Raw genomic sequence first — 46002 nt, forward strand, 5'->3', positions numbered from 1 at the left:
TTGCGGAACTGGGCGTGCAGGTCGACCACGTCGTCGCTCTGCTGCTTGAGGACCTCGGCCTCGACGCCGGGGTTCTCCCTGAGCAGGTCCTCGATGAAGACCACCTTGGGCTGTCCGTCCGCCGCCTCGGCCGCCTCGCGCCGGCCCTGCTCCTCCTCGAGCGCCTTGCGCTCCAGGGTGACCTTCTCGATCTTCATGCGCATGGACATGCGCATCTTGTAGATCTGCAGGGCGTCGACGTACCGGAGCATGTCGAGGAAGACGACGGCCAGGGCGGCGAGGAGGTAGTACTCGTTGTGGGTACGCAGGTACTGGCCGCCCATCAGGGCGAGTGCGCAGAAGAGGACCCTGATCCGGTCGAAGACGTAGTCGAGCCAGCCGCCGAAGACGGTGCCGTTGCCCTTGAGGCGGGCGAGCTTGCCGTCGATGCAGTCGAGGATGAAGCTCAGATGGTAGAGCGCGGCCCCGATGACGAGGGAGGCGGTGTCGCCCTTGAGGAAGAAGTACGCGGAGCCGAGGCCGACGAACAGCGCGGACCAGGTGACCCGGTTCGGCGTGATGAACTTGAACTTGGCCATCACGATCAGCATGCGCGTCGCGACCGGATCGACCAGCAGGACGGTCCACCAGGCATCACGCTTCTTGCACGTCAGCTTCTGAACGGCACGCAGCGACAGTTTCCCCATAACCCCTCAGACACACACGACTCACGCGGTCAACGCGGCCCCATCGGCCTGCAAAAAGTCGCATTCAAGGGGCGTTCACATCATGGACACAGGATCTTCACTTGTGATCCACATAAAGACAGGATGAGACCCTACCAAGGACATGGTCAAACTTGAAACCACTAAAGGCGGTCACACATGATCACATGACCGCCTCAGGACCGCAGCTCAGGTCCCGGCGACCACGGTCCACGGGGCGAAGACGAGGCCGGCATCGCCCGGCTCCTGGCGCGTGATCCGCAGCCGCCCGTCCTCCCCCAGCACCGCGACGACCGCACGGCCGAGGCCGTCCACCGCCACGGCGGGCGGCACCACCGAGGTCTCCCCCACATCGAACCACCACACTCCGCTCTCCGGCCGCCCGTCCGCATGCGCTCCCACCAGGCAGGCACCGGACTCCCCCGACCGCACCAGCACCGTGCACCCCCAGCCCTGGATGTCCACGCCCGCGACCCCGGCCACCGGCCCCGTGCCGTCCGGCCCGCCCAGGCTCACCGCACCGGTCCCCGGCACCTGCACACAGACCTCGTTGCTCCCCGCGTACCGGTAGCGCACCGACCCCGCCTCGGGGGCCGCCGACAGGGTACCGGGGGCCGGGCTGACCGTTCCCGCGGCGTCCAGCGTCCACTCGCCCGACGGCGTCTCGCGGTGCCAGCGGATGGCGGCCGCCGCGTCCCTCGCCCTGGCCCAGACCTCGGGTACGCCCGAACCACCGGGCTGCGCGACGAGTTCGTCGGCGACGCGGACCCCGCGCAGGTGCTGCCAGCCGCTCCACCGCCCGTTCGGCCCCTGCCGGCGGACACTGATGCTGTGGCCGAAGTTGCGCACGAAGACGGCGAGGTCGCCACTGGCGTCGAAGGCCGCGGCGGGGAAGCCGACCTCGCGGCTCTTGCCCGGGTCCTTGCCGTTCGGGTTGCCCACGGAGTGCCAGGCCCCCAGAGCACGCCCGCTCTGGTACTGGGTGGCGTGGACCACATCGACCCAGTCCGTTCCGTCCGGCCCCTTCCGGCGGCGCAGGCCGAAGAGGTGTACGTACCCCTGGGCGTCCTGGACGACTTCGAGTCCGGGGAGAAGATCGGGTCCTTCGAGGAGTTCCGGACCGCTCCACTCGTTCCCGCCCACGCGCCTCTCGGTCCAGCGCAGCACCCCCGCGGCCGACGGCAGATAGGCGGAGAGCCTGCCGTCCACGCCCCTGACGAGCCAGCGGAGCGGGAGCGGGTGGCGATCACACGCCCGGGGCCCCAGCGTGGCCGGCACGCCCGCCCGGTGGCACCGTATGAGCACCGGCGAACCGCACTCCCGCTGGTACTGGCGAGCGGCGGCGATCGTGGCGCGCGCCACGCTGCCGCGCAGGGGCGGCTCCGTGACGACCGGGCGCTTGGCCTCCAGGTCGAGGGAGGAGTGCTCGGGGTCGGGGTCCAGGGTGGTCACCAGCAGCGGCCGCAGGTGACGCAGTGCCTCGAGCACCCGGGCGGTGATCTTTCCCGGCTCGGCGTCGATGACCCAGGGCTCGTCCGAGACCCGGACACCGCGGTCCGCGGCGGCGGCCATGGCGCGGTCGAGCGCCGCCCGCTCCTCCGGCGTGCCGGGCTGGGCGCAGACGACGTCGACCAACGGGCCGCTGCGCTGCAACGCCAGAGGATCCACGGCATCGCCGGGGCTCGCGACCACGATGGCCACGCCGCCGGCGTCACCCGTCCGAGCGGCGCCCACGCGATCCTGTGTCCGTCTGCCCCGCTCCGGCCGACGCCCCCCTCTGCGTGCCATGCGCCCGCCCTCCTCACTTAGGGAACCGGGCGTGCGGTTGCCCCGGCTCCCAAGAAGATAAGCACTCCCGCTTCGGTCAGGAAATCCACTCATAGCATTCCCATGCCTCATGGTTTCCGACAAACATGATCGATGCCGCCCCGAACCGGTCACCCACCGGCCCGACCGCCCGGTCTGTCACAGTTACGCCACAGCCTCCGTACGTACACCTGATCGACTGTTTATAGTTCTCATCCCGGGATAACGAGGACCGGCTCCACCCCCCACCCGAGTCCCACCCCATTACCTGCGCCCTGACCAGGCCACAAGCTGTGAGGACTCACTCAGGATGAGCCAAGACGACACCGCCCCCGGCCGGGGGAGCTCCCCGGAGACCCCCCGCCGTCGCGGGCGCAAGCGTGTCCGGACGCGAGGCCAGCGAATACGGCGGGCGATCCTGGTGTCGGCCCTGGTGCTCGTCGTCGCCGCGGGCGGCACCGCATGGTGGTTCTGGAGCCACCTCAACGGCAACATCAAGGGCGTCGACATCAACAAGGCGCTCGGTGAGGACCGTCCCGAGAAGCTGCCCACCAGCGGGCAGAACCTGCTGGTCCTGGGGTCCGACTCGCGGGCCGGCGCGGAGAACAAGAAGCTGGGCGGCGCGGTCGGGGTCAGCGGGGCCCGGTCCGACACGGCGCTCGTCGTGCACATCCCGGAGGGCCGTCAGAAGGCCGTCGCCGTGTCCATCCCGCGCGACACCCTGGTGACCCGCCCCGAGTGCACCAAGTCCGACGGCTCCACGATGCCGTCCAAGGACCGTGTGATGTTCAACTCCGTGTACTCGCTGGTCGGTCCGGCCTGTGTGGTCAAGACCGTCGAGAAGATGTCCGGCGTGCGCATCGACCACTACCTGGAGATCAACTTCGCCGGGTTCAAGGGGCTCGTCGACGCCATCGGCGGCGTGAACATCGACGTCAAGGAACCGATCCACGACAAGAAGACCGGGCTGAACGTCGACGCCGGGCCGCACAAGTTCGACGGCACCGAGTCCCTGAAGTTCGTCCGCACCCGCTACAGCCTCAGCGACGGCACCGACCTGAGCCGCATCGGCCTCCAGCAGCAGTTCCTCATGGGACTGCTCAAGGAGGTCAAGAGCCAGGACCTGCTCGGCAGCCCGACGAGCGCCTACAAGATCGCCAACTCGGCCACCGCGGCCCTGACCACCGACGACGAGCTGGCCTCGCTCACCTCGCTCGCGAAGTTCGCCCGGTCCATGAACGGGGTCGACCCGGACACGATGGAGACGATCATGCTCCCCGTCGAGTACGACAAGATCGACCACAACCGCGTCGTGGCCGTGAAGTCCCGGGCGGACGCGCTGTGGAAGGCGATCCGCGAGGACGCCCCCATCCCGGAGTCCGCCAAGAAGTCCCCGGCGCTCGGTCAGGGCTGACCGGGACAGCACGTCCGCGGCCCCGGGAACGTGCTCCCGGGGCCGTGTCGGTTCACACCCGCTGCGCCGGCCCCAGCGCGAGCCCCGGTTCGTCGTTCTGCCGGGCCACGTACAGCCCGCCGCGCTCGCCGATCATCGCGAGCACCACGCGCCCCACCCCGTCGAGCGCCAGCGCCGGGGGCGCCGAGGCGCGTTCGCCCGTGGCCGCCCACCACAGGCCGCCCGCCTCGTTCTCCGTGCCGCAGGCCGCGAGCAGCACGCGGCCGTCACGGGTGCGGTGGGCGAGCACCGTGCAGTCGTAGTCGTCCAGCTCGGCGCGGAGCACGGCGACCCGGCCCTCGGCCGCGGTGTCCCCGATCGTGATGGGCGGGGCGTCGAGCCGGTGGGCGACCAGGGTGCCGGTGGTGGCGTCGGTCCAGTAGAAGGTGTTGCGGTCGGGCGCGGTCTCCAGCACGCTCACCGCGCCGCCGGCGATCTTGACGTTGAGGTTGTCGCCCTTCTGGAAGGCGCCGCCGGGCTCGGCCTGGGCCCACCGCATGGCCTTGTTGGTGCCGGGGACCAGGAGTTCGATGCGGCCCGACTCGGCGACCGCGACGGCCATGGTCTCCTTGCCCAGGGTGCCCCTGAGGTCCTTCCACCCCTCCCACTTGCCGTTCTTCGCCTCGCGGCGCAGCATCATGCCGCCGTTGGCGTTGCGGACGAAGACGTGGACCATGCCGGTCGGGGCGACGGCGACGGCCGGCGGGCCGATGCGGGCGGCGCGCTCGTCGCCGTCCTTGTACGGATTGCCCACGGTCCGCCACGCGGTGACCGGGCGCCCCGTCTGGTACTGGATGGCGTGCACGAGGTCGACCTGCGGCTGCTCCTCGTCGCCGTGCACCGTACGGCGGCCGATGAAGTGGACGTAGCCGTCCGGGCCCTGCGCGACGCCGAGGTGGGTCAGGTCCGGGGCCGGGAAGAACTCGGGGCCCTGCCAGCCGGGGCCGCCGGGGCGCTCCTCGGTCCAGCGCAGGAGGCCGTCCTCGTTGCGGGCGTAGGCGGTGAGCCTGCCGTCCTTGCCACGCACGAGCCAGCGTCCGTCGACCGGGGTCTCGCCGGTCCCACGGGCGCTTCCGACGTCTCGCAGGGCGTCGCCGCCCTTGCCCGAGGCGCTCCCCTGGGCACGTCTCGACCTGACTCGCATGTCGTGGCGTCTTCCTTCCGTGATGGTCCGCCCCCGATCTGCGGCTTTGTGTCTCGACCGGCATCCGGAAGGCGGGGAGCACCCATCATAGAATCACCGTTCGAACCCTTGGAATCACCGCGTCCGGACCGCTTGCGCGAGGCTCCGGGACCCCCTGACGTGACAGGCTGGGTCCCATGCCGAATCCGCTGCCCCTGGTGATCGTCGACGCCGCCAATGTCGTCGGGTCCGTTCCGGACGGCTGGTGGCGCGACCGGCGGGGCGCTGCCGAACGGCTGCGCGACGCGCTGGTGCCCTACGCCTCCGACGGCCTGCCCGGTACGCCCGGCCCCGTCGAGCTGGTGCTGGTGGTCGAGGGGCGGGCCCGGGACGTCGCACCCGTTCCCGGGGTGCGGGTGGAGGCGGCGCAGGGCAGCGGCGACGACCTGATCGCCGCGCTGGCCGCGGAGGCCGCGTCCCGCCCCTGTGTGGTGGTCACCGCCGACCGGGAGCTGCGCCGGCGGGTGGAGGCGCACGGGGCGCGGTGCGCGGGGCCGCGTGCGGTGCGGCCGGCGGCCTGAGGGTCAGACCCGTTCGCGGTTGACCCGGCTGTGCGAGCGGCCGTACGCGAAGTAGATGACCACACCGATCACCATCCAGACCGCGAACCGCAGCCAGGTCTCGGCCGGCAGGTTGAGCATCAGCCAGACCGAGGCGGCCACGGACACGATCGGGACCAGCGGTACCCACGGGGTGCGGAACGCGCGGTGCAGGTCCGGGCGGGTGCGGCGCAGCACGATGACGCCGAGGGCGACGACCACGAAGGCGAAGAGGGTCCCGATGTTCACCAGCGTGGCGAGCTCGTTGATGCTGGTCACCCCCGCGACGACGGCGATGATCACGCCGAGCAGGATGGTCGGGCGGTACGGGGTGTGGAAGCGCGGGTGCGTCTTGGAGAAGAACCTGGGGAGCAGGCCGTCGCGGCTCATCGCGAAGAACACCCGGGTCTGGCCGAGCAGCAGGATCATGCAGACCGTGGTGAGGCCGACGGCGGCGCCGAAGCTGATGACGCCCGCGTAGAAGGGGTGGCCGACGGCCTTGAAGGCGTCGGCGAGCGGGGCACTGACGGACAGTTCGGTGTAGTGCTGCATGCCGGTGACGACGATCGACACGGCGACGTAGAGCACGGTGCAGATGAGCAGGGAGGCGAGGATGCCGCGCGGCATGTCGCGCTGCGGCAGCTTCGTCTCCTCCGCGGCCGTGGCGACGACGTCGAAGCCGATGAAGGCGAAGAAGACGATGGAGGCGGCGGTGAAGATGCCCATGACGCCGAAGTTCGTCGGGGCGTAGCCGAAGATCAGCTGGACCAGCGGGGCGTCGAACCCGGACCCGGATGGCTGGGCTTCGGCAGGCGGGATGAACGGCGAGTAGTTCGCGGTGTCGATGAAGAACAGGCCCGCGATGATGACGATCAGGACGACGGCGATCTTGATGGCGACCACCACCGTGGTGACCCGGGCGGAGAGCTTCATGCCCAGCACCAGGATCACGGTCAGGACCAGGACCAGGGCGAAGGCGAGGATGTCGAAGCCGAAGCCGTCCGCCACGTCCGGCCCGGCCAGCACGTCGGGCAGGTGCCAGCCCGCGTTGTCCAGCAGCGAGCGGACGTAGCCGGACCAGCCGACCGCGACCACCGCCGTGCCCAGCGCGAACTCCAGCACCAGGTCCCAGCCGATGATCCAGGCGACCAGTTCGCCGAGCGAGGCGTACGAGAAGGTGTACGCGGACCCCGCGACCGGCACGGTGGACGCGAACTCCGCGTAGCACAGGGCGGCCAGCGCGCAGACGACGCCCGCGACGACGAAGGCGAGGGCGGTGGCCGGTCCGGCCGTCTCCTTGGCGACCTTGCCGGTGAGGACGAAGATGCCGGTGCCGATGACGACGCCGACCCCGAAGACCGTCAGGTCCAGGGCCGACAGCGACTTCTTGAGGGCGTGCTCCGGCTCCTCGGTGTCGCGGATGGACTGCTCGACCGTCTTGGTCCTGAACAGCCCGTTCCCGCTCGGGGGCAGGTCCTGCTGCGTGCTCACCGGCGTACCTCCACGCGCTCGTCGTGCACGCCATGTTCCGGACCCGGCGCCGTCACCCGTTCGCGGCACGCCTGCCACGGCCGGATTTCACGCGAACGGGCCGGTCCGGCCACTCGTTGCGGGTGGTCGGACCGGCCCGTTCGGCCGAGGCGGTGTACGGGTCAGTCCCGGACGCGCTCCGCGACGGTGCGGTCCTCCGCCGTCTCGTAGCGCCCGTCCAGCTTGGCGACCAGGCCGGTGACCTGGCGGGCGATGTCCGGGGCGGTCAGCCCGATCTCGGCCATGACCTCCTTGCGGGAGGCGTGGTCGAGGAAGACCGGCGGGATGCCGAAGTCGCGCAGCGGCACGTCGACGTCCGCGTCGCGCAGCGCCTGGGAGACCGCGGAGCCGACGCCGCCGGCCCTGCTGTTGTCCTCGACGGTGACGACGACGCGGTGCTGGGCGGCGAGCGGGGCCAGGGCCTCGTCCACGGGCTTCACCCAGCGGGGGTCCACCACGGTCGTGGAGATGCCCTGGGCGTCGAGCAGGTCGGCGATCTCCAGGCACATCGGGGCGAGCGCGCCGATGGACACCAGCAGCACGTCGGGCCGGGCGGCGCCGGGCTCGCGGAGCACGTCCATGCCGCCCACCGTGCCGACTGCCTTGACCGACGGGCCGACCGCGCCCTTGGAGAAGCGGACGACCGTGGGCGCGTCGTCCACCTCGACGGCCTCGCGGAGCTGGGCGCGGACCTGGTCGGCGTCGCGCGGGGCGGCGATCCGCAGGCCGGGCACGACCTGGAGGATGGACATGTCCCACATGCCGTTGTGCGAGGCGCCGTCCGTACCGGTGATGCCGGCCCGGTCCAGGACGAAGGTGACCCCGCACTTGTGCAGGGCGACGTCCATCAGGACCTGGTCGAAGGCGCGGTTGAGGAAGGTGGCGTACACCGCGAAGACCGGGTGGAGGCCGCCGGTGGCGAGGCCGGCCGCGGAGACCGCACCGTGCTGCTCGGCGATGCCGACGTCGTAGATCCGGTCCGGGAACTCCTTCTCGAACCCGGTCAGGCCGACCGGCTGGAGCATGGCCGCGGTGATCGCGACGATGTCCTCGCGCTCGTGGCCGAGCTTGACCATCTCCTCGCCGAACACCGACGTCCAGTCGAGGCCGGAGGTGGCGACGGGCAGGCCCGTGTCGGGGTGGATCCTGCCGACGGCGTGGAAGCGGTCGGCCTCGTCCTGGAGGGCGGGGGTGTAGCCGCGGCCCTTCTCGGTGAGGCAGTGCACGATGACCGGGCCGCCGAAGCGCTTGGCGCGCTGGAGCGCGGACTCCAGGGCCTCGATGTCGTGGCCGTCGATGGGGCCGACGTACTTGAGGCCGAGGTCCTCGAACATGCCCTGCGGGGCGATGAAGTCCTTCAGGCCCTTCTTCGCGCCGTGCAGCGTCTCGTAGAGCGGCTTGCCGACGACGGGGGTGCGCTCCAGGAGGTCCTTGCCGCGGGCCAGGAAGCGCTCGTAGCCGTCGGTGGTGCGCAGGGTGGCCAGGTGGTTGGCGAGGCCGCCGATGGTGGGCGCGTAGGAGCGCTCGTTGTCGTTGACGACGATGACGAGGGGGCGGTCCTTGGCGGCGGCGATGTTGTTCAGCGCCTCCCAGGCCATGCCGCCGGTGAGCGCGCCGTCGCCGATGACCGCGACGACGTGGTCGTCCTTGCCGCGGACCTCGTTGGCCTTGGCGAGGCCGTCGGCCCAGCCGAGGACGGTGGAGGCGTGCGAGTTCTCGATCACGTCGTGCTCGGACTCGGCCCGCGAGGGGTAGCCGGAGAGGCCGCCCTTGCTCTTGAGCCTGCTGAAGTCCTGGCGGCCGGTGAGGAGCTTGTGCACGTAGCTCTGGTGGCCGGTGTCGAAGAGGACCTTGTCCTTCGGCGAGTCGAAGACCCGGTGCAGGGCGATGGTGAGCTCGACCACGCCGAGGTTGGGTCCGAGGTGGCCGCCGGTCTTGGAGACCGCGTCGACCAGGAAGGTCCGGATCTCTTCGGCGAGCTGCTCCAGCTGCTCGGAAGTGAGCCGGTCGAGGTCACGCGGTCCGCCGATGCGGGTCAGCAGATCCCATCCGTCGCCCACCACCGCCCGTGCATGACGCGCTTCGCGCGGCTGTGTCACCGTGCCTCCTTGCGATTGTGCTGGTCGAGCATGCCGATCCGATGAGTCTAACGGCCTCCCCCCGAAGCGGGAGTCGGGGCGTGCTGCCCCTTCCGCGCCGGTACGTGCCGGAGCCCGGCGCCCTCCGTGGGGGCGCCGGGCTCCGGCGGGTGGTGCGTGCGGCGCGCGGGCCTGCGGTGTCGCGTGTCGCGGCTAGCCGCGGCCCGCGGTCTTCTGGGTCTTGCGGGAGACCGAGTCGATGATCACGGCGATGAGGAGCACCGCACCGGTGATCATGTACTGGATCGCGTTGGACGACAGGTTCATCTGGTTGAGGCCCTGGACGATCGACTGGATGACCAGGATGCCCAGAAGCGCGGACCAGACCTTGCCGCGTCCGCCGAACAGGGACGTACCGCCGATGACGGCGGCGGCGATGCACATCATGAGCTGGTTGCCGCCACCGAGCGAGCGGTCGGCGCCGCCGGTCGCGGAGGCCAGGAAGAGACCGCCGACCGCACCGAGCGTGCCGGAGATCATGAACACCGAGATGCGGATCCAGGAGACGTTGATACCGGCGCGGCGCGCGGCCTCGACGCCACCGCCGACCGCGAAGACCTGACGGCCGTACGTGGTGCGGCGCAGCACGAAGTCGGTGATGACCAGGATCGCGAGGAAGATCACCAGGGAGAGCGGGAGGCCCTGCTCCTGGTTGAACGCGTACGCGGCGAGGAGGGCCAGGACGGCGAGCAGCACGGTGCGCAGGATGATCTCGCTCTGCGGGCGGTGCGGCAGCTCCGCGGCCTTGCGGCGCCTGGCGTCACGCAGCTGCGTGAGGTAGAAGGCGGCGATCACGACCACGGCGAGGCCGTAGGCGGCGGCGATGTCCTCGAAGTAGTAGCTGGTCAGGTCGCGGACGAAGCTGCCGAGCGGGGTGGTGATGGTGGACTTCTCGCCCATCACCCAGGTCTGCATGCCGGCCCAGCCCAGGAAGCCCGCCAGGGTCACGACGAACGCGGGCACGCCGATCTTGGCGAAGACGATGCCGTGGAAGGCGCCGATGACCGTGCCGGAGAGGATGCCGAGCAGGATGGCGAGGCCGTCGGGCATGTCCGTGCCGAGGACGGCCCACACCGCGCCCGCGAGACCGGCGACGGAGCCGACCGCGAGGTCGATCTCGCCGAGCAGCAGGACGAAGACGATGCCCACGGCCATGATGCCGGGGCCCGCCGCGTACAGCGTGATCTGGTCGAGGTTGTACGAGGTGAGGAAGTTGCCGGTCTCGGCCTGGAAGACGATGCCGATGATGATCAGGCCCACCACGACGGGCAGCGAGCCGATCTCGCCCGAGCGCACCTTGCGCTTGAACTCGGTCCAGTAGCCCTTGAAGCCCTGCTCGCGGACGAGCAGTCGGGGGTCGACGACACGGACCGCGTCGGCCGCCGGCGCGGGAGCTTCGGTGGCCTCCGCCTGGGCCGGGACCTTGGCGACCTTGGCCGAAGTCTCGTTGGTGTTGCTCACTTGGATGCCTCCGCGCTGCGCGACTTGCGGCGGGTCACGGCGTTGTCCGTGGCGCCCGTGATCGCGGCGATGATTTCTTCGTGGCTGGTCGTCGCCACGGGGAAGACGCCGTTGTTGTGGCCGAGTCGCAGCACGGCGACCTTGTCGGCCACGGCCTTCACATCGGCCATGTTGTGGCTGATGAGGATGACGCCGAGGTTCTGCTCGCGCAGCCGCTCCACCAGGTCGAGGACCTGTGCGGTCTGCTCGACGCCGAGGGCCGCGGTGGGCTCGTCCAGGATCACGATCTTGGGGTTGCCGACCAGGGCGCGGGCGATGGCCACGACCTGGCGCTGGCCACCGGAGAGCGCGGCGACCGGGATGCGGACGCTGGGGATGCGGATGGAGAGGGTGGACAGCAGGTCCTGGGCCCGCTTCTCCATGGCGACCTCGTCGAGGACGCCGCCCTTCTTGATCTCGCGTCCGAGGAACAGGTTGGCGACGACGTCCAGGTTGTCGCAGAGCGCGAGGTCCTGGTAGACGGTGGCGACGCCGAGGTTCTGGGCGTCGTGCGGACGGCTGATGTCCACCTTCGCGCCCTCCCACTCGATGACGCCCTCATCGATGGGGTGCACGCCGGCGATCGTCTTGACCAGCGTGGACTTTCCGGCACCGTTGTCGCCGACGAGGGCGACCACTTCTCCGGCGTGGACTTCGAGATCGACACCGGAGAGGACCTGGACCGCTCCGAATCGCTTGAAGACTCCACGCAACGCCAGCACGGGCGTCTTTGACACGTGAACCATCTCCTTCGCCGCCTGACCGGCGGGGATGTGCCGCCTGACCGGCGGAGACGCCGCGCCGCGAGGGCAGCGTCGGCATACGGGAAGCACTGGGGGGTGAGTGTCCGGCACCCGGCCGGAAGCGGGGTGTGAGCCGGCCGGGGCCGGACAGTCAGGGGGGCGGGCGGAATCCGCCGTGCGGGGCGGACCGGACCCGCGCGCGCCAGGGCCGGGCGGCCCTGGCGCGAGGAGGGACTACTTGATGCCCAGCGCGGTGCACTTGGCGGCGATGTCCTTGACGCAGACGTCGGCGACCTTGTAGATGCCGTCCTTGATCACGGTGGACTGGATGTTGTCTTTGTTCACCACGGTCGGCTCGAGCAGCGTGGACGGAACGCCGTCGGTCTCGCCCTTGGCGCCGATGTCCTTGCCCTGGAGCAGGTTGACGGCGAACTGGGCGGCCTCGGGGGCCAGCTGCTTCGGCGACTTGTAGATCGTGAAGGTCTGCGTACCGGCGATGATGCGCTGGATGCCGGGGAGCTCGGCGTCCTGGCCGCCCACCGGGATGTCCTTGATGCCGGCGTTGGTCAGGGAGGTGATGATGCCGCCCGCCATGCCGTCGTTGGCCGAGTAGACGGCGTCGATCTTGCCCTTGCCGACCGAGGAGATGGCGGCGGTCATCTTCTCGCCGGCGATCTTCGGGTCCCACTCGCCGGACGCCTCGTAGGCGATCTTGATCTTGCCGTCGAGGGACGCGTGGGCGCCCTTCTTGAACAGACCGGCGTTCGGGTCCTTCTCGTCGCCGTTGATCATGACGAGGTTGGCCTTGGCGGCCTTGGAGCCGAGGGCGTCGAGGACGGCCTGGCCCTGGAGCCGGCCGATCTTCTCGTTGTCGTGGCTGACGTAGGCGTCGGCACCGGCGATGGCGCGGTCGTACGCGACGACCTTGACGCCCTTCTTGTGGGCGCCGGCGACCCACGCGGCGGACTTCTCGGCGTCGACCGAGGAGATCGCGATGACCTTGATGCCGTCGGCGATCTGCTGCTCGAACTGCTGCTTCTGCTGGCCGACGTCACCGCCCGCGTTGTTGTAGACGACCTCGCAGTCGGCGCAGTCCTTCTTGACCGCGTCGATGAACAGCGGCTTGTCCAGCGTCTCGTAGCGGGCGGTCTTGTTCTCCGGGAGCAGCAGACCGATCTTGGTCTTGCTGCCCGAGTCCGCCGAGTCCTTCTTGTCGTCGCCGGCCTTGCCGCAAGCGGCGAGGGAGACGGCCATCGAAACGGCGGCCGTGCCTATGACGATGCGTCGCGTCATTGCGTTCATTGGGGGTTTGCCTCCCTGACGAGGCCGCAACGTCGCGGCCGAGGTGGCTGGAAGTCAACTCGGCCGCGCGGGCGGCGTCAAGGAGTAAATCCTTAACGAGATGACAACGGTGCCATTCGTTATCTAAGTGAAGGCAGGAGTGGCCGCAGGGAGGGTGCTCTCCAAAAGGGTTGAATCCCCCATCTCGCTCAGAACGAGCGCCAGCGCGCCCAGCACCTCCGCACGGCCTCCCAGGGCCCCCGGAAGCACGGACAGCTGCCGGGCCGCGCTGGGGATGGCGTACCGCGACACGGAGTCCCTGATGGGCCCCAGGACCAGCTCCCCGGCCTCCGCCAGCGAGCCGCCCAGCACCACGCGGCTCGGGTTCAGCAGATTGCAGAGGTTGGCGACGCCGCTGCCGATGTGGCGCCCGACGTCACCGATCACCCGCCGGCACCCGGGATCGCCCTCGCGGGCCAGCTGGACCACCCGCTCCATGGTGAGATCGGGGCCGTGGCTGGGCTGGAGCAGGGGCAGGACGTAGCGCGCGGCCGTGAAGGTCTCCAGGCAGCCGCGGTTGCCGCAGCGGCAGACCGGGCCCGACTCGTCGAGGGTGATGTGGCCGATCTCGCCGGCCGTGCCGCCGGGGCCCCGGTAGATGTGGCCGTCGATGACCAGACCGGCGCCGACACCGCTGGCGACCTTGATGTACGCGAGGTCCCTGACCCCCCGGCCGCTCCCCCACACCAGCTCGCCGAGCGCGCCGAGGTTGGCGTCGTTGTCCACGTACACCGGCACACCGAGGCGCGAGGACAGCTCATCGCTGGGGTTGATGCCCGTCCAGCCCGGCAGGATCGACGTGGAGCCCAGGGTGCCGGACTCCACGTCGATCGGGCCGGGAACACCGAGCCCCACCCCGATGACCTTGCCGGGGCTGATCCCGGTGGTCTGGATCAGCCGGTTGACCAGCTGTTCCGCCCGCCCGAAGCCCTCGGCGGACGAGGCGTCGACGTCCAGCGGCTCGGACTCCTCGGCGAGCACCTGGTGGGCCAGGTTGCCGACGGCCACGCGCAGGTGGGTGTGGCCGAAGTCGACGCCGATCACGATGCCCGCGTCCCCGCTGAGCGAGACGCTGCGGGCCCGGCGGCCGCCCGCCGAGGTGGGGGTCACCTCGACCGTGCCGCTGTCCTTCAGTTCACGAACGATATTGGAGACGGTGGCCGCGGAGAGGCCCGTGCTCCTGGCGATCTCCGCCTGGGTGAGCGAACCAGCCATGCGTACGGCGCGCACGACCCGCTCAAGGTTGGCGCGATGCAGAGACGTCTGCGACCCCGGAGTCTCCATCGACTGACTCACTCCTGCCTATTCTCCAACATGTGAACTCTAAGCTGACCGTTTTGGGGTCCTCCCCGTCAAGACCTTGAGCAGTCGGAGCCACCGATGAGCACCGGTCCCGCACCCGGCGGCCACGGCGAACTCGTCCGTACACAGACGAAACGCCCGCCGGCTGGGGAGCCGGCGGGCGGTTCGCTTCGTTCGTAAGGTGAGTTCAGGAGGTACAAGCGGGCCGCACGGGGGCGTTACTTCACCGCGCCCGCGGTGAGCCCCGCCACGACCTGGCGCTGGAAGATGATGTAGGCCGCGAGGACCGGCAGCATCGCCATCACCAGACCGGCGAAGAGCCCGGACCAGTCGCCCTTGTACCCCTGGCTGGTGGCCAGTTCGACCAGGCCCTGCGAGAGCACCCGGTAGTTCGGGTCCGTGTTCAGCACCGTGGGCAGCATGTACTGGTTCCACTGGCCCAGGAAGTTGAAGATGCCGACGCTGATCAGGCCGGGCTTGGCCATCGGCAGCATGACCTGGAAGAACGTCCGGGTGTGCGAGGCCCCGTCGATCATCGCCGCTTCCGCCACCGACCCCGGGAGCGTCCGGAAGAAGGAGGTGAGGAAGAAGACGGTGAAGGGCAGCGAGTACGCGATGTAGACGAGGATCAGTCCGTGCCGCGTGTTCAGCATCCCCATGTTGTTCATCACGAAGAACAGCGGGACCAGCGCCAGGATGATCGGGAAGCTCATCCCGCCGATGAACAGGTAGTAGATGAAGCGGTTGCCCGGGAAGTCGAAGCGGGCCAGCACATAGGCCGCCATCGAGCCGAGCAGCAGCGTGCCGATCAGCGAACAGCCCACCACGACGATCGTGTTGAAGAAGTAATCGCTCATGTGCGCCTGGCTCCAGGCGCGCGACCAGTTCTCGAAGTGGAGCTTGTCCGGCAGCTTCCATGGCGTCGACAGGATCGAATCGTCGGTCTTGAACGACGACATGACCGCCCAGAGCAGCGGCAGCACCACCAGGATCGCCCAGATGATCAGCACGCCGTGCGAGAAGACGTTGAGGGTCTTGCCCTCGCTGCCCTTCTCGGCCTTCTTGCCGCCCGGGGCGGGCGACTTGGACACGGGGGCCGGATCCGTCGCCGCGACCGCGGGAGGGGTTTCAGTGGCCTTCACGCGTGCTCACCTCGTACTACTGTCGAGCCGGCCGCCGCGGCCGGGCTGTCTTGCCTGCTGGGAGTCCGGGGAACGCGTCCCGGGAAGCGCGGCATCAGAACTCCAGCCGCTCGCGCCGGCCCAGCCGCATCACGACGGCGGCGAACGCCATGGTGACGATGAGGAGTCCGACACCGATCGTCGTCGCGTAGCCGGCCTGACCGTCGCGGAAGGCGGTCTGGTAGACGTACAGCGGCAGGATCGTGGTCGAGTAGTCGGGACCACCGGGGCCGACCGTCATGACCTGCACGGCCGTGAACGCCTCGACGCCGAGGGCCAGGATGCCCATGTACACCCAGCCCGACTGGATGGTGTCCCAGAGCAGCGGCACCGTGATCTTGAAGAACGTCGTGATGCGGCTCGCCCCGTCCAGGAGCGCCGCCTCGTAGAAGTCCTTGGGGATGGACGCCATTCCGGCCGAGAAGAGGACGACGAAGAAGCCGACCGTCGACCAGACCAGCACCACCATGACGCAGATCAGCGCCAGGTTCGGATCGCCCAGCCACTCCGGCTGGAGGGAGTCCAGGCCGATCCCCTTCAGCGTCGAATTCACCATGCCGGACGTCGGGTTGTACGCGAACTGGAACAGCAGGGCGACGATGACGATGGAGAGGACCTGGGGGAAGAAGTAGGCGATCTTGTAGAAGGCCGAGCCCCGCACGCCGGAGACCGCGGCGTTCTTCCGCCGGCGGCCTCCGACGTTGAGCATGAAGGCGAAGAAGAGCGCGAGGCCCAGCGTCACCAGCGGCAGCACCAGCACGAGAATCACGCTGTGCTGGAGGGACTTCCAGAAGATGTCGTCCTTCAGCATCCGCGAATAGTTGCCGAAGCCGACCATCTTGAAGTCCGGGCTCAGTCCGGTCCAGTCGGTGAAGGAATAGTAGATGGCCTGGATGAACGGCCAGATGACGAAGACCGCGTACAAGGCCAAGGGGACTACCAGGAACCCCACAATGAACCGGTACTTGCCGTGCTGCATCGTTTACCGACCCCGATCTTTCCGCGGGTGCCGCCGCTGGTGACGGTTGCTCACTGGTGCTTGTAGTGCTTGATGGACTGGTCCTTGGCCGCGGCGTCCGCGTAGGCCTGGATCTTCTTGATGGCCTCGGCGGGCGTCAGACGCCCGGCCATCATCTCGCCGAGACCGGCGCCGATCTGCTCCTTCTGGAGCTTCACGTACCAGTCCTGCATGCGCGGGTTCACCACGTTGTCGCCGGCCTTCTTCAGCGCGTCGACGCCGGCCTGCATGGCGGTGGAGAGGGTAAGACCGTCGGTGCCGCCGTTGTAGGCGCTCAGCGACTTGACCTGCTTGGTGAAATTCTTCGAGGACTCCTCGGAGAGCATGATGCGGAGCTGCTCCATGCCGCCCTGCGGGTTGGCCGCCTTGGCCGGGACGACGAAGGGCTCGCCGCCGGACGCCCAGATGGTGCCGAAGGGCAGCTTGTCGGACGAGTCCAGGCCGGACGGGGCCGAGACCATCATCTTGAAGTCCTTGGGCGTGGTCGGCGCCGCCTCGTTCTCCACCCACGAGCCGTTCGGGAGGAAGAGCGCCTTGCCCTTGGTCCACTCGGTCTGCGACTGGATGTGGGTCAGGCCCGTGGTGCCGCTGAGGATGTAGCCCTTCTGCTTCAGCTCGTAGTACGCCTCGAACGCGGCCTTGACGGCCGGGTCCTTCCAGGCGTTCGGCTCCAGGTTGTCGATCTTGTCGAGGACTTCCCGGCCGCCGATCTTGGCGATGAACGGGTAGAGGGAGAACGGCAGGTAGTACGGGTACTTACCGGCGTACGTCCAGCCCGCGATGCCCTTCTTCTTCGCCTTGGCGCAGAGGGCGAGCATGTCGTCCCAGGTCTCGGGGTACTCCGCGTCCAGCTTCTCCAGGTTGGTCTGCGAGTACCACACGCCGTACACGGTGTACGCGTAGTACATGATCCAGACCGGGTCGCCGTCGAACTGGCCCATCTCCAGAACGCCCGGACGCAGGGTGTCGCGGACCTTCTTGTTCGGGTCGTCGTAGGACGGGGCGTCCATCAGCGGCGTCAGGTCGAGCAGCTGCTTCTTGCCGACGAGGACACCCATGTCCATCTGCTCGGCGCCCGAGTTGTCGATCAGGTCCGGCGGGGTGCCGCCGTTGAAGCGCGGCTGCAGCTGCGACTGGATCTTCTGCGTCGCGGAGTGCTTGACCTTGGCCTTCGGGAACGCCTCGGAGTACACCTTCTCGGCGTCCTTCGCGTACTGCTCGCCGAATCCGCCGTTGAAGATCACCACGTCGAGCGCGGCGCTCTCGTTGACGCCCAGCGGGTTCTTCGCGCTGGTCTTGCCCTTCTTGACGGGCTCGTCGCCGCCGCTGTCGCCGCTCGCGCAGGCGGACAGGAAGCTCATCGTCGGGACGGTGATCAGACCGAGTGCGGCAGAACGCTTGATCACATCGCGACGGCCAAGGCCCTCATTCTTGTGGGCGGAGGTGGATCCCATGCTCAAGTCCTCGCCTTCTCCAGGACTCAGGCGGTGTGTACCGGTCGCCCCGTCGTAATTCGCCTCAGCGAAGGGCCCCGCCACCGCGGTCAGTTGCGCTTGGGTGGTACAGATTTTCAGGCTGAATATTGCCGTGGGGGGCGCCGGGGGACCGAACGGCCGACGCACCTGCGTCGTCGCGTTGTCGTGCCCCCGTGTCCCCCAGCCGCGCAACCGGTGAACCAGCTGTGCAGACGCCGACAGGTATAGTCCACTTGCCGCCAACTGAGCAAGATCGAAAGCAAGGTTGCACGGCAGTCTTTCCCGAGTTGAGACCTCTCGGATACCTCGACACTCCGAGCTCTCCTTCGGATGCAACGATTTCCGCATTCCGGCCGATTCGGCGGCGGCCCGCGATCCAACTCCCTTGACACCACGAGCCACTTCACTCCCTACTTGTTCCTGCGCACCTTCTGACAACGTTGTCCAAGCGCACACTTCCCCGGGAGGAATGGCTCGGCATGCACCCCCGACACCGTTCTCGTACGAGACGAAGCAGCACGGCAGCGCTGATCGCGGCCTCATTGGCCTTGGTCGTGACAGCCCCCACGGCGGCCGCCGCTCAATCGGCAGGGTCAGGCCCGAGGGGCCAACGGCCCACGGGCGACCGGACGTTCAGCACGTCCTTCGAAGAAGACGAAAAGCAGCCCGACTGGCGCAATTCCGTGGAAGAGGGCCCCGACGGAAAAAAGCGGTCATCGGGTGTCGATGGCGGGTTCTCCTCCGGAATACCGGGCAATGTGACCGACCGGGTCACCGACGTCCGCGCCAGCGACGAGAACACCGGCGGCGACGAGGTGAAGGAAAACCTCGTGGACGGCGAATCCCGTACGAAGTGGCTGTCGTTCGAGCCCACCGCCTGGCTGGAGTTCGACCTCACCGAGCCGGTGAAGGTCGTGACGTACGCGCTCACCTCCGCCGACGACCACGACGAGCGCGACCCGAAGGACTGGACGCTCCAGGGCTCCGAGGACGGCAAGACCTGGACGGACCTGGACACCCGGACCGGCCAGACCTTCAGCGAGCGCTTCCAGACCAAGTCGTACGACTTTCAGGCGGACAAGGCGTACCAGCACTTCCGCCTGAACATCACGAAGAACAACGGCGTGACCGACGCCACCCAGCTCGCCGACGTCCAGTTCTCCGACGGCGACACCTCCGCCCCCGCGCCCTCCGACATGCGCACGCAGATCGGCAACGGCCCCTCCGGCTCCCCCACGGCCAAGGCCGGCGCGGGCTTCACCGGCAAGAAGGCGCTGCGGTACGCGGGCACCCACAAGGCGGACGGCCGGGCGTACTCGTACAACAAGGTGTTCGACGTGAACACCCGGATCACCCGGGACACCGAGCTGTCCTACCTGGTCTACCCCCAGATGGGCGAGACGGACCTGTCCTACCCGGCCACGCACGTCGCGGTGGACCTGGCCTTCACGGACGGCACCTACCTGAGCGACCTGCACGCCACCGACAGCAACGGCGGGCTGCTGACGCCGCAGGGCCAGGCGGACGCCAAGCGGCTCTACGTCAACCAGTGGAACAAGGTCGAGGCCGGCATCGGCACCGTCGCCGCGGGCAAGACCGTCGACCGCATCCTGGTCGCGTACGACTCCCCCAAGGGCCCGGCGAAGTTCCAGGGCTGGATCGACGACCTGGAGATCGCGCCCGCGAAGCCGGAGAAGCGCAAGGCGCACCTCGCGGACTACGCCTCCACCATCCGGGGCACCAACTCCAGCGGCTCCTTCTCGCGCGGCAACAACTTCCCCGCGACGGCGGTCCCCAACGGCTTCAACTTCTGGACGCCGGTCACCAACGCCGGCTCGACCAGCTGGCTCTACGACTACGCGCGGGGCAACAACGACGACAACCTGCCCACCCTGCAGGCGTTCGCCGCGAGCCACGAGCCGAGCCCCTGGATGGGCGACCGGCAGACCTTCCAGCTGATGCCGTCGGCGGCCTCCGGCACCCCGGACGCCTCGCGCACGGCCCGCGCGCTGCCGTTCAGGCACGAGAACGAGACCGCGCGGCCGCACTACTACGGGGTGACGTTCGAGAACGGCCTCAAGGCCGAGATGACGCCGACCGACCACGCGGCGCGGATGCGGTTCACGTACCCGGGCAAGGACGCGAGCATCGTCTTCGACAACGTCTCCAACGACGGCGGGCTCACCCTGGATCCGGCGACCAGCTCGTTCACCGGCTTCTCGGACGTGAAGAGCGGCGGCTCGACCGGGGCGACGCGCCTGTTCGTGTACGGCGTCTTCGACGCGCCGGTCACCGCGAGCGGCAAGCTCTCGGGCGGCGGCGGTGAGGACGTCACCGGCTACCTGCGCTTCGACGCGGGCAGGGACCGCACGGTGAACCTGCGCCTGGCGACCTCGCTGATCAGCATCGACCAGGCGAAGAAGAACCTGGCCGCCGAGATCCCCGCCTCGCGCTCCTTCGGCCGGGTCGAGGACACGGCGCGGGACGCCTGGGACGGCCTGCTCGGCAAGGTGGAGGTCGAGGGCGCCACCGCCGATCAGCTGACCACGCTGTACTCCAGCCTGTACCGGCTCTACCTGTACCCGAACTCGGGTTCCGAGAGGGTCGACGGCAAGGACAAGTACGCCTCCCCCTTCTCGCCGCAGACCGGCTCGGACACCCCGACGCACACCGGCGCGAAGATCGTGGACGGCAAGGTGTACGTCAACAACGGCTTCTGGGACACCTACCGGACGACCTGGCCGGCCTACTCCCTGCTGACGCCGGCGAAGGCCGGCGAGATGGTGGACGGCTTCGTCCAGCAGTACAAGGACGGCGGCTGGATCTCACGCTGGTCCTCCCCCGGTTACGCGGACCTGATGACCGGCACCTCCTCGGACGTGGCGTTCGCCGACGCGTACGTCAAGGGCGTGAAGTTCGACGCGAAGGCGGCGTACGACGCGGCCGTGAAGAACGCGACGGTCGTCCCGCCGTCCTCGGGCGTGGGCCGCAAGGGGATGGAGACGTCCCCGTTCAAGGGGTACGCCGACACCACGACCCACGAGGGCATGTCCTGGTCGATGGAGGGCTATGTCAACGACTACGGCATCGCGAAGATGGGCGAGGCGCTCTACGCGAAGACGCACGAGCAGCGCTACAAGGACGAGTCCGCGTACTTCATGAACCGGGCCCGCGACTACGTGGAGCTGTTCGACGACAAGGCCGGCTTCTTCCAGGGCAAGGACGCCAAGGGCGACTGGCGGCTGCCGTCCGGCCTGTACGACCCGCGGGTCTGGGGCTACGACTACACGGAGACCAACGGCTGGGGCTACGCCTTCACCGCTCCGCAGGACAGCAGGGGCCTCGCCAACCTGTACGGCGGCCGGGACGGCCTCGCCAAGAAGCTGGACACCTACTTCGCCACCCCGGAGACCGGCACCCCGGAGTTCGCGGGCAGCTACGGCGGGGTCATCCACGAGATGACGGAGGCCCGTGACGTACGGATGGGCCAGTACGGGCACAGCAACCAGGTCGCCCACCACGTCACGTACATGTACGACGCGGCCTCGCAGCCGTACAAGACGCAGGAGAAGGTCCGCGAGGTCCTGGGCCGGCTGTACACGGGCAGCGAGATCGGCCAGGGCTACCACGGCGACGAGGACAACGGCGAGCAGTCGGCCTGGTTCCTCTTCTCCTCGCTCGGCTTCTACCCGCTGGTGATGGGCAGTGGCGAGTACGCGATCGGCTCGCCGCTCTTCACCAAGGCGACGGTGCACCTGGAGAACGGCCGCACGCTGGTCGTGAAGGCGCCGCGGAACAGCGCGAAGAACATCTACGTCCAGGGCCTGAAGGTGAACGGCGAGAAGTGGACCTCCACGTCGCTGCCGCACGACCTGCTGGCCAAGGGCGGGACGCTGGACTTCGACATGGGCCCGAAGCCGTCCGCCTGGGGCACCGGAAAGAACGACGCCCCGGTCTCCCTCACCCAGGACGACCAGGTGCCGTCGCCGAAGAAGGACGTGCTGAAGGGCGAGGGGCCGCTGTTCGACGACACCTCGGCCACCACCGGCACCGCCGCCACGGTCGAGCTGCCCGTCCCGTCCGCCACGAAGGGCGTCCAGTACACGCTGACCTCGGCCGCCAGGGCGACGGCACCGGCCGGCTGGGTGCTCCAGGGCTCGTCGGACGGCAAGAGCTGGAAGGACCTCGACAAGCGGTCCGGCCAGTCCTTCACCTGGGACAAGCAGACGCGGGCCTTCTCCGTGAAGTCCCCCGGCTCGTACGCGCACTACCGGCTGGTGTTCGACGGTGAGGCGTCGCTCGCGGAGGTGGAGCTGATCGCCTGACCCCACCCCGCTTACGCGGACGGCCGGCAGCTCCCCGTGGGCTGCCGGCCGTCCGCGTACTCAGGTCCGTTCCGGTGTCTCCGGGACCGCCGCCGGGAACAGGCTCTCCGGCAGCGTGACGTTCCACGCGGTGATGACCGGGTTGCCGTGTTCCCGGCCCAGCCGGGACACGGCGCCCGTGGCCAGCTGGAAGAGCGTGCCCTCGGCCGGGGTCAGGCCCAGGTAGCGGGCGGTCAGGACGCGCAGGAAGTGGGAGTGGGCGACGAGCACGATGTCCTCGTCACCGGCCCGCCCGGCCGCCTCCGCGACCTCGGCCAGCACCCGGTCGGCCCGGTCCCCCACCTGTGCCGGGGTCTCGCCGGGGTGGGCCGCGGGACCGGCGCCCACGCCGTCGGTCCAGAGGTTCCAGTCGGGCCGGGTACGGCGGATCTCGTCCGTGGTGATGCCCTCGTAGCCGCCGTAGTCCCACTCGCGCAGCTCCGGGGTGATGCGGGGCGCGGCGAGCCCGGCGAGTTCGGCGGTGCGCCGGGCCCGGACCAGGGGGCTGACCAGGGTGAGCGCGATGGACCGGTCGGCGAGCAGGGGGGCCAGGGCGCGGGCCTGGCGCTCGCCGAGGGGGGTCAGGGGCAGATCGGTGTGGCTCGTGTGGCGCCCGTTGCGGGACCACTCGGTCTCGCCGTGCCGGATCAGGATCAGCTCGCCCATGTGAAGGCCATCCGCTCTCAGTGCTGTTACCGCTCACGTTCTGTACAGGCGCTAACCCGCCGGTCCACGATCGCATTCCGGCCGGGGCGGGGAGGGCGGGCGCGCCCGTGAGTGACCTGATGCGCCTACGTGGCCGGCTCGTCCCGGAGCCGTCCGGCGTCGGCCGACGCCTCGGCGAACGCCCGGATGAGCGGTGACTCCGCCGCGGTCCGCCAGACCAGGGCCCACCGGCAGGGAGGCGCGTCGCGGATGGGGACGAAGGCCAGGCTCGGCCAGGCGTAGAAGTCCGGCGTCTCGGCCGGTACGGCGGCGGCGGCCTGGCCCGAGGCGACGACGCTGAGCGCCTCCTGCCAGGTGGTGACCCGGGGGCCCCGGCGGACCGGGCGGCCGGAGGGGGTGTACCGCGGGTTGAGGGCCTCCTCCATGGCGGAGGGGATCGATCCGCCCTCGACCACGGCGCAGTCGCCGAAGTCCTCCAGGCAGACGGACTCCCGCTTCGCGAAGGGGTGCCCGGCGGAGACCATGAGGAGCAGCGCGGAGGTGTGCGCGGTCGGCCGGACGGTCAGCCCGGGCCCGTCGACGGGCAGCCATACGTACACCATGTCCACATCGCCCGACCGGAGCAGGTCGAGCGGTGAGGCGGGCTGGATCTCGCGGTGCCGGACGCGGGCGTCGGGGTGGCGGGCCTGGAAGAGGCCGAGCGTGGCCTTGATCTGGAGGGCGTACGGGCCCATGGTGCCGAGGGTCAGGGTGCCCCTGGTGCCCCGGGCGGTGGCCTTGGCGGCCTCGATGCCCTGGGTGATCTGCTCGTGGCCGCGCTTCAGCGCCTCGTACAGCTGCTCGCCGAGGGGGGAGAGGCGCACGGTGCGGGTGGTGCGGTCGAAGAGAGGGCCGCCGATGAGGCGTTCCTGCTTCTTGACCAGCTGGCTGACCCGGCCGGGGCTGACGCCCAGCCGCTCGGCGGTGCGGCTGAAGTGCAGCTCCTCGGCGAGCGTCAGGAATATCTCGATCTCCCGCATCTCCACGTCCGCCCCCGGATTCTTTAGCCCAGAGTCAAAAGACGTTACCAGTCCGGCCGTTGATGCCTGTCGGGCGCCGGGGAAGACTGGTGGGCGCCACCTTCGACCGGGGGTGCGCGCGAGCAGGCAGACCCGGCTGCCGTTCCAGGAGGTGCCGTGCCTGTCGGATATCTGATCCCCGTGCTCATCGTCGCGATCGGCACGTGGTGTGCGCTGAGACCGGTGCCGTGGGAGCACCCGCTGGGACGCCCCAGCTATCTGCTCGGCCTGGCCGCCAACGAGCTGCCGTTCGCCGCCTTCTTCTGGATGCTGCTCGTCCCCACGGCCATGGCCTTCGCCCAGGACGACGTCCTGGACTCGCCGGGCGCCTGGGGGGTCGTCGCGCTGGCCGCCCTGACCGTGCCCGGGCTCGCGGTGGTCGCCCACCGCGCGTGGGGTGAGCGGGACCGGGTCGAGGGCGCGATGGCCGAGGGGCTGGGCCGGGGCTGGCGCGCCGAGATCGACGCGGACCTCGCCGAGGGGCTGCGGCGCCGGCCCCCGTGGCTCCGCGTCCTGTTCGTTCCGGTCCTGAAGCGCCGCCGGGACGTGCGGAGGGTGGCCGGCCTGTCGTACGGGGAGGCGGGGCGCCGCAATCTGCTCGACGTGTACCACCACCGCGCCCGCCCGCAGGGGGCGCCCGTGCTGATCCACATGCACGGCGGCGGCTACACCGGCGGCCACAAGAACAGCCAGTCGCTGCCGCTCCTGTACCGGCTGGCGAGCCGGGGCTGGGTGACCATCAGCGCCAACTACCGGCTGAAGCCGCAGGTCCGGCACCCCGAGCACATGATCGACCTGAAACGGGTGATCGCCTGGGCGCGTGAGCACGCCCACGCGTACGGGGCCGACCCCTCGACCCTGTTCGTGGCGGGCAGCTCGGCGGGCGGCCACATGGGCGCGATCGCCGCGCTGACCTCCGACGACCCCGCGTTCCAGCCGGGCTTCGAGGACGCCGACACCTCGGTCAGCGGGGTCGTCGTGCTGAACGGATTCCTGGGCGCGTACTGGCACCAGGGCCCCGAGTCGTCCCCGCTGGGCCATGCCCGGCCGGACGCGCCGCCCATGCTGATCGTCCACGGCGACCTGGACCCGCTGGTGCCGGTGGCCGGCATCCGCGAGGTCGCCGAGGGGCTGCGCGACGCGTCCGAGAGCCCGGTGGTCTACGCCGAGCTGCGCGGCGGGCACCACGCCTTCGACCTGTACCACTCGCTCCGCTTCGACGCGGTGGTGGACGCGGTCGAGGCGTTCACCGCCTGGGTCAGATCGCGGGAGCGCTCACCCCGGCGGTGACGTCCACCGCCTCGTACGGCCGGTCCGTGTCGGCGGTGACGCGGAGTGCGCCGCCCTCGCGGACCACCTCGTACGTGGCGGCGGGTTCGCCCGTCAGGCCGGGGACGGTCACCGTGCGGTGGAGGTCGCCGGTGCCCTCGGGGGCGTACACGCGCAGCTGGAGGTGGTCCGTCCAGTCGCCGTCGGGCCGGGAGGTGTCCGCGCCGAGCGGGAGGACCGCGCCGGGGCGGACCAGCAGCGGGAGGCTGTCGAAGCCGTAGGTGTCCCGGTGCCAGGCCGGGCCGGTGACGGTCTCGCCGGTGAGCAGATGGGTCCAGGTGCCCTCGGGGACGTAGTACTCCACCTCGCCGTCCTCGCTGAAGACCGGGGCGACCAGGAGGTCGGGGCCGAGCATGTACTGCCGGTCGGCGGTGCGGGCGGCCGGGTCGTCCGGGAACTCCAGGAGCATCGGGCGCATGACGGGGACGCCGGTGCGGTGGGCCTCGACGGCCGCCCCGTACAGGTAGGGCATCAGGCGGTGCTTCAGCTCCGTGAAGCGCCGGGCGACCTCGACCGCCTCGTCGCCGAACTCCCACGGCACGCGGTACGACGAGGAGCCGTGCAGCCGGCTGTGCGAGGAGAGCAGGCCGAAGGCGAGCCAGCGCTTGAAGACCGCCGGGTCCGGGGTGCCCTCGAAGCCGCCGATGTCATGGCTCCAGAAGCCGAAGCCGGACAGGCTCAGTGAGAGGCCGCCGCGCAGGGACTCCGCCATCGCCTCGAAGGAGGACCAGCAGTCGCCGCCCCAGTGCACGGGGAACTGCTGGCCGCCGGCCGTGGCGGAGCGGGCGAAGAGCACGGCCTCGCCCTGGCCGCGCTCCTTCTCCAGGAGCTCGAAGACGGCCTTGTTGTACAGGTGCGTGTAGTAGTTGTGCATGCGCTCCGGGTCGGAGCCGTCGTGCCAGACGACGTCGGTGGGGATGCGCTCGCCGAAGTCCGTCTTGAAGCCGTCGACGCCCTGGCCGAGGAGGGTGCGCAGCTTGCCCTGGAACCAGGCGGTGGCCTCCGGGTTGGTGAAGTCCACCAGCGCCATGCCGGCCTGCCACTTGTCCCACTGCCAGACGTCGCCCTCACGGGTGCGCACGAAGTAGCCCTTGGCCGCGCCCTCCGCGTACAGGGGGCTCTTCTGCGCGATGTACGGGTTGATCCAGACGCAGATCTTGAGGCCCTTGTCCTTGAGCCGGGCGAGCATGCCCTCCGGGTCGGGGAAGACGTCCGGGTCCCACTCGAAGTCGCACCACTGGTATTCGCGCATCCAGAAGCAGTCGAAGTGGAAGACGGAGAGCGGGATGCCCCGCTCGGCCATGCCGTCCACGAACGAGGTGACGGTCTCCTCGTCGTACGCGGTGGTGAACGAGGTGGTCAGCCAGAGGCCGAAGGACCAGGCCGGGGGCAGGGCCGGGCGGCCGGTCAGCGCGGTGTAGCGGGCCAGCACCTCCTTGGGGGTGGGTCCGGCGACGACGAAGTACTCCAGCGTCTGGTCCTCGACGCTGAACTGCACCTGGCCGACCGCCTCGGAGCCGACCTCGAAGGAGACCTTCCCGGGGTGGTTGACGAAGACGCCGTAGCCGCGCGAGGAGAGGTAGAACGGGACGTTCTTGTACGCCTGCTCGCTGCTGGTCCCCCCGTCCGCCTGCCACATGTCGACGACCTGGCCGTTCTTGACGTACGGGGTGAACCGCTCGCCGAGCCCGTGGATCGTCTCGCCGACGCCCAGCGCGAGCTGGGCGAACATGTGGTGGGCGCCGTCGCCGGTCGTGGCGAAGGCGGTCCCCTTGCGCCCGGCGGCGGTCAGGACGCGCCCGTCGGCGTCCCGGAACTCCATGCCGAAGCCGTCGCCGGCGGGGAGCCGGAGGGTGAGCGGCCCGCTGGTCAGTTCGGCGGCCCCGCCGTCCTCGCGGGTCGCGGCGGAGGGGTCACCGGTGGCGCCGGGCAGCGCGAAGTCGGGGCCCGGGTGGCGCTTGCCCGCCAGATGGGTCACGCGGACCCCGATGACGCCTTCGGCGGGGGCGTAGGCCTCCACGGTGATCAGCGGGGCGTTCAGGGTGTCCCCGCGCCGGGTCACGCGCTGGACCGCCGCGTAGGCGGTGAGGCGGTCGGGGGCGAGGCGGAGATCGCGGAGTTCGGTGGCGTACGAGGCGTGGACACCGTCTCGCATCTGCCAGAAGCCGTCGGTGAACTTCATGGGGGGTCCGTTCCTGTGGGTCCTGATTTTGATCGTACACAAAACAAATAATTTTCGAAGCGCTTCGATTCACCGATCGGAACCTCTGAATCCGCCTCGACACCGGCGCTCGGACCCCCTGCGAGCGGGCATGTTGCCCCTGTGTGACGTGCACGTCACCAGGACGGTCTAGAAAACGAAGGGCCACATGCCGTATTAGTACTGGCAGCAAACAAATCGGTCGGACGGCAGCGCAGCCGCCCGGGCCCTTGCCGACAAGAGGCAGCTGAATGTCGAACCGCTTCACCCCACGGGTCGCCGTCCCGCTCACCGTCGTTTCCGCGCTGATCGGCGGTGCGGTCCTGTCGGGCTGCGGCCAGCAGCGGGACCCCGACGTCTACACGGTTCTGAACTCGTCGACCGACGAGTCGTACCACCGCTGGGACGCCCAGACGCTGGCCCGGTGCAGCAAGCAGTTGGGGGTGACCATCGAGCAGCAGAGCGTCCCGGCCTCCCAGGTGATGACCAAGGCGCTGCGGATGGCGTCCTCGAAGTCCCTGCCCGACGTGCTCCAGCTGGACGCCTCCGAGATGCCGACGTTCGCCGAGGCCGGCGGGCTGATCCCGCTGAAGGACCTCGGCCTGACCACGAAGAACATCCCCGAGGGGATCGTGAACTTCGGCTCGTACGAGGGGACGTACTACGGGGCGGCCCGCACGGTGAACACGCTGGCGCTCTTCTACAACAAGGACACCCTCGACAAGGCCGGCCTGAAGGTCCCCACCACCTGGGCCGAGATGCGCGAGACCGCGAAGCAGCTCACGCGGGGCAAGCGGTACGGCCTGGCGCTCAGCGCGGGCGGCGCGGAGGACGGCGTCTTCCAGTTCACGCCCTTCATGTGGTCCAACGGCGGCGACGAGACCAAGCTCGACAGCCCCGAGGTGGCCGGGGCGCTGGACTACTGGAAGAGCCTCCTCAAGGACGGCTCCCTGTCCAAGTCGACGGTCAACTGGACCCAGGCCGACGTGAACGACCAGTTCATGGCGGGCAACGCGGCCATGATGATCAACGGCCCCTGGCAGGTGGAGACCCTGAACTCCAAGAAGGGGCTGCACTGGGGCATCGCCGAGATCCCGGTCCCGAAGGCCGGGGACGACTCGGTGGGCCCGCTGGGCGGCGGCGTGCTGACCGTGCCCAACACCGGTGACGAGAAGCGCGAGAAGATGTCCGCGAAGATCATCGGCTGCATGTCCGGCGAGCAGGAGCAGATCACCTACGCGCTGAACAGCTGGATGGTCCCGGCCAACGAGAAGGCCGCCGCCGAGTGGCGCAAGAAGGTACCCGAGCTGGACGCCCTGGCCGACCAGGTCGCCACGGCCCGGTCGCGTACCGCCAAGCTCGGCGCGCGGTGGTCGTCCGTCTCCCTCGCGCTCCAGAGCGCGTTCCAGTCCGCCCTGACCGGCGAGTCGAGCGAGGCCGCCCTCACCCGCGCCCAGAAGCGCGCGACGAGCGGGAACTGAGGTATCCGAACCATGTCGACCACCACCGCCGCCCCGGCGCTCGTGACCGAGAAGGCCGCGAAGCAGCCGAACCCCGCCCGCGTCCGGCGCCGCAGGCGTCTCGCCCAGTGGGGCTTCATCGCCCCCGCCGTGATCTTCATGGCGCTGTTCTTCGGCTACCCGCTCGTCCGCAACATCGTGATGAGCTTCCAGGACTACTCGCCGTCCACGTTCTTCACGGGCAAGTCCCCGTTCAACGGAACGGACAACTGGAGCAAGGTCTTCAACGACGAGCTCTTCGGCAAGGCCCTGTGGCACACCATCCTGTTCACGATCGGCTCGCTGATCGGGCAGTTCTGCATCGGCCTCGGCCTCGCGGTCTTCTTCAACCGCCGCTTCCCGCTGAACGGCGTGCTCCGGTCGCTCATCCTGCTGCCGTGGCTGGTGCCGATGGTCGTCTCGGGCGTCGTCTGGCGGCGCATCCTCGACCAGGACACCGGTGTCCTCAACTCGTTCCTCGGCACCGTCGGCCTCGGCGGCGACACCCCGTGGCTGACCAGCACGAGCATGGCGCTGATCTCGGTGATCCTGGTGAACATCTGGATCGGCATCCCGTTCAACATGGTGATCCTCTACGGCGGCCTCCAGGAGGTCCCCAAGGAGCTGTACGAGGCCGCCTCGCTGGACGGTGCCTCCGCCTGGCGGACCTTCCGCTCGATCACGCTGCCGATGCTGCGGCCGGTGATCACCGTGGTCCTGGTGCTCGGCTTCATGTCGACGGTCAAGATCCTCGACCTCATCCTGGCGCTCACCGACGGCGGACCCGCCGACTCCACGCAGACCCTCGGCACCCTCACGTACCAGAACTCCTTCGTCCAGCTGGACTTCGGGGCCGGTGCCGTGGTCGGCAACATCCTGATCCTGATCTCCGCCGTCTTCGCGGTGTTCTACCTGCGGGCCAACCGCAACGAGGGGAAGTGACCGGCATGGCGAGCACCGTGCGTACCCCCGCCGCGCCCACGCGGACCAACGGCCGGCCGAAGCGGCGCTGGGGCGCCATGGTCTTCGGTATCCTGGTGCTGTGCGTGATGCTGTTCCCGCTGTACTGGATGGTGAACACCGCGCTCCAGCCCGAGTCCGGGCTGCTGGAGGTCGACCCCGTCCCGCACGGCCTGGACCTGTCGGGCTTCCGCTCGGCGCTCACCGACCAGGGCGGCAACCTGCTGACCTCGCTCGCGGTGGCGCTGGGCGCGGTCGTGATCTGCCTGGCGATCTCGGCGCCCGCCGCGTACGGGCTGGCGCAGTTCAAGCTGCGCGGCACGAAGACGATCGTCTTCGGCACGCTGATCACCCAGATGGTGCCGGGCATCGTCATCGCCAACGCCCTGTACAGCGCGTACGTGGATCTCGGCCTGGTCAACTCGTACGCCGGTCTGATGCTGGCCGACGCCTCGCTCGGCATCCCGTTCGCGATCGTGCTGATGCGGTCGTTCATGGTGGCGATCCCGCGCGAGGTCATCGAGGCCGCCGAGGTCGACGGGGCCGGACGGTTCCGGACCTTCGTGCAGGTCGTGCTGCCGATGAGCCGTAACTCGCTGATCACGGCCGGGCTGTTCTCGTTCCTGTACGCGTGGAGCGACTTCATGTTCGCGCTGACGCTGAACACCACGGACGACGTGAAGCCGATCACGCTGGGCATCTACCAGTACATCGGCGCCCATGTCGGCGACTGGGGCTCGGTGATGGCCGCTTCCGTGCTGTCCGCGGTGCCGGCGGCGGTGCTGCTCGTCCTGTCGCAGAAGTACATCGCCGCCGGGATCACCGGTGGCTCGGTCAAGTAGGGGTATCCATGAGTGACTTCCCGGTCTTCCCGCCCGGCTTCGTTTTCGGCGCGGCCACGGCCTCGTACCAGATCGAGGGCGCCGCGCGGGAGGACGGACGCGGTCCGTCCATCTGGGACACGTACAGCCACACGCCCGGGAAGACGGACGGCGGCGACACGGGTGACGTGGCCTGTGACCACTACCACCGCTACCGCGAGGACGTGGCGCTGCTGCGGGAGCTGGGGGTCGGTTCATACCGTTTCTCGATCGCCTGGTCGCGCATCCTGCCGGAGGGTTCCGGCGCGGTGAACCCGAAGGGCCTGGACTTCTACTCCCGGCTGGTGGACGAGCTCCTGGAGGCGGGCATCGAGCCGGCCGCCACCCTCTACCACTGGGACCTGCCGCAGGCCCTGGAGGACCGGGGCGGCTGGCGCGTACGGGAGACGGCCGAGCGGTTCGGCGAGTACACCGCGGTCGTGGCGGAGCACCTGGCCGACCGGGTGCCGCGCTGGATCACCCTCAACGAGCCGTGGTGCAGCGCCTTCCTCGGCTACTCCGTGGGCCGGCACGCGCCCGGTGCCAAGGAGGGGCGCGGTGCCCTGGCCGCCGCGCACCACCTGCTCGTCGGCCACGGCCTGGCGATGAAGGCGCTGCGGGCCGCGGGGGTCCGCGAGGCGGGCATCACGCTGAACCTGGACCGCAACGTCCCGGCCGCCCCGACGGACGCCGACCGGGCCGCGGTGGTCCGCGCGGACACCCAGCACAACCTGGTGTGGACGGAGCCGATCCTCGCGGGCCGCTACCCGGCCACCGAGGAGGAGACCTGGGGCGAGCTGATCACCGGGCAGGACTTCCGGCGCGACGGCGACCTCGACCTGATCTCCCAGCCCCTGGACTTCCTGGGCATCAACTACTACCGCCCGATCGTGGTGGCCGACGCCCCGCACCGCGAGCCGGACCCCGCGCTGCGGGTCGCCACGGACAACCGGTACGCCGAGGGGCAGTACCCGGACGTGCGGCGGACGGCGATGGGCTGGCCCGTCGTCCCGGAGTCCTTCACCGATCTGCTGACCGCGCTGAAGGACACCTACGGGGACGCGCTGCCGCCGGTGCACATCACGGAGAACGGCTCGGCGGAGCACGACACCGTGGACGCGGACGGTGCGGTGCGGGACGCGGACCGGGTGGAGTACCTGCGTACGCATCTGGCGGCGCTGCGGTCCGCGATGGACGCGGGCGTCGATGTGCGGGGCTACTACGTGTGGTCGCTGCTGGACAACTTCGAGTGGGCGCTCGGGTACGCGAAGCGGTTCGGCATCGTCCGGGTCGACTACGACACCCTGGAGCGCACCCCGAAGGACAGCTACCGCTGGTATCAGGCGCTGATCGCGGCGCACCGGGGCTGAGCCACGCGACGAACGCCCTGTCCACCGCTGTGCGCGGTGGACAGGGCGTTCGTCGTACGGGTGGCCGGTCAGGCGCGTCGTCGGGCCCACACCGGGCTGAGGAAGGCGATGAGCACGGCGGCGACACCGATCTGGAAGATGTGGCGGATCCAGTCGATCCCCCCGGTGTCCCGCACACCGAAGGCGGTGGCGAGGGCATTGCCCGCGATGGCACCGACGATGCCGAGCAGGACGGTCAGCCACAGGGGAATGGGCTGGCGGCCGGGGACGACCAGCTTGGCCAGCAGACCGATGATGAGTCCCGCGATGATGGCCCACAGAAATGACACGACAACTCCTCTTCTACCGCTGTCCGACTGGTTTCGGGAAGCTGACTTCCGCCTGCCCGGCACGCACCGGTGTACGCATGCCGCCGCGAAGGAAGGGCGTCCGGTCCCTTCGCGGTGTCCGCATACCGGGGCGAAGGCGTTGCGTTTGCCTCATTTCGACAAACCCTTGGAGACGTGAGGGAGTCGTGAAAGGATCACCCTCAATTCCGTGGCGTGTCCCCGTATCCCGCGGCGCGTCACGCCTCGTCCCACCATCCATGGAGAACACACGTGGCCAAGATCTCTGGCCGTCGGCCCGGACGGGCTGCCGCCCGTCTCGCCGCCGCCGCGATAACCGCGGCCCTGGTCGTCACCGGCGCGTCCGCCGCCTCCGCCGCCGACGTCGGCGACGCACCGCTGTTCAGCCTCCAGGGCATCGACAGCTCCGGCGCCGCGTACCACTACACGCCGGTCGGTGACGGCACGCTCGAGAAGCGCGTCGAGTTCCCCGGCAACTTCTCGGGCCTCGCCTTCGTCGGCCAGGTCGACCACAACGCGGACAACGTCGCGGACGGCCGCTGGCAGCTCGGCACCTCGGGCAACCTCTGGTACTACGCCGCCGACAACTCCGACGCGGTGAAGGTCGGTTACGGCTGGGACACCTACAACACGGTGGTCTCGGTCGGTCAGTTCGGCGGCGCCGAGGCCGGCGACCTGCTCGCCCGCGACAAGAAGGGCGACGTCTACCTGTACCTGGGCTACGGCGACGGCAAGGTCACCAAGCGCCTGAAGGTCGGCTACGGCTGGGACATCTACACCCAGATCGCCGGCAACGGCGACCTGAGCGGCGACGGCAAGAACGACATCGTCGCCCGCGACAAGTCCGGCGTCCTGTGGCTGTACAAGGGCACCGGCAACCAGAAGGCGCCGTACGCCAAGCGCACCAAGATCGGCAGCGGCTGGAACCAGTACAACACCCTCTTCGCCGCCGGTGACCTGACCATGGACGGCCGGACCGACCTGGTCGCCCGCAACTCCAAGGGCGAGCTGTACCTGTACGAGGGCACGGGCGACGCGGCCGCCCCCTTCAAGCCGAAGTCCCTCATCGGCACCTCGGGCTGGAACTCGTACCGCCTCTTCTTCTGAGCCGGTCACAGTGGTTACACACTCATGACGAAACGTGCAGGTTTCACGCCCGAAATCGTGACACGATTCGGCTGAATCGGTGGCCCGCCGCCAAGGTGCGGCGGGCCGCTCCCACTTCACGATCCATGGAGCACTTGTGGCCAAAACCACTGGCCGGCACCACATGCGCATAGCCGCTCGCGCGGCAGCCGCGGCGCTCACCGCCGCCCTCGTCGCCACCGGAACCTCCGCCGTGGCCGCCGACGCCCCGCAGCCCTCGCTCGGTGCCGCGGCAGACGCGCCCGCGGCGGCCACCTCGGCCGCCGCGGTCACCCCGTCGTTCGCGCTGTACGGCACGAACTCGGCGGGCACCGCCTACTCGTACCTGCCCAACGGCAAGGGCGGCCTGTCCGCCCGCGAGTACGCGGGCAAGGGCTGGCTCGGCGTCTCCGCGCTCATGCAGGTCGACCACCAGAACGACGGCGACAGCGACGGTCTCTGGTTCCGCGAGACCAACGGCGACATGGGCTACCTCAAGTTCGACGCGTCGGCCGTCAAGATCGGCTACGGCTGGAACATCTACAACAAGATCGTCTCCCCGGGCCAGATCGGCGGCGCCGCCGCCGGCGACATCCTCGCCCGCGCCACCAACGGCGACCTGTACGTGTACCTCGGGTACGGCGACGGCAAGGTCACCAAGCGCATCAAGGTGGGCTACGGCTGGGACATCTACAACGAGATCGCCGGGAACGGCGACCTGAACGGTGACGGCAAGAACGACGTCGTCGCCCGCGACAAGGCCGGCGTCCTGTGGCTGTACAAGGGCACCGGCAGCCAGACCGCCCCGTTCGGCAAGCGCACCAAGATCGGCAGCGGCTGGAGCCAGTACAACCGTCTGGTCTCCACGGGTGACGTGGACCTGGACGGCAAGACCGACCTCATCGCCCGCAAGGGCGGCGCGCTGTACCTGTACAGCGGCACCGGCAACGCCGCGGCCCCGTTCAAGGCCAAGAAGCAGATCGGCACGAGCGGCTGGGACAGCTACAAGTTCCTGTTCTGATCCGCTCGGCGGTTCCTCGCCGAACATGCGAGAGGGCCGCACCCCCGTCACCGGGGGTGCGGCCCTCTCGCCGTACTGCCGCCGATCCCTACTTGCGGATCAGGCTGCGGAGCACGTACTGCAGGATGCCGCCGTTGCGGTAGTAGTCCGCCTCACCGGGGGTGTCGATGCGGACGACGCCGTCGAACTCGACGCCGGTGTCGGTGGTGACCTTGACCGTGCGCGGGGTCGTGCCGTCGTTCAGCTCGGTGACGCCGGTGACGGAGAAGGTCTCCTCGCCCGTGAGGCCGAGGGACTCGGCGGTCTGGCCCTCCGGGAACTGGAGCGGCAGGACGCCCATGCCGATGAGGTTCGAGCGGTGGATGCGCTCGTAGGACTCGGCGATGACGGCCTTGACGCCGAGGAGCGCGGTGCCCTTGGCCGCCCAGTCGCGGGACGAGCCGGAGCCGTACTCCTTGCCGGCCAGGATGACCAGCGGGGTGCCGGCGGCCTGGTAGTTCTGCGAGGCGTCGTAGATGAACGACACCGGACCGCCGTCCTGGGTGAAGTCGCGGGTGAAGCCGCCCTCGGTGCCCGGCGCGATCTGGTTGCGCAGGCGGATGTTGGCGAACGTGCCGCGGATCATGACCTCGTGGTTGCCACGGCGCGAGCCGTAGGAGTTGAAGTCACGGCGCTCGATGCCGTGCTCCGTGAGGTACTGGCCGGCCGGGGTGTCGGCCTTGATCGCACCGGCCGGGGAGATGTGGTCGGTGGTGACCGAGTCGCCCAGCTTGGCCAGGACCCGGGCGCCGGTGATGTCCTCGACCGGCGAGGTCTCCATGGTCATGCCCTCGAAGTACGGGGGCTTGCGCACGTAGGTGGACTCGGCGTCCCACTCGAAGGTGTTGCCGGTCGGGATGGACAGCGCCTGCCACTGGGCGTCGCCCGCGAAGACGTCCTGGTAGGACTTGTTGAACATGTCCTCGCCGATGGCGTTCGCCACGACGTCGTTGACCTCGGCCTCGGAGGGCCAGATGTCGGCCAGGTGGACGGGCTTGCCGTCCTGGTCGACGCCGAGCGCGTCCTTGGTGATGTCCACCTTCATCGAACCGGCGATGGCGTACGCGACGACCAGCGGCGGGGACGCCAGGTAGTTCATCTTGACGTCGGGGTTGATCCGGCCCTCGAAGTTGCGGTTGCCGGAGAGCACCGAGGTCACGGCCAGGTCGTGCTCGTTGACCGCCTTGGAGACCTCCTCCGGCAGCGGGCCGGAGTTGCCGATGCAGGTGGTGCAGCCGTAGCCGACGAGGTTGAAGCCGACCTTGTCGAGGTACGGGGTCAGGCCCGCCTTGTCGAAGTAGTCGGTGACGACCTTCGAGCCCGGGGCGAGGGTGGTCTTGACCCACGGCTTGCGGGTCAGGCCCTTCTCGACCGCCTTCTTCGCCACGAGCGCCGCGGCGACCATGACGTACGGGTTCGAGGTGTTGGTGCACGAGGTAATCGCGGCGACGGTGACGGCGCCGTGGTCCAGCTCGTACGTGGAGCCGTCGGGGGCGGTGACCGTGACCGGGTTGGTCGGGCCGGCGGCGCCGATGGCCGGGGAGTCGGAGGCCGGGAAGGACTCCTTGCCCGCCTCGTCCACGCAGTCCACGTAGTTGCGGACGTCCTGGGCGAACTGGGCCTTGGCGTTGGCGAGGACGATGCGGTCCTGCGGGCGCTTCGGGCCGGCGATGGAGGGGACGACCGTGGAGAGGTCGAGCTCCAGCTTCTCGGAGAAGTCCGGCTCGGCGGCCGGGTCCAGCCAGAGGCCCTGCTCCTTGGCGTACGCCTCGACCAGGGCGACCTGCTGCTCGTCACGGCCGGTCAGGCGCAGGTACTTCAGCGTCTCGTCGTCGATCGGGAAGATCGCGGCGGTGGAGCCGAACTCCGGCGACATGTTGCCGATGGTGGCGCGGTTGGCCAGCGAGGTGGCGGCGACGCCCTCCCCGTAGAACTCCACGAACTTGCCGACGACGCCGTGCTTGCGGAGCATCTCGGTGATGGTCAGCACCAGGTCGGTGGCGGTGGTGCCGGCCGGGAGCTCGCCGGTCAGCTTGAAGCCGACGACGCGCGGGATGAGCATGGAGACCGGCTGGCCGAGCATCGCGGCCTCGGCCTCGATGCCGCCGACGCCCCAGCCCAGCACGCCGAGGCCGTTGACCATGGTGGTGTGCGAGTCGGTGCCGACGAGGGTGTCGGGGTACGCCTGGCCGCCCCGGACCATGACCGTACGGGCCAGGTGCTCGATGTTGACCTGGTGGACGATGCCGGTGCCCGGCGGGACGACCTTGAACTCGCTGAACGCGGTCTGGCCCCAGCGCAGGAACTGGTAGCGCTCCTTGTTGCGGCCGTACTCCAGCTCGACGTTCTGGCCGAAGGCTTCCTTCGTGCCGAACTTGTCGGCGATGACGGAGTGGTCGATGACCAGCTCGGCCGGGGCGAGCGGGTTGATCCGCTCCGGGTCGCCGCCGAGCTCCTTGACGGCCTCGCGCATGGTCGCGAGGTCCACGACGCAGGGCACACCGGTGAAGTCCTGCATGATCACGCGGGCCGGCGTGAACTGGATCTCCTGGCTGGGCTGCGCCTGGGAGTCCCAGCCGCCGAGCGCGCGGATGTGGTCGGCGGTGATGTTCGCGCCGTCCTCCGTGCGGAGCAGGTTCTCCAGCAGCACCTTCAGGCTGTAAGGGAGGCGCGCGGAGCCCTCGACCTTGTCCAGCTTGAAGATCTCGTACGACTCGTCGCCCACGCGCAGCGTGCTGCGGGCGTCGAAGCTGTTCGCCGACACGACAGTCTCCTTCATCAATGTGCGCGTAACTCCGCGCCGCGCCTCACCACGGCGGGCGCCGCGTGGTGCCGCCTCGGACCACCGGACCATCCGCTGAGGTAAGGCTTAGTTAGGTAGCCCTTACCTTGAGGCGGCCCGCTGTGCGCCTTCGGCATATATCTCGATGTCGAGATAACTCTAGTACATGACCGCGGAAGGGTCATGTCCGGGCGCCCCCCGGCGGCGGCGTGGCGCGCGTGCGGCGGCGGATCAGCTCCTTGCCCTCCTCGGGGAGCGCGTCCGCCACCGCGAGGAGCGGCAGCAGCTCCGGCTCCAGGGTCATGGCCCGGAACTCCAGCGCGACGGTCACCTCGTGGGCGGGCCGGTGCACGATCTCCAGGCGGTCGCCGGAGCGGATCTCGCCCGGCTCGATCACCCGGAGGTACGCGCCGGGCAGGGCCGCCCGGGTGAACCGCTTGATCCAGCCGTCCCGCTCCAGCCAGCCCTGGAACGTCGCGCACGGTATCCGCGAGCACGACACCTCCAGCACGACGTCGGGCCCGATCCGCCACCGCTCCCCGATCAGGGCGCCGTTGACGTCCACGCCGAGGGTGGTGAGGTTCTCGCCGAACACCCCGTTGGCGAGCGGCCGGCCCAGCTCGGCCTCCCAGCCGTCCAGGTCCTCGCGCGCGTAGGCGTAGACGGCCTGGTCGGTGCCGCCGTGGTGCTTCACGTCGTAGGCGCGGTCACCGGCCAGGCCGACGGCGCCGGTGCCCTTGGGCCCGGGGGCGGCCACCGCGACCGGCCCGTCGACGGGCCGCTTGTCGATGCCGGTCGCGCTGATCCCCTTCCAGGGGTTGGGGCGGGGACGGCCGATGTTGACGGAGAGCACGTGTGTGCCGTGGGAATCCATGAGCCGGGACCCTATGAGCGACCTGGCACGGACGCGAGGGAGTTTCGGGCACCGCCCTTCACTCACCCGCCCCCTCCAGCACAGCACTCTCACCGCTTCTCACCCGAACGGCACACCCCCACGCGAGTGCGATCTCATATCTGAGATAGCCTTTCGGCATGTCAGATGACTACCTCGTACGTATCGGCAAGCTCATCCGTGACGCCCGCCAGCACCGGGGCTGGACGCAGAGCCAGCTCGCCGAGGCGCTCGGCACCAGCCAGAGCGCGGTGAACCGCATCGAGCGCGGCAATCAAAACATCAGCCTTGAGATGATTGCCCGCATCGGTGAAGCACTCGACAGCGAAATCGTCTCGCTCGGCTACGCCGGCCCCATGCATCTGCGCGTGGTCGGCGGGCGCCGCCTCTCCGGCGCCATCGACGTCAAGACCAGTAAGAACGCCTGCGTGGCGCTGCTGTGCGCGTCGCTGCTCAACAAGGGCCGTACGGTGCTGCGCCGCGTGGCCCGCATCGAAGAGGTCTACCGCCTCCTCGAAGTGCTCAACTCCATCGGCGTGCGCGCCCGCTGGATCAACGACGGAACCGACCTGGAGATCGTGCCGCCGGCCCGGCTCGACATGGACGCGATCGACGCGGACGCCGCCCGCCGCACGCGCTCCATCATCATGTTCCTCGGCCCGCTGCTGCACCGCATGGACGCCTTCAAGCTGCCGTACGCGGGCGGTTGCGACCTCGGTACGCGCACGATCGAGCCGCACATGATCGCGCTCCGCCGCTTCGGCCTGGACATCGCCGCCACCGAGGGGATCTACCACGCCCGGGTGGACCACTCCGTCACGCCCGGCCGCCCCATCGTCCTGACCGAGCGCGGCGACACGGTGACCGAGAACGCGCTGCTGGCCGCCGCCCGCCACGACGGCGCCACGGTCATCCGGAACGCCTCGTCCAACTACATGGTCCAGGACCTGTGCTTCTTCCTGGAGGCGCTGGGCGTACGCGTGGACGGCGTCGGCACGACGACCCTGACGGTGCACGGTGTGCCCGAGATCGACGTGGACGTGGACTACTCGCCCTCCGAGGACCCGGTCGAGGCGATGAGCCTGCTGGCCGCCGCCGTCGTCACGGAGTCCGAGCTGACGATCCGCCGGGTCCCCATCGAGTTCCTGGAGATCGAGCTCGCGGTCCTGGAGGAGATGGGCGTCGACTGCGACCGCACCGCGGAGTACGCGGCGGACAACGGCCGCACCCGCCTGGTCGACCTGACGGTCCGCCCCTCCAAACTGGAGGCGCCGATCGACAAGATCCACCCGATGCCGTTCCCCGGCCTCAACATCGACAACGTCCCCTTCTTCGCGGCCATCGCGGCCTCGGCCCACGGCCAGACCCTGATCCACGACTGGGTCTACGACAACCGCGCGATCTACCTCACCGACCTCAACCGCCTCGGCGGCCGCCTCCAGCTCCTGGACCCCCACCGCGTCCTGGTCGAGGGCCCCACCCGCTGGCGCGCCGCCGAAATGATGTGCCCCCCGGCCCTGCGCCCGGCGGTGGTCGTCCTCCTCGCGATGATGGCGGCCGAGGGCACGTCGGTGCTGCGCAACGTGTACGTGATCAACCGCGGCTACGAGGAACTGGCGGAGCGGCTGAACTCGGTCGGGGCGCAGATCGAGATCTTCCGGGACATTTGATCAGCGGATGCCGCCGCACCCCGTCTGACCTGCTACTTAGCGGGCCACGGAGGGGCGCGACGGCATCTCTGGGACTTTGGGCCCGCGGCGGGCTACGGGGCACGCTCCACAGGCTGTGCCGAGCGGCCGGAGCTACGCGAAGATCGCGTCGATGGCGGCGGTGCCCCGTGCGCCGGCGCGGGGCAGGAAGTGGGAGTACTTCCGCAGCGTGAACCCGGGATCGGAGTGCCCCAGCCAGCGTGCCAGGGAGACAACCGATTCGCCAGCCTCCAGTTCCTCGGAGGCGAAGAAGTGGCGCAGGGCGTGGAAGCCGTGCTCCCGGGACGGCTCCCACACGCGAGCGCCGTCGGGGGTGCCCTCCTCCAGCGGTGCGATCACGCCCGCCGCGGCCAGAGCCGGCTTCCACACGTAGGAGTTGAAGTAGTTCCGGTTGATGGCCTTCCGCTCGCGTCCCGTCACCAGGAGGTTGTAGGTTCTCGGCCGCCGGTGTTTGGCATCCACCGGCGTATCAGCAGGAGTCGGGTCGTCCCAAGGCAGCGTGACCGGGACCGGCGCGAACTGCTCCGTGTGCTTCTGGATGGCCCGGGCCACGCTGGCCGGCAGCGGCACGTCCCGGACCTTGCGACCCTTGGGAAAGGCGAAACACAACCTCGCTCGCACCATCTTGACCTGCCGCCGGACGAGGACGACTTCCTTGGCGAAGTCAATGTCCTCCAGGGCAAGCCCGAGCGCCTCCCCTTGCCGGAGCCCAAGACCCGCTCCGATCACGAGGAGGAGCCGGTAATGGTCTGGCAGGGCCGCCCGTACCGCCAGCACCCGTTCGGGCGGCCACGCCTCGACCCTGCCAGGCGTGGCGGCCGGAGGGCCGACCGTGCTGGAGCGGCACGGGTTGCGTCCGAGGCGACGGTCCTCGACAGCGGCCTGGAGGATACTAGAGAGCGTCGCCCAGACGAGACGGATCGAGGTCGGACCGAGGTCCTTCTCCAGCCGCTTCTTCCAGTGGCGCAGGGCTTCCGTGCCGATGGCGTTGAGCGGCTGAGTGCCCAGGTGGGGGACGATGTGCCGGCGTACTCTCTGCTCGATCCGCTCGATCGTGGACGGGTCACCGCTCTGAGTGGGCCACCAGTGGGTGGCGATGTAGTCCTTGAGGGAGATGGCCCCATCGCGCGGATCGACGAACTCGCCACGGCGAGCGTCGGTCTGAGCCTGAGACCTGTCCCGTAACTGCTGGTCAGGGGTGAGATGATCTTGCTGTGTCTGGTGTGATCACGGCGTCGCAGCCCTCCTGGATAGCCCCGTTCAGCGGGTTGAGCCCTCGCCAGTTCGGCAAGCTCATCACCGCGCTGCGGCGGGAAGGTGCGGATCCGGTGCGTAAGGGTCGGCCATGGAGCCTGCCGCTGGAGGACCGCGTCCTGGTGGTCGCCGCCTACTGGCGAACGAACCTGACTTTGCGGCAGCTGGCGCCGCTCTTTGGGGTGTCGAAGTCCGCGGCCGACCGCATCATCGACCACCTCGGGCCGTCGCTCGCGCTCCAGCAACGCAAGCGGTTCCGCAAGGACACCGTGCTGATCGTGGACGGCACCCTGGTCCCCACCTGCGACCACAGCATCGCCGAGCAGTCCAAGAACTACCGGTACTCCACCAACCACCAGGTCGTCATCGACGCCGACACCCGGCTGGTCGTCGCGGTCGGCCGCCCGTTGCCCGGCAACCGCAACGACTGCAAGGCGTGGGAGCTGTCCGGTGCGAAGGCCGCCGTCGGCAGGACCACGGTCATCACGGACGGCGGCTACCGGGGCACCGGCCTGGTCATTCCGCACCGCCGCGAACCCGGCCAGAGCGAACTGGAGACATGGAAAGAGGAGCACAACGCATCGCACCGCAAGGTCCGCGCCCGCGTCGAGCACGCCTTCGCCCGGATGAAGACCTGGAGATCCTCCGCGACTGCCGCCTCAAAGGGGATGGCGTCCACCACGCGATGCTCGGCATCGCCCGCCTGCACAACCTCACCCTCGCCGGGTGACGAAGGAACAACCAGGTCAGCGAGCACGCCCTAGATCATTTACGGGACAACGCTTAGGAGATCGACAACGTCGGGCAGGTGCAGATTTGTTTCCGCACGAGGCCATGAGGCCGTGAAGAAAGCGTGTGGATGGATCCTCTCCCTGCTCACCCGTCGCACCGGGCGGCACTCCACCACGTCACGACGGGCAGACACTGACCAACGGCGAACCAGTCCCACCCCGCCCCTCCGGGGCCGCTACAAGGCACCGGCTCCACCACAGAGAGTTATCAAGATTGAGCACCCGCCTGCCATACCTGTCACACCATCAGAAGCAGAGGCGATTGCCTGACGACGCCGTCAGGGCGTGCGGCAAACGTGCGCCAGAAGGGCCGATCGTGCGTCGAATATGCGTCAAGATATCGCCCGTAACGCACACTCGCTAAAACAGCAGGTCAGCGGCTTTTTTCGGTGGGCTCAAGGATCGCGACGCACTCGACATGGTGGGTCATCGCGGAAAGATGCGCAATCGGCACCTCACAAGGGAACGTGCGGGTCAGGTGGTCTTTCGCACCTGCACGTGCGACCCCTCGTGCGACATACGTGCGTCACGTAAGCCGCGAGCATCAGGGGGCCGCCATCCCTCATCGGCGCAGTGCTCTCCCTATGTCAGCACGAAGGCCCTGCCGGTTCGGAGCGAACCAGCAGGGCCGGACATAAACGGAGCGTCAACGCCTCACCTTGCGATCACCGCGTACCGGTCATCGCCGAGCGGCCTCGGTCGACACCACGAGCTGCGAATCGAGCCGTGTCCACGCCGAGCATCAGCACTGCGTCGAACTGGCCCGGCGGCGGCGTCAGATGCTGCGCCGGACTGTGCCCAGTGCCCAGCAGGTGCCCCTCCAGGCCGGCCCTGCGGAAGCGGGCGCGGGCGCTGTCCAGGCTGTTCGCAGACAGGTCAGACAGGACGGCCTGGTGCCCGCGGCGCGCGAGTTCCATGGCGTGGACGCCCGGGCCCGAGCCGATGTCCAGGGTAGGGCCTGGCAAACGCGAAGAGCCCTGTCTCACATTCGGTGGTGACACAGAGTGATGTAGGTCGTGGGCTTCGCCCCGTTACGTAAACATCTACGACCTATGCAGCCAGCCCCGAGTTCGGTCCTCGGTTCGTTCGGCGCGTCCGCCCCGCCCTTCCAGCGCTGCCGCAGTAAATGCGTACGCCTCGCCTGGGGCGGCCGGAGGGCCCGCCGCAGGCGAGGCGTACCGCCGTAGAGGCTCCGCAGCAGAGTAAATCCGGCATTTACTGCGGCACTGCCCTGACGAGCCATCAGGGCTGGGGCGCGCCACAGGCGTTGTCGGGCCGCCGTCCGTCCTCGATCCGCGCCACGGGCGTGCCTACGAGTCGACGCAGCACGGTGCGCAGCCCCTCCTCGGTGCCGGCGTCCAGGTCGGCGAGCAGGCTGGTCTCGATCGCCTCGACGTCCGCACGCGCGGCGTCCAGGGTGCGCCGGCCCTCCTCGGTCGCCTCGATGATGCGGGCCCTCCGGTCAGCCGGGTCCGGACGGCGGCGGACCAGTCCGGCCGTCTCCAGCTCGTCGAGGACCAGGACGAGTTTGCTCTTGTCGACCGAGACGGCCTGGGCCAGGGAGAGTTGGCTCCTTACGGGGGCTTCGACGACGGCCATCAGGACCGTGTAGCCCCACAGGCTCATGCCGTGCTCGCGCACGACCGAGGCTTCCGCTGTGGCGAGGCCCTGCTTGAGCCTGGCGAACAGCCAGTGCAAATCGCTGTGGAGCCGGCTGGCCGACGCCCGGTCGCCGGTGGGAGTGAGGGACATACCAGCAGAATAGCAATAGTTCGAAATCGTCTTGATTTAAGACTATCTTGGATTACTCTGGTCTCGATTCAGATCGTCTTGCCTGGAAGGGAATGCTATGGCTCATCTACTGCATCTGGATGCCAGCGCCCGCACCGACTCGTTCTCGCGGGAGCTCGGCGCGGCGTTCGTCAAACACTGGGAGGCCACCCATCCGGAAGGCACCTACACCTACCGGGATCTGCTGACGGAGCCGGTGACGCCCATCGACGAGGCCCGGGTGAGGCTGGCCACCCAGTCCTCCCTGAACGGCGTGAAGGACCTCGCGGCCATGGACGCGGTGGCGGCCACCGCACCCGAACTGGCCGAGGCATGGGCGGCGACCCGCCCCCTCATCGCACAGCTCCTCGCGGCCGACGTTCTGCTCATCGGGACGCCCATGTACAACTTCTCCATCCCTGCGGCCCTCAAGGCGTGGATCGACCGGGTGACCCTGCCGTGGCTGCCGCTCGCGGGGAAGTCCGCCGTGATCCTCAGCGCCCGCGGCGGCGCCTACGGCCCCGGCACTCCCCGGCAGCCGTTCGACTTCCAGGAGCCCTACCTGCGCGCCTACTTCTCGGCACTCGGCCTGGAGGACGTGGAGTTCGTGCACACGGAGCTCACCCACGCCCCGGTCATGCCGTTCCTGAAGCAGTTCCGCGATGCCCACGAGGCGTCCCGGACCACCGCTCTGGAAGCGGTCGAGGCGCTGGCCGCCGGCGTACCGGCCGCGGCCCAGGCGAGCTGAACCGTTCCGTAGGGCGAGGCCCGGCCTTGCCGCCACGGTGCCCTTCCCATTCGCAAGAGAGGGCATCCCCCACGATGGACACCGCGCTCAAGGGCCGCGCGGTCCTGGTCACCGACGCGTCGACCGGTCGGCCCCGCGACCGCCCGCGCCTACGGGCAGGGAGGCGCCCGAGTCGCCTCACCTGCTCAGCAATCCGGAGAAGGCCGAGAGGGTCGTCTCCGAGATCGGGGCAGCCGGCGGGCAGGCCCTCGCGGTCCGGCTCGACCTGGAGGACCTGCCGACCGGCGAAGAGGCCGTGGCCGCGGTCATCGAACGCTGGGGCGGCGTCGACGTGCTCGTTGCCAACGCCGTGCGCTGGGGCGGCTCCGGCCCTAAGAAGCCATCTCATTTGGGCGATTCGGTATTCTGTGCGTCATGGTGGGGATCGTTGAGCGGCTGGTGCCGGACGAGTTGTGGGAGTTGTTCCAGCGGGTGGTGCCGGAGGCGCCGTCGAGGCCGCAAGGCGGCGGTCGGCGTCGGCACGGCGACCGGGAGGTGCTGGCCGCGATCGTCTTCGTGGCCACGTCGGGTTGCACCTGGCAGCAGCTGCCTTCGACGTCGTTCGGCCCGTCCGGAGCGACTGCCCACCGGCGGTTCTCGGAGTGGTCGAAGGCCGGGGTGTGGGCCAAGCTCCACCGCCTGGTCCTCGACGAACTCGGCGCCCGCGGCGAGCTGGACTGGTCAAGGTGCGCGATCGACTCGGTGAACATGCGGGCCCTGAAAAGGGGGACCTGACAGGTCCGAATCCTGTCGACCGGGGCAAGTACGGGTCGAAGATCCACCTGATCACCGAGCGGACCGGTCTGCCCATATCCGCCGCAATCTCCGGCGCCAACGTCCACGACAGCCAAGCCCTGATCCGCTCGTAAAGGGCATACCACCGATCCGCTCCCGCCGAGGTCCCCGCCGACGCCGGCCCGGCAAGCTCCACGCCGACAAGGGCTACGACTACCGCCACCTGCGGCAATGGCTAGCCGGGCGCGGGATCCGGCACCGCATCGCCCGCAAAGGCATCGAGACCTCGCAGCGACTCGGCCGACACCGCTGGACCATCGAACGCACCATGTCCTGGCTTGCCGGCTGCCGACGACTCCACCGCCGCTACGAACGCAAGGCCGACCACTTCCTGGCCTTCACCAGCATCGCCTGCACCCTCATCTGCTACCGCAGGCTCGCCAAATGAGATGAGTTCTTAGACCGTGTCCTATGTGGGGGTTGGCTCGTTGAGCTCGTCATGGGTCGGGGTACGTGGAGTTGGATTGTTCC

At 69.3% G+C, this 46002-nt stretch carries 33 protein-coding genes and 3 pseudogenes (1 of these 36 running past the window's edge); 15 read left to right on the plus strand and 21 right to left on the minus strand.

Annotated elements, in window-relative coordinates:
• A protein-coding gene (locus ACLQ2N_RS07010) for a CDP-alcohol phosphatidyltransferase family protein (protein ID WP_425810127.1) crosses the window boundary here: on the minus strand, positions 1–686 show its 5' portion. It extends 478 nt beyond the left edge of the window; 686 of the gene's 1164 nt are visible here — the first part of the coding sequence; its start codon is at positions 684–686; the stop codon falls past the left edge of the window.
• A gap of 207 nt (positions 687–893) precedes the next feature.
• Positions 894–2438, minus strand: a complete 1545-nt coding sequence (locus ACLQ2N_RS07015) for a hypothetical protein (RefSeq protein WP_425810129.1) — start codon at positions 2436–2438, stop codon at positions 894–896.
• A 382-nt stretch (positions 2439–2820) separates the two neighbouring features.
• Here ACLQ2N_RS07015 and ACLQ2N_RS07020 point away from each other — a divergent pair, with 382 nt between their 5' ends.
• A complete protein-coding gene (locus ACLQ2N_RS07020) occupies positions 2821–3924 on the plus strand; it encodes an LCP family protein (RefSeq protein WP_425810131.1) in 1104 nt (367 codons plus the stop codon).
• A gap of 52 nt (positions 3925–3976) precedes the next feature.
• On the opposite strand, the gene ACLQ2N_RS07025 is transcribed toward ACLQ2N_RS07020, so the two are convergent.
• Positions 3977–5107, minus strand: coding sequence for a hypothetical protein (locus ACLQ2N_RS07025; protein ID WP_425810133.1), 1131 nt, complete (start codon positions 5105–5107; stop codon positions 3977–3979).
• 176 nt (positions 5108–5283) lie between these two features.
• Between ACLQ2N_RS07025 and ACLQ2N_RS07030 the strand changes: the two genes are divergently transcribed.
• Positions 5284–5667, plus strand: coding sequence for an NTP pyrophosphohydrolase (locus ACLQ2N_RS07030; RefSeq protein WP_425810135.1), 384 nt, complete (start codon positions 5284–5286; stop codon positions 5665–5667).
• A gap of 3 nt (positions 5668–5670) precedes the next feature.
• On the opposite strand, the gene ACLQ2N_RS07035 is transcribed toward ACLQ2N_RS07030, so the two are convergent.
• From ACLQ2N_RS07035 to ngcE, 9 genes are all read right to left on the minus strand, one after another.
• Positions 5671–7176 carry an amino acid permease gene (locus ACLQ2N_RS07035; protein ID WP_425810137.1) on the minus strand — a complete coding sequence of 502 codons (1506 nt, stop codon included), beginning with the start codon at positions 7174–7176 and terminating at the stop codon, positions 5671–5673.
• A 161-nt stretch (positions 7177–7337) separates the two neighbouring features.
• Positions 7338–9257 (minus strand): 1-deoxy-D-xylulose-5-phosphate synthase, encoded by a 1920-nt coding sequence (gene dxs / locus ACLQ2N_RS07040; RefSeq protein ID WP_425810239.1) that lies wholly within the window; start codon positions 9255–9257, stop codon positions 7338–7340.
• A gap of 249 nt (positions 9258–9506) precedes the next feature.
• Positions 9507–10814, minus strand: a complete 1308-nt coding sequence (locus ACLQ2N_RS07045) for a sugar ABC transporter permease (RefSeq protein WP_425810139.1) — start codon at positions 10812–10814, stop codon at positions 9507–9509.
• Positions 10811–11599 (minus strand): ATP-binding cassette domain-containing protein, encoded by a 789-nt coding sequence (locus ACLQ2N_RS07050; protein ID WP_164399653.1) that lies wholly within the window; start codon positions 11597–11599, stop codon positions 10811–10813. The genes ACLQ2N_RS07045 and ACLQ2N_RS07050 overlap by 4 nt, the downstream gene beginning before the upstream one ends.
• 231 nt (positions 11600–11830) lie before the next feature.
• The gene (locus ACLQ2N_RS07055) at positions 11831–12898 is read right to left on the minus strand and encodes a sugar ABC transporter substrate-binding protein (RefSeq protein ID WP_425810141.1); all 1068 of its coding nucleotides are present in this window, start codon (positions 12896–12898) and stop codon (positions 11831–11833) included.
• Positions 12899–13021: 123 nt separating this feature from the next.
• Positions 13022–14221: an ROK family transcriptional regulator gene (locus ACLQ2N_RS07060; protein ID WP_425810143.1), complete on the minus strand. Its 1200-nt coding sequence runs from the start codon at positions 14219–14221 to the stop codon at positions 13022–13024.
• Between the two features lie 236 nt (positions 14222–14457).
• The gene (locus ACLQ2N_RS07065; RefSeq protein ID WP_425810145.1) at positions 14458–15381 is read right to left on the minus strand and encodes a carbohydrate ABC transporter permease; all 924 of its coding nucleotides are present in this window, start codon (positions 15379–15381) and stop codon (positions 14458–14460) included.
• Between the two features lie 94 nt (positions 15382–15475).
• Entirely contained in the window at positions 15476–16399 is a 924-nt protein-coding gene (locus tag ACLQ2N_RS07070; protein WP_425810147.1) for a carbohydrate ABC transporter permease, read from the minus strand.
• A 50-nt stretch (positions 16400–16449) separates the two neighbouring features.
• Entirely contained in the window at positions 16450–17892 is a 1443-nt protein-coding gene (gene ngcE, locus ACLQ2N_RS07075; RefSeq protein WP_425810149.1) for an N-acetylglucosamine/diacetylchitobiose ABC transporter substrate-binding protein, read from the minus strand.
• A gap of 779 nt (positions 17893–18671) precedes the next feature.
• Here ngcE and ACLQ2N_RS07080 point away from each other — a divergent pair.
• Positions 18672–22238 (plus strand): GH92 family glycosyl hydrolase, encoded by a 3567-nt coding sequence (locus tag ACLQ2N_RS07080; protein ID WP_425810151.1) that lies wholly within the window; start codon positions 18672–18674, stop codon positions 22236–22238.
• A 60-nt stretch (positions 22239–22298) separates the two neighbouring features.
• Here ACLQ2N_RS07080 and ACLQ2N_RS07085 read toward each other — a convergent pair whose 3' ends face one another.
• Positions 22299–22943: a histidine phosphatase family protein gene (locus tag ACLQ2N_RS07085; RefSeq protein ID WP_425810153.1), complete on the minus strand. Its 645-nt coding sequence runs from the start codon at positions 22941–22943 to the stop codon at positions 22299–22301.
• A gap of 125 nt (positions 22944–23068) precedes the next feature.
• Positions 23069–23962, minus strand: a complete 894-nt coding sequence (locus tag ACLQ2N_RS07090) for a LysR family transcriptional regulator (protein WP_425810241.1) — start codon at positions 23960–23962, stop codon at positions 23069–23071.
• Positions 23963–24118: 156 nt separating this feature from the next.
• Between ACLQ2N_RS07090 and ACLQ2N_RS07095 the strand changes: the two genes are divergently transcribed.
• Positions 24119–25291, plus strand: coding sequence for an alpha/beta hydrolase (locus ACLQ2N_RS07095; RefSeq protein ID WP_425810155.1), 1173 nt, complete (start codon positions 24119–24121; stop codon positions 25289–25291).
• Here the strand turns inward: ACLQ2N_RS07095 and yicI are convergent.
• On the minus strand, positions 25260–27512 hold the full coding sequence (gene yicI, locus ACLQ2N_RS07100) for an alpha-xylosidase (RefSeq protein WP_425810157.1): 2253 nt from the start codon (positions 27510–27512) through the stop codon (positions 25260–25262). The genes ACLQ2N_RS07095 and yicI overlap by 32 nt on opposite strands.
• A gap of 269 nt (positions 27513–27781) precedes the next feature.
• Between yicI and ACLQ2N_RS07105 the strand changes: the two genes are divergently transcribed.
• The 4 genes from ACLQ2N_RS07105 to ACLQ2N_RS07120 are packed head-to-tail and all read left to right on the plus strand — an operon-like array spanning position 27782 to position 32219.
• On the plus strand, positions 27782–29011 hold the full coding sequence (locus ACLQ2N_RS07105) for an ABC transporter substrate-binding protein (protein ID WP_425810159.1): 1230 nt from the start codon (positions 27782–27784) through the stop codon (positions 29009–29011).
• A gap of 12 nt (positions 29012–29023) precedes the next feature.
• The gene (locus ACLQ2N_RS07110) at positions 29024–29971 is read left to right on the plus strand and encodes a carbohydrate ABC transporter permease (RefSeq protein ID WP_425810161.1); all 948 of its coding nucleotides are present in this window, start codon (positions 29024–29026) and stop codon (positions 29969–29971) included.
• Positions 29972–29976: 5 nt separating this feature from the next.
• Positions 29977–30831: a carbohydrate ABC transporter permease gene (locus ACLQ2N_RS07115; protein WP_425810163.1), complete on the plus strand. Its 855-nt coding sequence runs from the start codon at positions 29977–29979 to the stop codon at positions 30829–30831.
• Between the two features lie 8 nt (positions 30832–30839).
• Entirely contained in the window at positions 30840–32219 is a 1380-nt protein-coding gene (locus ACLQ2N_RS07120; protein ID WP_425810165.1) for a GH1 family beta-glucosidase, read from the plus strand.
• A 68-nt stretch (positions 32220–32287) separates the two neighbouring features.
• On the opposite strand, the gene ACLQ2N_RS07125 is transcribed toward ACLQ2N_RS07120, so the two are convergent.
• Positions 32288–32548, minus strand: a complete 261-nt coding sequence (locus ACLQ2N_RS07125) for a GlsB/YeaQ/YmgE family stress response membrane protein (RefSeq protein ID WP_425810167.1) — start codon at positions 32546–32548, stop codon at positions 32288–32290.
• A 270-nt stretch (positions 32549–32818) separates the two neighbouring features.
• Here ACLQ2N_RS07125 and ACLQ2N_RS07130 point away from each other — a divergent pair, with 270 nt between their 5' ends.
• Together ACLQ2N_RS07130 and ACLQ2N_RS07135 are read left to right on the plus strand one after the other, a co-directional pair.
• Positions 32819–33673, plus strand: coding sequence for an FG-GAP repeat domain-containing protein (locus ACLQ2N_RS07130; RefSeq protein ID WP_425810169.1), 855 nt, complete (start codon positions 32819–32821; stop codon positions 33671–33673).
• Positions 33674–33809: 136 nt separating this feature from the next.
• A complete protein-coding gene (locus tag ACLQ2N_RS07135; protein ID WP_425810171.1) occupies positions 33810–34712 on the plus strand; it encodes an FG-GAP repeat domain-containing protein in 903 nt (300 codons plus the stop codon).
• 88 nt (positions 34713–34800) lie between these two features.
• Here ACLQ2N_RS07135 and acnA read toward each other — a convergent pair whose 3' ends face one another.
• The gene (gene acnA / locus ACLQ2N_RS07140; RefSeq protein ID WP_425810173.1) at positions 34801–37515 is read right to left on the minus strand and encodes an aconitate hydratase AcnA; all 2715 of its coding nucleotides are present in this window, start codon (positions 37513–37515) and stop codon (positions 34801–34803) included.
• 199 nt (positions 37516–37714) lie between these two features.
• Positions 37715–38407, minus strand: coding sequence for an MOSC domain-containing protein (locus ACLQ2N_RS07145; RefSeq protein ID WP_425810175.1), 693 nt, complete (start codon positions 38405–38407; stop codon positions 37715–37717).
• Positions 38408–38565: 158 nt separating this feature from the next.
• Between ACLQ2N_RS07145 and ACLQ2N_RS07150 the strand changes: the two genes are divergently transcribed.
• A complete protein-coding gene (locus tag ACLQ2N_RS07150) occupies positions 38566–40095 on the plus strand; it encodes a helix-turn-helix domain-containing protein (RefSeq protein ID WP_425810177.1) in 1530 nt (509 codons plus the stop codon).
• Between the two features lie 132 nt (positions 40096–40227).
• Here the strand turns inward: ACLQ2N_RS07150 and ACLQ2N_RS07155 are convergent, their stop codons facing one another.
• Positions 40228–40863 carry a tyrosine-type recombinase/integrase gene (locus tag ACLQ2N_RS07155; RefSeq protein WP_425810179.1) on the minus strand — a complete coding sequence of 212 codons (636 nt, stop codon included), beginning with the start codon at positions 40861–40863 and terminating at the stop codon, positions 40228–40230.
• A gap of 485 nt (positions 40864–41348) precedes the next feature.
• Between ACLQ2N_RS07155 and ACLQ2N_RS07160 the strand changes: the two are divergent.
• Positions 41349–42118: pseudogene (locus tag ACLQ2N_RS07160) on the plus strand (transposase).
• 726 nt (positions 42119–42844) lie between these two features.
• Here the strand turns inward: ACLQ2N_RS07160 and ACLQ2N_RS07165 are convergent.
• Together ACLQ2N_RS07165 and ACLQ2N_RS07170 are read right to left on the minus strand one after the other, a co-directional pair.
• On the minus strand, positions 42845–43144 hold the full coding sequence (locus ACLQ2N_RS07165; RefSeq protein WP_425810181.1) for a class I SAM-dependent methyltransferase: 300 nt from the start codon (positions 43142–43144) through the stop codon (positions 42845–42847).
• Positions 43145–43421: 277 nt separating this feature from the next.
• The gene (locus tag ACLQ2N_RS07170; protein ID WP_425810183.1) at positions 43422–43931 is read right to left on the minus strand and encodes a MarR family winged helix-turn-helix transcriptional regulator; all 510 of its coding nucleotides are present in this window, start codon (positions 43929–43931) and stop codon (positions 43422–43424) included.
• 97 nt (positions 43932–44028) lie between these two features.
• On the opposite strand from ACLQ2N_RS07170, the gene ACLQ2N_RS07175 reads away from it, so the two are divergent.
• The 3 genes and pseudogenes from ACLQ2N_RS07175 (at position 44029) to ACLQ2N_RS07185 (ending at position 45919) form a co-directional block, all read left to right on the plus strand.
• Positions 44029–44697: an FMN-dependent NADH-azoreductase gene (locus ACLQ2N_RS07175; RefSeq protein ID WP_425810185.1), complete on the plus strand. Its 669-nt coding sequence runs from the start codon at positions 44029–44031 to the stop codon at positions 44695–44697.
• Positions 44612–45040 (plus strand): annotated as a pseudogene (locus tag ACLQ2N_RS07180) (SDR family NAD(P)-dependent oxidoreductase); the annotation flags it as partial. The gene ACLQ2N_RS07175 and the pseudogene ACLQ2N_RS07180, both read left to right, overlap by 86 nt.
• Positions 45041–45111: 71 nt before the next feature.
• Positions 45112–45919: pseudogene (locus ACLQ2N_RS07185) on the plus strand (IS5 family transposase).
• Positions 45920–46002: the final 83 nt, after the last annotated feature.

The sequence above is a fragment of the Streptomyces sp. DT224 genome, assembly GCF_049844595.1.
In the GTDB taxonomy this organism is placed as follows: Bacteria; Actinomycetota; Actinomycetes; order Streptomycetales; family Streptomycetaceae; genus Streptomyces.

Coding starts and splice junctions, on each gene's coding strand:
- ACLQ2N_RS07020 (WP_425810131.1), top strand. CDS start 2,821: ATGAGCCAAGACGACACCGCCCCCGGCCGGGGGAGCTCCCCGGAGACC.
- ACLQ2N_RS07025 (WP_425810133.1), bottom strand. CDS start 5,107: ATGCGAGTCAGGTCGAGACGTGCCCAGGGGAGCGCCTCGGGCAAGGGC.
- ACLQ2N_RS07030 (WP_425810135.1), top strand. CDS start 5,284: ATGCCGAATCCGCTGCCCCTGGTGATCGTCGACGCCGCCAATGTCGTC.
- ACLQ2N_RS07050 (WP_164399653.1), bottom strand. CDS start 11,599: ATGGTTCACGTGTCAAAGACGCCCGTGCTGGCGTTGCGTGGAGTCTTC.
- ACLQ2N_RS07055 (WP_425810141.1), bottom strand. CDS start 12,898: ATGAACGCAATGACGCGACGCATCGTCATAGGCACGGCCGCCGTTTCG.
- ACLQ2N_RS07060 (WP_425810143.1), bottom strand. CDS start 14,221: ATGGAGACTCCGGGGTCGCAGACGTCTCTGCATCGCGCCAACCTTGAG.
- ACLQ2N_RS07070 (WP_425810147.1), bottom strand. CDS start 16,399: ATGCAGCACGGCAAGTACCGGTTCATTGTGGGGTTCCTGGTAGTCCCC.
- ngcE (WP_425810149.1), bottom strand. CDS start 17,892: ATGGGATCCACCTCCGCCCACAAGAATGAGGGCCTTGGCCGTCGCGAT.
- ACLQ2N_RS07085 (WP_425810153.1), bottom strand. CDS start 22,943: ATGGGCGAGCTGATCCTGATCCGGCACGGCGAGACCGAGTGGTCCCGC.
- ACLQ2N_RS07090 (WP_425810241.1), bottom strand. CDS start 23,962: ATGCGGGAGATCGAGATATTCCTGACGCTCGCCGAGGAGCTGCACTTC.
- yicI (WP_425810157.1), bottom strand. CDS start 27,512: ATGAAGTTCACCGACGGCTTCTGGCAGATGCGAGACGGTGTCCACGCC.
- ACLQ2N_RS07105 (WP_425810159.1), top strand. CDS start 27,782: ATGTCGAACCGCTTCACCCCACGGGTCGCCGTCCCGCTCACCGTCGTT.
- ACLQ2N_RS07110 (WP_425810161.1), top strand. CDS start 29,024: ATGTCGACCACCACCGCCGCCCCGGCGCTCGTGACCGAGAAGGCCGCG.
- ACLQ2N_RS07115 (WP_425810163.1), top strand. CDS start 29,977: ATGGCGAGCACCGTGCGTACCCCCGCCGCGCCCACGCGGACCAACGGC.
- ACLQ2N_RS07120 (WP_425810165.1), top strand. CDS start 30,840: ATGAGTGACTTCCCGGTCTTCCCGCCCGGCTTCGTTTTCGGCGCGGCC.
- ACLQ2N_RS07145 (WP_425810175.1), bottom strand. CDS start 38,407: ATGGATTCCCACGGCACACACGTGCTCTCCGTCAACATCGGCCGTCCC.
- ACLQ2N_RS07150 (WP_425810177.1), top strand. CDS start 38,566: ATGTCAGATGACTACCTCGTACGTATCGGCAAGCTCATCCGTGACGCC.
- ACLQ2N_RS07170 (WP_425810183.1), bottom strand. CDS start 43,931: ATGTCCCTCACTCCCACCGGCGACCGGGCGTCGGCCAGCCGGCTCCAC.
- ACLQ2N_RS07175 (WP_425810185.1), top strand. CDS start 44,029: ATGGCTCATCTACTGCATCTGGATGCCAGCGCCCGCACCGACTCGTTC.